Raw genomic sequence first — 56416 nt, forward strand, 5'->3', positions numbered from 1 at the left:
TGTCCTTTGGCTCACCAAATTTGGCAAACACGATTTCACTATCCAATTTGTCTTTGAGCTTCAGAACCGACGCATAGCCTTCCTGGACGAGCTGAGGGGCCTTTGCAAAGGTCGCATCACCGTATTTCGTTGAGGGACCACGCAGCGCAGCCGCCACAAATGCAAAGGTCAAAACACCCACTGCGACCACCGCCACCAGACCCATGATCTGCTGCGTCTCTGCAGGCTGTGCCATGAACTTCTCTGGGATCGCCCAGATGTCCAGCCCGCGAAAGCCTCTGGTGTTGATGTATTCGAGAGCCAGCCCGACCACCAACACCGCGCAAGCCGAGGTAGCGATAAAGCCCATAGTACCGGCTATCGCGACCTTCTTGCCTTTGGGTAGATCCTGAAACTCAGCCATCGGTCAGCTCGCGTTTGAAGAAGCACACGATGCCAAACTCGGCAGGTACGACGCCGACCATTTCCCAACCGTCTTGCCCGAGCTTCGCAAACTTCTCGCCTGCATTTTCCTCTACCCGCATCAAGACATTACGATACTCAAATTTTTTCATTCTATTTCTCCTTCAGATAAGTTGATCAGCGGTCATCAGGGGTGGGAAGATCACTCCGTTGACCTTCCGTTCGTCACCGATTTTCTTCATGTGAACGATCATGTGAATGGTGGCCCGGATGTCATCGACCACTTCTGACTTTTGAACGGTCGGAGATCCGCGACGCACCATCTTGCTCATACGTCCAATGGCATCTACTGGTGAGTTGGCGTGCATGGTACAAACAGAACCATCGTGGCCGGTGTTCACCAGTTCCAGGAACATATTTGCGTCGTCGCCCCGAATTTCACCGCAGACGAGGCGGTCAGGCCGTAACCTCAGCGCCGATTCCAGCAGCTTTGTTGGTGATCGAGGGCCATCTTCTTCGGAACGGTCAGCAAGTAGATCGACAGAATTGGGTTGCTCGATGTCCAGCTCGGCCACTTCTTCAATCGTCACGATCCGTTCGCCAGGATCGACGCGCTTCAGCATTGCATTGAGAACAGTGGTTTTGCCAGACGAGGTGCCCCCGGCAATGATCACGTTCCATTTGCTTAGCATCGCAAGGTCGGCCAGCTCGTCAAAGTTCATTGTTCCGGCAGCGAGAGCAGCCCGAGCCTTTTCAAGCGCGCTGTGATCATTGTTTTCTGCCAACGCCGCCTCTTTGCTGGCGAAGCTGAACGCGCCCAGATCGACGGTTTTCACGCGGAGCAGGCGGATCGCCACGGACCCCACGCCGGTTGTTGCTGGCGGAATCACAACCTGCACCCGCGCTTTACCCTGCTGTGTCGGCACGTTGGCCGTCGCAATCGGCTTCTTTTCTCCGAATGTCACATCGCTGAATCCGGCCACGCAGCGCCCGATGTTTTCCACATCATCTCTGTTCAGAGTAATGTCTGTCCTGGTCATGTGTGTTGTGCCCATTTCTTCGACCCAGACCGATCCGTCAGGATTCACAGAAATTTCGCTCAGGCTTTCATCGTGCAACAGATGCTCGATCTTGCCTGTATAGTATTCCAGAAGGCTATTGCCGTTCCGCCCGCTCATGTTCTTGTCCTTGGTAGAGCACTTTTTTGAACACTGGAGGTTGCCTTCGCTGCATCTCGGCTTTGCCTCGAACACGAAGGCATCCACATAAGATTCATTGCTTCCAAAAAGTGCTGAATTTGCTTCAAAAAAGGCCGCTACCGCACTCGATCATGCTGGCAGCGGCCGGAAAGACTGCTGAGGCGGTCGGCTCATTGGCTCGCGCTCAGAAGCTATCGAACACAACGTCGCGCTGCAGGATGGCGTTGATGCGACTGCCCTGATCGACAAAGACTGTCGGAGTAATGCGCAGGTATTCATCAAGCGCCGCTGCCGTAGCGTTCTGCAGGTTAGACCCCACTTGCGTTGCCAGATCAGTGCGAACCGAGTTGTTGCTATCGTTGTCAGAGACCAGTGCCACCGGCGCAATGCCGATGATGGACAACAGCGCTGCAGTTCCGAACCGTTTCCCAAAGTGTGTGTTCACCCTGCCGGTCGCACCAGTCCGGCCTTGACCGTCCGTACCAGCCGATCCGACCTGAGTTGACAGGCCGTCAGGCGTGATGACACGGCTCCAAACGATCATGATGCGCGTTTGCGCCAATGTCGTGTCCGCTCGATACTCGCCAAAGAGCTTCGATCCGCGCGGCAGAAGCAAACGCGTGCCGTCCATCGAGTAGACGCCACGTGTAATCGTCGCCACGACACTGCCGGGCAACTCCGAGCTGACCGCGCCACCGAACACAGCCGACAAAACCGTGCCTTGCGTCAGGGTGCGCGACGGATCGTCAATGATCGAGGCCCCGACGATGGGGGGATATTCTTCGACCAGATTGTTTTGCCATGTCGTGTTTTGGTTTTCCTGATAGCCGCGTTGATCTTCAGGCAGGCGGGTGTCGTCTGGCTGGACTTGAACCGGCTGCGGCGCTGCAGGGAAGGGTTGGAAAATGACCGGCTGCGATCCACCATTGATCGGCTGGTAGTTTTGACCGGGTGCGTCCTGTGCCATCGCGCTTGAGGCCAACGTGACCAGGGCGAGGGTGAGTGCTGTTCTGTTCATCGTCAGCTCCATCAGTTTCTGCCGTATGGGTTTTCATCGAACACAATGCCGTCCGACTGGTTCTGCCGCTGGCGCATTTTCTTCAGTTCTTCGAGTCTGCGCCGCTCGTCATCGGTCAGACCTTGCGCCTGAAGGTGGCTTACGCTGGCAAGTGCCCGGGCCTCCGCATCTGCGATGGCCTGGGCAAGTTCCGTCTGGAACTTCTTCTCTCGCTCATCATATCTGACCTGAAGGCGTTCATTGGTCAGGTTCAGCGTTGCGATTTCACCGTCTTTTTCTGACAGCGAAACTTTGGCATCCGTCAGCTCGTCTTGCAGGTCGGAAATCCGGCCATTCTGTTGCTCGATGGTTTTCAAGGCTTTATCAAACCCAATGAATTCAACCGGCTGTGGAGTTGAGGCGGGCGTTGCCACCGCAATTTCCTCGGGCAAAGCCTCTGGTTCTGGCTCATCGACCTCTGGTCCCCGTGCGGTCAAAAGCCCATATCGCTCGCCACCACCTTGTTGCAAAGCGTCAACGCGAACGCCCGTGTTCCCGCCTTTGCTTTCGTCGCCCAATACGAACCAAGCGAAACTCACGAACACCGCTCCGGCAACAGCGACAGCGATGAGCTTCTTGGGCTCGAACCTCTTTCTCATACGTTGAGGTGGTTGCTCCGCTGCAATCCGTGCTGCAATTGTCTGATCGCGGTTCATTACTTGCTGCCCCCCGGTTTAACTGTCTGTGAAGTAACGGGCCTGCCCGTTGCACTCGCCTGCTGAAACTCGTCGCCATCGTTTCGAACACAGATTGAAGTGTCCTCAATGCGCAGTGTCCAAAGATCTGAAAGGCCCTGCACCTGGATAATGCCGCGCTCTTTGACTGTGGTGTTCACCATCAGCTCACGTCCATCAGGCAGGACACGGAAGATACCGGGCAGCTCCGCATCCTGTGGGATATGCATGTAAGTGTGAACGCCATCATCCCAAACGGCGGTGGGCGCAAAGTCCGCTTTGCCCGAGCGCGAGTAGTTCTGGTTCACAAACCGGCCAGTTGGCTTCGGCTCGCTCCGAGCGACTGTGCCGCGACGCGTTGTGGTCCCGCCGCTGTTGTTCTTGTTATAGAACGTGACCCGGAACGGTACTCGCTTACGTTCGGCGGCGCTCTCGGCCGGAACCAAATAGAAGTTGTATGTCCCGCGATTGGTCAGGACGGTCAGGTTTGAATCCGAGTTCAGGATTTCCGGCTTGAACGCAATAACGCGACCTTCCTGCAGGCGAGTGATCTGAAAACTTTCAGTGTCGCCCGCACCAATGCTGCGGACGGTTTCGCCCTGCGGAAAGTGAACATAGGTAATCAGGCGTTCACCCACAGGGATGCGGTACACCTGGTTGTCGACGTAATGGAAATGCGTGATGCGGTGATCCGCGTTCTTTCCGTCTGGCGTTGGTGTGATTTCAGCGAGCAGAGGTGTTGAGAGCGTCAGGGTTGCAGCCATGACGCGGGTGAGTGTTATTAAGGGCCGAAACATCAGATGTTCCCCATGGTGTCTACGCGGTAGTTGGTGACAACGAAGCCAAATGGATTTTCCAGAAGCTCACCCATCGACGTCACGATTTTCTCCTCAAACCCGTAGGTCACTGTGACCACGTAGCGGGCTGTCGCCGTTGCTTGGTTTGGCACGATCAGGGACTTGCGGATCTCGACCTGCACCGTCTCATCGTTGACCGGCGAGACGCCCAGAATTTCGGTCTGCACCTTTGTCTTGGGCGTATAGATTTCGTCCGGATGGTTGTCGTTCGACCCATCCCACAGTTCGCGGTAGGACGTTTCGGCCAACTCATCAGAACGACGCAGCACCGATTTCAGGCGCTCGTTATTGTCCTGGACATCATAGGTTTCCCGGTCGCGCACATAATTTGCGACTTCACGGAAGGCCATTGCCTCCGTCGGTTCCAATTCTTCCACCTTTTCAGTGAGCAGGACTGGCAGTTTCGTGTCCGGATCAATGGAGAATGGCACCGCGCGGATTTCCTTCAGGGGAAGGAGCATCGCCCAGCCAATCATAGAGGCCACGCCCATTGCCATGCCGACCATGCCGAATACCTGCCATTTGAAGGCATCGCGGCGTGCGCCCAGAAAGAGTTCTTTTTCGTGATCTGTCACGTGTGACATTTGCTCTGTACCTCGATTTATGAAGATTTATTGGCGCGAGCTTGTCGAATGCTCTGCCGGTAACGGTCAGCGGCGTAGCTCTGACGAGCTGCCCCATCCTGATTTCGGGCTCTGTGCGCTATGTCCCGACGCGCTTGCATTGCGCGAGACGCGCTGTCACGAACGCCAGTCCCGTCACGTGCTGCGGAAGCCATCGCGGCGGCGGTTTTGCCACCGGCTACTGCACCCCTTGCGCCATCGCTGGCAGTGCCCAATGCACTTCTTGCGGCTGCAACCGCGCCGGTTGCCACAGCAAGACCGGAGGATGCCGAAACTATCGCGCCAGACATGCCGCCAGCCAGTGACGGGATTTGCGTGAGCATGACGATAGCCACGATGCAGATTGCGAGAAAACGTCCGCTGGCTTCCATGTCATTAACATCAGACAAGGAACCAAGTTCCGAAGCGAAAAGCGCCTGAATAAGAGAAACGATGCCTGTCAGAACGACAATGACCATGATGAGGCCCACAGTCGTTTTCGCCCAGGCTGCGAAGATATTGGCTGTGGCCGAGCTGAGCAGCGTTGCAATGAAAACAGGCGCTAGACCCAGCAGGACCGCCAGACCGCCTTTTGCGATGAGTGCCATGCCAGTGCCAAAAGCAACGATGACGGCCCCAACAACCCAGAGAATAGCTCCGGTGATGCTCAGGCCCCAGGTCGCGTTTTCAATGGCCTGCTGGCCCATCAAGAAACACTGAAGCGCAATCTCATCCAACGCTTGCCATACATTTGTGGTTCCAGTGAGTGCCCCGGCAATACTGTCCGGCAAGATTTGGACGCCTTGATAGATTGGTTGGAAAAAGGACCAGCTCGACGCCATTCCGATGATGATCGTCGCCCGAATGATCCAGCCTACATAACCACCAAACCCAATTTCTCTGATCTGAAGTACGCCGTTGATCAGCATCGCTACAAAGATCAGCGCAGCAATAGCCCAGAGGGCGGATGCGAGATCCGCCGCAAGGCTGGTGTATGCTTGCTGAGAAAAGTTGCTGATTGCTGATTCAATCGAGCTGACGAAATCCTGAATCACGACCCACAAGCCTCCTCAATTGCAGGGCGCAGCGCTTCCAAGCGTTCTTGCTGCGTTTCTTTGAGCGATTTGAGTTCGCTGGATGGCTTCGACCAGAAATCGCCCTGGTCTGCGCCCACCAACTTGATTGCAGCTTCGCGGCTGAGGTTACCGAGCGGGCATTCAGTGCTGAATGCTTCATCGGCTTTGCGCAGGCGGCATTGCTCTATGGCAAATTCATGAGCAGCTATCACTTGCTCATTCAAAATGGCATCGGTCCAGTTGCCAACGACATACTGTTGATCCGCGCCCTGACCAGCGTTGGCGAGCTGTTCAACCCCGTATTCCTTCAGGGGTTTTTTGAACGCTCGCACGCCCGAATAACCAAGACAGGTCCGATATTCCCCAAATGTCCAATCAACATTGGGGGGAAACGGAAGTCTGGCCTCAGCACTGGCCGACGACGCTAAAAGCGTCGCCGTCAGTGTGATCAGGGCGAAAGTGGAGCGGCTTTTCATTGGGTTTCTCCTCTTGCGTAATTGCTAAGCGTCTTTAGGTCCGCTGCGTTTGCAGCCAGATCCGTGCCCGACGCCAGGGCATTGGCCGAGGTTGCGCGCAAGATTTCAATTTCAACTTGCAGGAGTTTCAGAAGAACCGCTGTGTTGTAGTCGATTGCATCCTTCAGATCTTCTTGCTGACCGATTTCACCGCGCAGCTTTTCGGCGTCTTCGGAGAGTTTGCCCGCCATGTCATAGCCCTGTTCGCCCAGAGCGGACGCCATCAAGCCAGCGCCACCTCGCTCTGACAGAATGCGCCGGGCTGGCACGTCTGACGTGCTGAACTCGGACAAGATGCCATCGTTCAGGCCGAGGTTGATGGATCGTCGTTCCATTGCCTGCGCTGCGACATCGGGCAGGCCGGTGATACCGCCCTCCGCTGCATCCAGGGCGTATCCAAGCGTGTCAGCTGCCGTTGCCAGCTTCAAAAAGCTGCGGCTGTTGAACTCGTCCAAATCTGTCAGACCAGAAATGGCCTTGAACGAGTTCTCCAACATTGCGCGCTGCTGCTCGAGCTTCTCATATTGTTGCATTAGCTGTTCGTACTGGCGGACCATTTCCGCGACTTCGCGGGCCGAATTGGCGGCGTCTTGTGCGATTGCCGCTGAATCAACAACCGGGACACCCTGGGCCGATGCCGTGACGGGCAGGGCGGCCAGAACCAAAACAGCAATGGTTGTGCGGATGTGCTTCAAGTTGTCCATCACGCCAGCTCCAATTCTGCAGGACCCATTCGTTCGAAGTCACAGGCGCATTTGCTGCGATAGCCCGAATAGGTGTTGGTGCAGGCGGCAACGGCGGCCAGAACAACAAGGGCGATTACAAGGCGGGATTTCATGTGATTTCCTTCCAGAAGTTGGGGTTTTGTCGCCAGTCAGGATCAGGGAACGACTTGCCGTCTGATCCGCTCAAAACACGAAGAAGCGGGCCGAGAGCGCCGACATCGACATCGAGCCAAACACTCTCATCACCTTTCTTCATGAGCATTACGCGGTCGCCAAAATGCGCCCTCAGTGCGCCCAGCTCTGAATCGTTCAAGCCGATTGCCCGGTAGTCTGCTTCATTGCCGGATCGGGAGGGGAACAAGAGCTGCGTGCTGGTGTTTTCCAGGATCGACTTACTTGCCGCTGACGACAGGATGTGATCGGGGATCTGCGTCATCATCATCATCATGACGTTCAGCTTCCGGTATGTGGTGTAAGCGTTCTTGAGAATTTCTGCGCCGTAGGGGTTGCCTGCGATCACCCAGGCTTCATCAATCACAAAGACAGTGGGCACTTTCGCAGCACAACGGCGCTCGATCTGGCGCATGACGTAGCTGATCCATGCCAACCGGACCAACTCGTCATCCAGAACCTCAGAAATGTCGAACACAAGATGCCGATCGTCAGAGGCAAAAGGATCTGTGCCACCCTCGCCAAACATCCACGACAAACGCCCGTCGCCAGCCCATTCACTTGCACGCTTGTACAGGTTCTTGTCATCGTCAAAGGCTCTGAACCGTTCCACCAGTGAATCGAAGTTCTGAAGCGCAGGCGGCAAAGTGGCATTGGCTTGGCAAGCCCGCGTTATTTCATCCTTTTGATCGGTGGTCAGTGGTTCGTCATAGCTCAACAGGGCAATGACCCAGTTGGCGAGCCAGCTTTGCCCAGCCTCATCCGTCTCGGTCTGAAACGGGTTCATGCCGGTTGGTTCACCAACTCGGACGCGGGTGTACTGCGCACCAAGCGCCCGCATCGGAGCCTCCATTGCCCGGTCTTTGTCAAAAGCGATAATCCGCGCGCCCTGTGCCACCGCCATTGTTGCCAGCAGCATTGCGATCACGGTTTTACCCGAGCCGTTCGGTCCAAGAACGATCGTATGCCCGGAGGGCAGGTTTTCGGCGTCCTTACTGGTCTTGGGAAGGTGCAGCGAAACATCGTAGCTGTCCCCGTGCGTTGTCGGGAAAGTCGCCAATGGCCCCGGCCAGGGCAGCTTTTCCGCATCCAAACCCTTTGGCCGCATGTGGAACGCAACCATGTCCGCAAAGTTCTGGTCCGTGATCAGTTCTTCACGAGGACGGAATGCGAAGTTGCCGGGGTGCTGCGCGAAGTACACCGACCGCGCCGACATCGCTTCGCGTTTGACCGTGCCGCCCGAAATCTGGATTTCACCGATGATGTGTTTTTCGGCGGTTTTCAGATCTTCCTCGTTCCCAAACACGCAGATCGACAGGTGGTGCTTGCCGAGTGACATGGTGCCGGAGGCAATGCCGTCCGCCAGAATGGACAAATCCTCTTCAAGCGACTTTGCCTTGTCGCCTGCCGAGCGCATTTGTCCCGACTTGCGGCGTTCCATTTCCTGCGCCTGGGCGCGGCTGATCGGCAGGAAGGATTGCGAAATCACGACATCAACCGGCAGGTCTAGCCCGTCGAAAATGCCGGGGAACGAAGCCATCGGGTAATTCTTCAGGGAATAGACACGGATGGAGCGTTCCTGATCGTCGCCCGTGACCAGTTTGCCGCGCTTGCCCTGAAACAGCACATCCTCTTGCGGCATGTTGAAGGCGATGGGTTCTGCAATGTTCGTGTGAATGATCGGCTGATACCGACCGTTCAACAGCATTCCATAATAGCCGAGCCAACGCCCCTCGCTGAGCTTCAGCCGGCGCATACGGGCCTCGCCCAGCGTGCCCGCCAGTGTTGTGAACACACCGTCGAGCTGTTCCATCATTTCGCGGCGTTCCTCGTCTATCGTTCCAGACGACATGCCGAACATCTGTTTTGCCCGCTCATCCTGCCGCTTTTGCAGAATGGCGCTGATGATGATCTTGCGTTCTTTCAGCTCTGCATCGACGGACGCTGAGCGCATGGCCTGCGCCACTGCACCGGCAAAGCCGGTTGGATCTGTGATGACATGACCAGTCTCAGCTGGGACGGTCAGTCGATGAACATAAAAGGCCACCTCATTGGGTGTCGTGCGCAATACACGCTCAAACCGTTCGGCCAGGAACTCGAACTCGTTTTCGTCCAGCGTGTTTGCGTTGATTCCGGTGATTTCTGCAGCGGCGATGAGGCCACCGTTGCGTGTAGAAATGACCTCATCGTCCACGACATAGCCATACGGCAACATCTGAAAGAGGCTCATTTCATCCTTGCGCCAGCTCGGCTCGATCAACGAGCGGGCAAGGGTCCACAAATCCTGTGCAGCAGGCTTAGGCACTATAGTAATCTCCCCCATGATGCTGGCGGTTTTTGGTGCGCGGAGTTTTGGAAAGGGTTACGGACAGGACGCGGAAGAAAGCCGGTTCCCATTCGTAAAAGAGGCGAAGCCCGGTGTAGAAAACAAAACCCGCAATGATTGCTGGCGCTATCCCGAACATGAAGAACGAAAGCATGGTCATCCCGAGGATCACCAGCAGATAGATCACGGGTAAGCCGCCCCATTCTGCGGGGCGGCTCAGGCCGCGAAAGACCGTATTGCGGCGCGGCATCAATCAGCCTCCGATGAATGTATCAGCGAGGCCGATAACAGCGCCGACGACGATAGCGATTACCGGGCCTTTCAGCGAACCCCAGCCGAACACGTAGGCGAGACAGCCCCAGATGAAGCCGACAGCGGCAAGGCTGACGCCAACGACCTTCGAGTCGGCCAGCGTTTCGTTGATGAAATCGCCAATGGCATCTTGCAGCCAGCCAGCGGAGGCGGGCGCTGCTGTGATGATGAACGCAGTGATCGCGAAAAACGCCATCTGCTGGTAGAAGTGGGTTCTTTTCATGAGGAAGTGCTCACTTTGCTTAGGATGATCCGCACGTAATTGCGGGTTTCGGTGAAGGGGGGGACGCCGCCGTATTCGACGACGCGGTGAGGCCCGGCGTTGTAGGCGGCAAGCGCCAGCTTCCAGGTTCCGAACTCGCGGTACTGCGCCGCCAAATAGCGGGCACCACCGTCGAGATTTTCTGCAGGGTTCTTTGGGTTCACGCCCAGGTCTTTCGCCGTTCCGGGCATGAGCTGTGCGAAGCCATAGGCACCCTTGGGTGACAGAGCGTCAGCCCGATACCGGCTTTCCTGCCAGACCAGCGCCATGAACAACTCGGCCGGAATGTCATGGCGTTCCGCCGCTGCGTGGATTTCTTTGACGATCCGCTCCTGCGACCAGCCGCCCGAGGATCTGCGAGGCCGCGGTGCCTTGCCCGCAATCTCGATCTTTTCCTGTGGCTTGGCCTTCGGCGCTTCCGGTTTTTCGTCAAGCGTGTACTCACGCATCCGGATTGGCCGAACGACGCCATTGACGATTTCTGCCCGCGCACCGTTCAGAAACACGCTGCCATCCGGCTCGTATTCGATGACCTGGGCGCTTGCGCCGGTCGCCACAAATGCCGTGGAGACGAGCAGAAGGGGCCGCATTGCTGCGATCATTCGGATTTCTCCTTTGCTTGAGTTGGCGAGGAATTGGAGGGGTTCTGTTCGTCGCCGGTCGCGGCCACGTACTCATCAGTCCAGGACGGCGGAATGCTGACAGCATCCACCAACCAGCCTGCGAGACTTGCGTATTCTTCGCCACCAAGGGCCGAAGTCTTGCGAGCGATAGAGCGCGACAGAAACGAAGCTGCTACGCCGTGCTGCAGCAACAGCGAAATCAGAACGCACAGATCATGCAGATGGTATTCGAGGTCGCTGCCAGAGCGAAAACCGCCGCTATAGAACACTTCACGGGGTTTGATTGGCGACGCCGGATCATACCCGATGGTGACAAAGGCAGTGTGCCCTTGCGGAGTTTCAACGCGGCGTGTTTCAGCCAGCCGACGATCAGGAAGAACTTTGCGCGCAGGCTTGTTCATGACAAAGCTCCCTGCGCATCAAGTTCCGCTTGTCGGATTTGCATTGCGAAATCCACTTCAAGGCGCAGCTCAACGACCACTTCAAGCGGCATAACGATGTCCAGCCAGACACCCTCACGGATCAGGTGAACGTGATAGGTGGCGTTTGGGTAAACGAACCAAAGGGCTTCATGCCGGTTCAGAACGTCGCGCGCGGTGTCGGCGTCGATTGTGCCTGACAGGTCGCAACCGAATTTCAGGGTTGCGTATGAGTTGGCATAGTTTGCTCGGCTGCTGCTTTGGATGAGCGCAGCGGCCTTTTCCGGTGAAGCAAAGCGGAACAGCTCTTTCGGACCCAACGCCTTGTTAACGTCTGCGTGCAACTTCAAGGCTTTGTAGAGCCGATTTGCACGGACATACTCAAGATCATTGAGGACATGGAACATTTCGAGCGCGATTCCGAAAGCCGTGGCGCGGGCATCGCTTTCCAGCCAGTATTCGCGCATTCCGCGCTTGATGGTTGACCGTTCTCCGGCAAGGTGGCGGATTACGGTGAGAATGTCCTTACGGGCTTGCTCGAAGCTCTGGGCGGCAGGCACCCAGCGCCGATCAATCTTGCTTTCGATAGTGTCGAAGGCCACTGTGATCACCTTTCCGCCTTTCAAAAAATAGGTCAGTAGTTTTTACATAATTACTATTATGAGGTTCGATTTCGGGTCATCTGAGCAGCAGAAAATTGGATGCCGGAACACAGCACTGAGCCCTTCGCGGGCTCCACAGACAGCCAGCGTTCAGCTCGGATCAATCAGCCGGAAGGTCTGACCAAAGTGTCGGGGATGTCCTGTTCGGCGCTGTCGCTGGTCAGTGCTGTGCCGTCGCAAGCGCAGACAAGTTGTCTGGGTCCGCACCCATTGACTCTGGCGCGGCGCTGTCCAATCTAGGATCGGCATCTAGGGTTACTGTTTTTACCATAGTACAGTTCTCTCTTGATGTTGGAGGAATGCCCGGATGGATTTGGGGCGTTTCTTGTCCTGTCGGTTGTTGGCGCAATCGACAGGACCGCTTATTGCTTAGTGAGATTGCCTTATTGTCATAAACTGTTGTGTGATCCTTTCTTTTAACCGCACCAAGACCTGCGTTTACCGCCAGAGTATGGGCGCGCGAGACCCTCGGAAATCAGGATGGCCCCGACGTCCTGCCCAGCCACACGCCCAACCGCCAGGAAGCGGTCATGCACGTCCAGATCTGGTTGGATGACCAGCTCTATCTGGTCCACCGTCTGGATGAGCTCTGTCAGCCTTGCTTTCGCTTTCAATCCCAGAGTCTTTTCCGCACGGCATTGCGGCCGGTAGGTCTCAGGCGTATCGAAGCCAACGAGCCGGTAGCGGTCGTCGCCGTGGTCGATCGTGTCACCATCAATGGCAATCACCTCGGACGCGCTCAGAGTCTTTGTTTGTTTTGATGGTTCAATCCAGACCGCAGCAAAGAACAAGGACGCGAGTGTAGCGCTGAGAAACAAGAGCCGTTTCATGTGCCCTGCCCCAGTATTTTGATGAGCCAGGTTCTCGAACGTGACCGATCAGGTTTTGGATTTCGCGTCCAGGGCCTGAGCTGCTTCGAGACCCTCTGGGGTAATCGACTCGATCGTGTAATCTGATTTGACGCAGAGAATGCGACCGTCGCCAAATTCCTGGTGATGCTTAAAAAGCCCCGGCCAAAGATCGAACTCTCTGGGCTCAGCGCCCGCTCGAGAAATCTTCGACTTGCACAAGGCTCCGACATAGTTCGGCGAGCTGTAAATGCAGTGGTACTTAGGTCGTCCAAGGGAAGCGAGTCCGATAAATTCGTAGCGGCATGTAAAGGGAACCTGATCTTCTTTCAGGCCCCGGACCATCTCGATGGTTACCACAGTGTATTGTCTCTTGTTGTCCGCCATGACGACCCCCTATGGACCGTCTTCTACATCCAAAAGTTGTGGACTAAAACACAATCTACGTCAATATAAGAAAGTACGCCAATATACGATATTAGATTGTCAGAAATATATTGGCCGGATATTGCTTAGGCGATTCGCAAGCAGGAGAGACCATCTTGAAACACTCAAAATCCGGAAATCGAACTCGCGCAAAGGCCCTTGCAATTGCACTCGCTGCACTGCCGGCCACGCAGGCCAGTGCCTATCCAATTGACTGTGCCATATACCTTTGCCTCGCCGGAGGTTGGCCAAATTCGCCTGATTGCGTCGCTGCCAAGGCGGAGTTCATTCGGCGCGTCACACCCTACCCGGTCGAACCGCCGCTCCAACTCTGGCGCTGTCCGATGAACGCGTCAGAAAGCTCCTCAGGCGTGAGTCCTATGGAAAGGTTGGAAGCTATCAAGCGCAACAGTGCTAGCCCTTTTCCAGAGCTTCCATCTGACGATACGACAGTGCCCTTGCTGGTAGATGCTGCGATCTCAACGGAAGCAATCCAGGCATTTCATGGCCAGTCCGGCGATAGCTTTCAAGCCACTCCGATCAGCGTCGATCTTTCCTCACCCGATTTCGACGTTGTCAGATCCATCAGGGTTTGGGATGTGCGCCACTATAGCTATCGCCGTCGTTCACGGGAGGGAGATTGCGAGCGTTCGCTTGATCTTGTGGTTGGCACCTACGACGATAATACGAACTTTCGCTGGTCCGAGCGCGCTCCTGCCCCAATCCCTTCCTGGCTGCCCCTGGGCAATCGCTGTGAACCTCCCAGCTACTTCCGTGGCGTTGGTGTCGAGTGGACCGACACATTCGGGTTCAGCGACTACGAACTCATCCGATATTGAGGTGCTGACCTGCGGTTCAGCGCGTTGCTCCTGGCTATGCCACCAAAATCGCCAGCCGTATTTTTAAACCAGGCCGTTTGGCCCGGAGGAATAACCTAATCCCAAAACAAAAAACCCCCGCAAGGCGGGGCCTCAGCGGGGATCTTCTTAAGTCAAGTTTGATCACCTGATTTATAGGAAATTCCCAAAATTCTGACAAGGATAAACGCATCTGTGCGAACGGTTTTTCTGTGTCTTTTCGCTGAGGTTCGAGCCGCCTTGCTTCCCCAATGAGAAGCAGACCATGAGACCCCTTAATCATACCGAATACCCTGCCCCGCTAAGCTGGGATGCCAATACTGACCTTTGCCAAGGGAAGCCAATACAATGAGCTTTCGGCAGATCGCATCCGCCCATCATCACAAAAATATACGCTTCCACAACGGCCTTCCTGAGGGCTGGAACCGCGACAGGTTTCGGCAGCTTTGCGTGTGCTACGCCCAGATAAGAGGCGCATCGGCCCAGTGTATTCGCACCTTTGAGATCATCATCGACATGATCTGCCATGTGCGTTTCGCGATCTGTCCCAGGAACCTTTTTGCTACGCGCGCCAGGAAACTCTCATTGCCGGGCGCGGGGTGACAGATCGGACAATTCACAACCATGAACGCGAACTGGAAGCCATTGGATTGATTGAACGCAGGCTTGGGGCCAATGGCGCGCGGTGTAAGCGCAAGGGGCTTGGCCTGTTCCTGACCCCTGCCCTGAACCTCATATCTGAAATGCTGGACGCCGAAGCGCAAAACAGCGCTGAAAAAGAAAAGCATGATGGCTTGCGCGGTGATCGCTCACGACTTTATCGATATGTGAAGCACAGTCTGGCAGTGCTTGTTGCGCTCCCCTGCCCTGCCGAAGATGTTGACGAGATGATGGCTGAATTTCGATCCTGGCCGCGTGCTGACAAGCTGAAATACCTGTCGTTGGATGAGCTCAGGGCACATGTTCAGGCAGCTCATGACCTTTGGAAAAGGATGGAAGGGCATGTCGCTAAACGACGTGAAATTTCGGGTGAACCCGAAGCCAGTTTCGGGTGCCATATACAAGATCAAATTGAAGAAAAAATTCTGTCCTGTAACGCCGGTGGCGAAGTGACAATGCCCTCGGCCAATGCCTCGGACCCAGATTGTTCTGGCTCCGGGCCTAACGGCCCTGCGCATTGCTTAGAAAGCAATCATCCGACGGAAACTGAACCGCACAAGGCCCAAAAGCTGCCTCGGGTGAATAACCGCATCCTGTATGACTTGGCCTCACCTGAGCTGCGCATGCACATCGATATCGCCGGTGGTGGAGATCAGAAGTCCTCTCCGACACTCTATGCGATCGAGACCGGCGTTTGGTCCCGGCTTTCGGAAATCGGCACCAATATCTCCGCCTGGCATGCGGCAGTCGACCGAATAACCATCTTGGGGGCGATCCTGGCTGGAGTGATCACGGATGCGAGGCTGAGTGATCCAAAGCTACCGCCGGTGGTTAATCCGGGCGGATATCTTCGCGGTATGGTCCAGGCGGATGAACGCGGTGAATTGAACCTGATATCCAGTTTCATGGGACTGTTGGCGCGAAGAGCCCGGGAAGAGGAAGGCGGGCTTCAGCAAGACCACAAGAACCAAATTTAGCCTTGGCGGGTTATCGGTTGCCAGCTTTTCAAATTCGTGTGTCTCATCGGCAGGTTTTTGCTCTGTTTCCACCTCCAGAACAGAACTGTATTCAAATCTGTGATTGGCTACGGGAATTCCCGAGTAGTTTGTTCAGCTTTAGGTTGCTATGCGGCCCCGACGGTAACGCGGAACAGAAAGACGATCTATGAAAATCGCGGATATTGGCAATTCTGAGCTGGATTTCAGGCAAACCGGTGAGGCACGCCTCCAGGAAATTTGCCAAAGATTTGGGTTTGAAAACGCCTCCTACGCCCATATCGACAAGCATCATAATGTTGTTCACGGGTGCACCACGTTTCCCGAGGAATGGGTCAGGTACTACGTCGACAACGATCTGGTTCTAGCCGATCCCCTCATTCGGTTCGGTGCCAACATGATTGCGCCGGTAGACTGGACTGTATTTGATGAGCAGCGTGAACAAGCGCCGCTATTCGACGCAGCCAGAAAATTTGGAGTGGGTCAGAACGGTCTTTCCATTCCGGTTATCAACCCGTTTGGCGAGCGCGGTGTATTTACGGTTACGTCCAACCTGCCCCGATCCGAGTGGGATGCTTTGATCGCGAGAATGCTCCCTGCCCTACGCCATGAAGCACAGGTTCTACACTTGCTTGCCCTCGATGTCATCGAAACCGTATTCAACTTCCCTTCGGATTCCCTGTCTGGGGATGAACTGGATGTATTGAAAATGCTCGCGTCGGGGTTGATACCGTCTGTCATTGCCAAGCAAATGGGCCGCTCTTCCCGAATGGTAGAGGTCCTGACTGCTTCCATCACCACCAAGCTCAAAAGCCGGACGATTGAACAGGCGGTCGCCCGGGCAGTCAGTACCGGTTTTCTTAAGTGGAGCGATTTCTTTGCCGACCCGGTGGCAGAATTGGTCAATAAGGAAAGTCAGCGGCTCTGCGGTGGGATCGTGCGTTGGGGTGGTAGGTCCCACGAACTAATTGGTTTTGAAGACGGCAGACTGGTTCGGAACGTTGATAGCTTTCAGTCTGTCGAGATCACGGACCTCGCGAGAGAGTTTAACTTGAGTGCAAACGAGGTGGTCGAGGAACTTGGGTGTAACCGTGATCAAAGATTGTGGATCAGGTATCTCTGAATTCGGCAAAAACGCATTGCTTCATCTTTGAAAAGACCGAAGGCGCATGTTTCACATAATTTCACTTCTGCGTTTTAGAATGACTTCATAACCATAGTTATCCGTACCCCAGATGGCGAACATGCGCTTGGCCTTACCAGATGATACGTACCGGCAGTATCCCCAGACCATCGAGGCCTCTTTGTTTATTTAATTGTGAAGCCGGTGTGCGATCATCGAAGGGTAAGAAAAGCTGTTACCCTTGCGCAGGAAGACGACTTCGTTGTCAAGACGCGGCTCGACTTCTACGGTTAGGACAATCGTTTGTTGTTCACCTTCAACGGAATATCTTTCAAACGGCTCTAGCGGGGTGCCCGCACCCAAAACGTAAGCGAGACTGGGTCAGATAGCATTGCCCCGATAGGGTGCTGGACAAAAGCTCATCCTCGAACCGAAGAACTTGGGCTCAACCGATATCAATGCGCGGGGATCAGATTCCTTTGAACGGCGTTGGCGTGCCAATACGATATAGAGGGATATGCAGGGAAGTTTGTTTCTGGATAGTAATGGCAATAAAACACGTTCGTTCGCGCCCAATATTGACTGTTGTTTGCAGCAGCTTATACTACTCAGTAGTATACATGAGGCTTGATATGAGCGTTAAAGCATCAATATCGCTGACTGAGTCACAAGACGCCTACGCGCGGAATCTTGTCGCCCAAGGTCATTACGCCAGCCTGTCCGCCGTGCTTCAGCATGGGCTTGAACTGATGCGTGAGCAATCGCAAAACACTGACGCACTGCGAGAGCTGCTGGATCAGCGTCGAAACGGAACCTTCACTACTCTCGAAGAGGGCAAGGAGCGTACCAAAGACATGATCGCACGCAAGCGGGCTGCGCGTGGTCTATAAAGTCGTTCGCGCCGAAGAAGTCACCTCAGATCTCGATCTCATATTTGACTATCTTGTTGAAACCGCTGAGCACTTTGGCGAAGATCTGGAAACCGCTTTTCTGCGCGCTGAGAAGCGCGTCATAGAGATTCAGGAGAGCCTCGAAAGCCTGGCGAACGTTCCACATCAAGGCACCCTAAGACCACATCTCGGCAATAACATTCGGAACGTAACCAAGATCAAAGCGATCATTTATTTTGAAGTCGACGATGACAAACTGATCGTACGCGTACTCGCTGTCTTCTATAGTGGTCAAAACCACGATGCGCACATTCTGCTGCGCCTATTGTCCTGACCCCACGCATACATTGGCCGAGCGATCGGCCGGCAGTTCTCATAAGTCGGCTACCTTTTAATAGCCGAACAGTGCTGAATCTCGAGTGCATTCCTGCGGTTCAAAACTAAGACCTAGCCAAGGATTTCAGTCTGGATGCCATCAGGGTCATGGAGGAGAGTGGTCCACTCAGAGCTGGATCTGCGCGATTGGTGAGCTTTGGTCATGAGATGGTTGGTGGTTTCCCGATCCTGAAAGACGCAAAAACGTACGGTCTGGGTGTTGGTTTTGTCTCTGGGCTAAAAACTGGTCAGTCAGCGCCGTTAGCGACCCGTCGGCTTCTCGCTCCGCGCCATTGAACTTGCTAGTGGTCGAAAAATTCTACCTAGACGTGGTGATCTGCACCAATGGCGATGGAGCAGATCTGGATGAGTTCTTCGGCCACATGAGTGTGTGGGACAACAAGGGTTGGGCGACCCGACGAAAAGCACATCGGTTCATTGAATAATCGGAATTTGCCCTTTCGTTTTGGTGACCAGGTCCGTCGTGCTCTCAGAGAAAAGGCAACTCGCAAAGCGTTCCGCCAACCGGTCCAGCGCCACGTTTTACCGTGACCCTGTCGCCGGGTTCGGCATCGACCGAGACCAAAGCAAAGCCGATATTCTTTTTCATCCGGAAAGACCAGGCGCACGTCGTCAAATCACCAATTTTTACCCCCCCTTTCTCTATGTCGTTCCAAGTGAATTCTGGATTTGCAGGACTGCCAGCGTCCAGTACAACCCCCAACTGATGCCGTTTCGGCCCCTCATCCGCAATACGGCGCAACGCATCGATCCCAATCGTGTCGTCAGGCACATGCAAGTCCACATATTTGCCCATGCGGACTTCGTAGGGATTGGTCTGTCCATCGGTGTCGCCTCCATAGGAAACGAGACCGCTCTCGACTCGCTCACTCCAGTTGGGGTTCCCTGGACCAATACCGTGTGGCTGGCCTGCCTCTTTGACGATGTTCCAGAGTGCAGTGCCTTTGGCACTATCCATCAGGTAAATCTCGAACCCACCTTGTTTGGACCAGCCCGACCGGGCGACGGCGACCGGAATACCGTCAATTTCGGTTTCCCGGAACCAGAAGTATTTCAGGTCTCGCACCCAATCACCAAAGATCGAGGCAACCACAGTTTCCGCCTTGGGACCCTGCACGGCCAGAGGTGAGACATCAGGCTCACTGACTTCCACATCCAATCCGCGCTCTCGTGCGACGGCTTCGGCCCAGAACCAGATATTGCTGTCCGCGATAGACAGCCAGTAGCGGTCTTGGTCCAGCTTCAGCAGGATTGGATCGTTGATAAGCACGCCATGGTGGTTGCAAAGTGGAACATACTTGCCTTGGCCCATCTTGCATTTTGAAAGGTCTCGCGGCGCAAGGATTTGCGCCAGACGCCCGGCATCTGGGCCCTTTAGCTGCACTTGCCGCTCTACCGCAACATCCCACATCGAGACATCGTTGATGATGCGCCAGTACTCCTCCTCTGGGCTGCCATAGGAGGTCGGCATCAACATGTGATTGTAAGTTGTCATGGCACACACACCATCGGCCAAGGTGGCCTCATAGAAGGGTGATGTGCGCAGACGCGTGGACGGAGAAATAGAGAACATGGCTTGATCGCGATTTAAGGGAGACAAGAGAAGGCCGCCGGTCCGGGTGGAACCGGCGACCAAAGGTCAGTTGACTGGTGCCACTGACGGGGAGAAAGCAGCCTTAGGTAAGCCAGATATTGCGTAGAGTCTGACCAAACCCACCAAGAGTTCCAACCGGATGGGGTGTGTACCCCATGACGTTTTGTGCTGTTGCCTCAAGTTGGTTCTGGAACACGGCGTTCACAAAGCCGCCATCGTCGTTCATCATATGCAACATGTCGCAATACATCTGCGCGCGTTTTGCCTCATCCAATTCGGCGCGGGCCGCCAGGATCATGGAATCGAATTCGTCAGAACCCCACATGGTTTCGTTCCAACTGCCACCTTTCATGTGAGCGATGGTCAGGAAGGCATCGACAGTAGGTCGAGCGTTCCAACCCGACATGGTCATTGGTTTCTGCATCCAGGTGTGGGTCCAGTACCCGTCCGATGGGGTTTTTATCACATTTACATCTACCGCTCCCTTTGCAGATTGCTGGAAAGTCAAGGCAATGTCGTTTGCCGAATTCCCAGCAGTCTCGGACGTATGGAGGTCGAAGCCCGAAACCCCTGCCTTGTCGAAGTAGAACTTTGCCTTGTCGGGATCGTATTCGGCAGGCTTTACGTCCGGGCACCAGTACTTGTAGGTCGGGCCAATCGGTGTGTCTGCTGAAATAGTACCTATTCCCTTGAACACCTGGTTCAAAACAAGTTCACGGTCCAACGAGTGTTTGACACCTTTACGGAAATTCGCGTCATTTGTCGGAGCGCGGTCCACCATCATCACCATGTTGGTAAACGAACCAGTCGGTGTATTGTGAAGCGTCACAGCGTCGTTGGAGTTGAGCTGATCAACAGCGAAGGCCGGAACGTCGTATACGGAGTCTACATCCCCCGCTAACAACGCGCTCAACATTGCGTTTGCGTCCGGAACAGGGATGAAATCCAAGCCATCTAGGTAAGGCTTACCGTCCTCATAGTAGTTTTCGAAACGTTCGAAAACCACTCGCTCGCCGGGAATGAATTCCATCACCTTGAACGGGCCGGAGCCAATTGCATTCGTGAAATCGCTGTGCCCGGCTGGATGGATGGACAGATGGTAGTCTGACATGATCACCGGCAGGTCTGCATTGCCGGAGGACAAGGTGATCTTTACGGTCATAGCATCGGGTGCATCGATTGCAGTGACTGTCGAAAGCAGAGCCTTGGCAGGCGATTCCGAACCCTCGGCGATGTGGCGCGACAGGCTTTCGACTACATCGGCTGAGGTGACGTTCTGACCGTTGTGGAAAACTAGGCCATCGCGCAACTTGAATGTCCATTCGGTCGCTGCATCGTTGACACTCCATTCCTCTGCAGCGTCGCCTTCGACCTCAAGCGAGGGTAACAAACGAGTCAATCGCTGGTAGACGCAATTGCCGTAGACTGCATCCGAAGTGTCCGTCATCCTGACGGGCTCTAGGGTATCATCGGTGTTGCCCTGCGCGATCCGCAGCCAGCCACCGCGTGTTGGCGACTGAGCGTATGCGGGACCAGCCTGTGCAAGAATGCTGCTTGCTGTGGGCACCAATAAACCAAAAGCGCCTGCGCGTTTGAAAAAACCGCGACGACTGAGCGATCCCGCCTTATATTGGCGTACCAAGCTATCGATATCGGACATTTTTTCCTCCCAGATGACCGATGCGGGTTGCACCCGCTGTTCATCGAAGTTTGAGCGGACGGCACCCTGTACACAAACAACCGATTCCATGACTTTGCCATAACTGAGGTTATGGAAATGTCAGCAGACTTCGAAAAGCCCAGCCGCGCCCATACCACCGCCGACGCACATGGTGACGACCACATACCGAACCCCGCGCCGCTTCGCCTCAATCAACGCGTGGCCAACCAACCGGGAGCCAGTCATTCCATAGGGGTGACCGACGGAAATCGCGCCGCCATTCACGTTTAGCCTTTCGGGGTCAATACCCAGCTGGTCCCGGCAGGGAATGGCCTGGGCTGCGAAAGCCTCGTTCAATTCCCAAAGACCAACGTCATCCACTTTCAATCCGGCACGCTCCAGTAGCTTCGGAACAGCATAAACTGGTCCCATGCCCATCTCCTCTGGAGCGCAACCTGCCACAGCAAGGCCCCGGTATACGCCTAGTGGAGCGAAGCCGCGCCGTTCGGCCATACGGGCCGACATCAGCACACAGGCCGATGCCCCGTCGGACAATTGGCTCGCGTTTCCTGCGGTCACGACACCGGCTTCAACAACCGGCTTCAGCCCCGCAAGCGTTTCGATTGTCGTTCCCGGCCGGTTGCCTTCGTCCTGCCGAACCGTAACGGTTTCTTCGGTAATTTCGCCAGATTCACGGTTTTTGACCAGCTTGGTCGCTGTTACAGGTACGATTTCATCGTCGAATGCTCCTGCAGCCTGGGCGGCGGCCGTGCGCGTTTGCGACAGTGCCGCGAATTCATCCTGTGCCTCACGAGTTACCCCGTGCAGACGCGCTACATTTTCGGCGGTTACAAGCATCGGCATATACGCGTGCTCTGATGCTTGGACTACCGCTGGGTCTTTTTCGTCCATAACCCAGTCGAAATACCTGGCCTGCACCGCGGAAATGTTTTCTTGTCCTCCCGCCACGACAATGCCCATTCCGTCGACCGAAATCTGTTTTGCCGCTGTGGCAATGGCCATCAGGCCCGAGGCACATTGACGATCGAGAGTCTGGGCTGCAGCCGTTGCCGGGAGACCACCTGCAAGCGCTGCCAGGCGGGCGATGTTCAGGCCGGCAGTCCCAGCGGTCAGGACCGATCCCAGCACCACATCTTCTACCTCTGCTGGATCGATACCGGCCCGACTGACGGCGGCTCGTATGGCGTGTCCAGCGAGTGTCGGCGACTTCGAGTTATTGAAGGCACCCTTGAAAGCCAACCCTATGGGTGTTCGAGCGGTTGATACGACAACGACATCTTTCATATCACGAACCTTCCTATTAGATGAACCGGGCCCTAAGGGCCTTCTTGTCCAGTTTGCCAACCGACGTTCTTGGCAAGCTGTCGGTAAATTCAATCCGGTCTGGGATCGCCCATTTCGAAATCGCCCCTTGGTCAACCGCCACATCGAACGCCATACGAAGACGGTCGTAGGTTTTTTCGGTTTCATCACAGCAGGTAACAATCAGCATAGGGCGTTCCCCCCATTTCGTGTCTGGAACGCCAATGGCGGCCGCTTCACTCACACCTTCAACGGTGCTCGCGAGGTTTTCCAATTCAAGCGAAGACACCCATTCGCCTCCGGTCTTGATCACATCTTTAACCCGGTCGGTGATCCGCAACGTGCCCGTTTCGTCGATGAACCCGACATCTCCAGTATGCAGCCAGCCGCCTTGCCAAAGTGCCCCCGTCCCGGCCTCGTTTTTCAGATAACCTTGAGTTAGCCAGGGCGCGCGCGCCACAATTTCTCCCGTCGTCCTTCCATCGCGAGGGGCATCGTTCATATCCCCATCAACCACACGGATTTGCACAAATGGCGCGGGTTTTCCTGTTGCAATCCGAGCACTCAGCGGTGTTTGCGGGTCCCGCGTGGCCATCATGTCCGCCACTGTCAGGAACGGACAGGTCTCTGACATGCCATAGGCAGCGTGCACGTCAACTCCGTGCTCTAATGCCTGCCTTGCCAGACCTTCGGACAGAGCAGAACCGCCTATGATGACCTTCCAGTTGCTGAGATCTGTTTGCGCGACTTCAGGTGCATTCAGAAGCATCGCAAGTATCGTCGGTACACAATGCGAGAACGTAACACCGTGCTTTTCGATTAGCCCCAAAAGGCGGGCGGGATCGTAACGACCTGGATAGACTTGTTTAAGGCCCATCAATGTGGCGACATAGGGTATGCCCCAACCATGCACATGAAACAGCGGGGTTATCGGCATGTAGACATCGCTCCGGTTCAGCCCGCCGCCTGGTACCGGGCCTAACCCGGCCGCGACCGCCATTGTGTGCAAAACCAGTTGGCGCTGGGAGTAGCTGACCCCCTTGGGATCACCTGTGGTACCGGTCGTGTAGAAAAGCGTCGCTCGGATATTCTCGTCAAAATCCGGGAATTCTTGCTCCGGTTCGCACTGCTGCAGCAGGGCCTCGTACTCGCCTTCCGAGGACTCCACCTCGGGGAACACCCCATCGTCGCTGAGGATTACCAACCGCCAAGGCCGCTCGATCCGCTCAGAGATCTCGAGTAGAAGTGGCAAAAAGTCGACGTGGCACAGGATTACGTCGTCCTCTGCATGGTTGATCGTGTAGAGGATCTGATCCGGCGACAATCGGATGTTCACGGTATGCAGCGTGGCCCCGATCATCGGAATAGCAAAGAAACACTCGAGATACCGATGGCTGTCCCAATCCAGAACGGCCACAACGCTACCCTCACCCACGCCAAGTGAGCGCAACGCCCCTGCAGCCTGGCCGACGCGCCTGGCAAAAGTGCGATAGTCATACCGCTTCGTATCGGCGTGTACAATCTCCTGATCTGGCGTGTTTGCCAGCGGCGTGGCGAGGATTTGCTTGATCAACAATGGGTAGGAATAGGCAGTCATGGGCATCTCCGATCGCCCCAGTCTTTGCGTTCTCCAGCCCTGCGGAACAAACAACAAAATCTCGGTCTTTGCCCAAACAAAAGAATACACATGCCTTTGCTATAACCAAAACGACCCCAAACTGGTCGCTATGGTTGTTTGTCTCGCTTCAAGCTTGCGCCGAATATGCCGGAAGCCTTGAAGGGAGGACCAAGGTGTACCGAATTATTCTGACCCGCCTGGCTCAGGGTTTACTAACCTTGCTCCTTGCTTCCATCATTATCTTCGGCGCGACGGAAATCCTTCCGGGCGACGTTGCTGAAGCCATTCTAGGACAAAGCCGCACCGAAGAATCGCTTGCCGCGCTTCGCGAAGAGATGGGACTCAACCGCCCTGCAGTAGTGCGTTATCTCGATTGGCTGGGCGGTATGATTCAAGGGGATCTGGGGACATCATTGGCCACCAAGCGACCTGTGGCTGACATGATAGAAAGCCGTATGTGGAACACTCTGCGGCTTGCGCTTTTGGCAGCGGCAATCTCGGTTCCGATGTCTTTGGCTCTTGGCCTTTGGTCTGCGATGCGCGCCGGTGGCCGGATCGACAAAACTCTTGCCATGACCACACTTGCGTTGATTGCAGTGCCTGAATTCTTCATTGGTCTCATTCTGATGAAAGTTTTTGCAGTCGAACTAAAGTGGCTCTCCGCGTCGGCCAACACGCGGCCCTACTTTGATTTCTGGCAGAATTTCCGGGCCTTGGCTCTCCCCGTAGCCACCCTCAGTTTTGCCGTTCTGGCGCACATGATGCGGATGACACGTTCTTCCGTCATCAACATCTTCACCTCCCCATACTTGGAGATGGCAGCACTCAAGGGCTTGCCCAAGCGTAGGCTGGTTTTGCGCCACGCGCTGCCTAACGCGCTGTCGCCGATCTTCACGGTTATTGCACTTAATCTGAGTTACATGGTGTCCGGTGTCATTATCGTTGAAACCGTGTTTGGCGTACCCGGCTTAACGCGGCTTCTGGTCGACGGTGTCACTCTGAGGGACATTCCACTCATCCAGGCCTGTGCAATGATTTTTGGCACTGTCTATATCCTTCTGAATCTACTGGCCGACGTCCTGTCCATCATGGCGAACCCGCGCTTAAGGTACCCAAAATGAGCGAAGCAACCGATATCCCCACTCCCCGGGCCTCCGTCTTTGCGGGCCTGCGCCTGACCTGGACTGCAGGTATTGCCGGCGCGGTGCTGCTGTTCTGGCTCATCCTTGCGGTTTTTGGGCCATGGATCGCACCCCATGGTGAAGCCGAAATCATCTCAGGCCAGACCTTTGCACCAATAGGCGAAGGCGGTTTGCTGGGTACTGACAAGCTGGGACGAGATGTATTGTCCCGCCTGATCTATGGAGTACGTACAACGCTGTTGCTGGCACTTGTCACCACCATGATCTCTTTTTTATTCGGCGTCGCACTCGGTTTTGCCGCCGCGATTCTGAGAGGCTGGTTCGATATCGTAGTAAGCCGCGTTGTCGAGGCATTCATGGCTTTCCCCTCCACCCTATTGGCTTTGGTTGTCATAGGCGCCTTCGGTACTTCTATCACAGTGCTTGTTCTGACTGTTGGGTTGGTCCTCTCGACCAGCGTATTCCGTGTCTCTCGAGCACTTGGTTATGACATCGGCGTTATGGATTTTGTCGAGGCTGCCCGTGCGCGGGGCGAAGGCACCTGGTGGATTCTGACACGTGAGATCTTACCCAATTCCATGGCCCCCTTGATTGCCGAGTTTGGCCTTCGATTCACCTTTTCGATCCTGTTCCTTTCGGGCCTGTCGTTTCTTGGCCTAGGAGTGCAAGAACCTGCGGCCGACTGGGGGCTCATGGTGCAGGAAAACGTGGGGGGGCTGTTCCTCGGTTCGTCCGCAGCGCTTATACCAGCTGCATGCATTGCCTCCTTGACCGTTTCCATGAACCTGCTTGTTGACTGGTTCCAACAGCGCCAGCAAGGCGAAACTGTTCTGGAGAAGATCGACCAATGACCGACATTCTGACCATCAAGGACCTGCGCGTCGAGGGACGCCCCCCAGGCGGTAACTATGTGCCAATTGTCAAGGGCGTGTCCATGAGCGTCGCCAAGGGCGAAGTGTTGGCACTCATTGGCGAAAGCGGCTCGGGCAAATCTACGATCTCTCTGGCATCAATGGGTTTTGCCCGCCCCGGCTGTCGCATCTCAGGGGGTGAAGTCTGGCTGAACGGACGGGACATTATGAAATTGCCCCCACGCGACCGCCACAGCTTGCGCGGGGACGAAGTGTCTTACGTGGCACAATCGGCAGCAGCTAGCTTCAACCCTGCGCTTAGGATCGGCAAGCAAGTTATCGAGGCACCTCTTTGGCATGGCACCGGAGATGCCGAAACTCTGACCGCGAATGCAATAGAGCTTTACCGCAAACTTGACTTGCCCGCCGCGGAAACCGTCGGCGACAAGTTTCCACATCAGGTTTCGGGTGGTCAGTTGCAGCGCTTGATGGCTGCAATGGCCATGTCCTGTGGACCCGACCTTCTGATACTCGACGAACCCACCACTGCGCTTGACGTAACGACCCAGATCGAGGTGCTGAAAGCCTTTAAGGACATTATCCGCGATCAGGGTACCGCCGCGATTTATGTCACACATGATCTCGCCGTAGTCTCGCAGGTGGCTGACCGAATTCTAGTGCTAAAAAACGGCGAGATGGTCGAGGAAGGCACAACGGATCAGATCTTGCACCACCCACAGCACGAGTACACTCGCACACTGATGGAGGCTGTCCGTCCTGCTCCACACTTGGTGGATCACGTGGAGACAGATCTGGCTCAGAGGCCGGTGATTTCGGCACGGAACGTGACTGCGGGTTATGGAGCTCTGACCATTCTCTCTGATGTATCCGTCGATGTACCTGCCGCTTCGGTCGTGGGCGTAATTGGCGAAAGTGGTTGTGGAAAAAGCACACTTGCCCGAGTTGTTGCGGGCCTCACACCGTTAAAGGGCGGAGAAGTCCAACTCGATGGCAATACCGCCGCTCCAGCAGTGAAGGATCGGTCGATTGAAACGCTCAAGGATTGCCAGATCGTCTTTCAAATGGCTGACACGGCGCTTAATCCTCGGCAACGGATCAGCGATATCCTGGGCCGTCCTCTGGAATTCTATCTGAACCTCAAGGGGCGCGCACGCGCCCAGAAGGTCGGCGACCTTTTGGAACTGGTCGATCTTCCTCGCGATTTCGCCTCCCGCTATCCCGGAGAGCTGTCTGGTGGGCAAAAGCAACGCATTAATCTCGCTCGCGCGCTTGCCGCCGAGCCCAAGGTGATCCTTTGTGACGAGGTGACTTCGGCGCTGGACACCGTGGTGGCCGCAGGTGTGATCGAACTCCTGAAATCGCTGAAGGACAAACTGGGCGTCGCCTACATGTTCATCAGTCACGATCTTTCCACTGTAGCTTCTTTCGCCGATGAGGTGGTTGTACTGTATGCCGGACGTGTCGTCGAAAAGGGACCATCAAAAGCGGTTTTTCGCCCGCCTTTTCACCCCTACACAAAGCTGTTGCTATCTTCGGTGCCCGAGATGCGCCAAGGCTGGCTGGAAGGCGTGGCAGATACAAGCGAGGCAAAGGCGGCTAGCGCTGGCAGCGTCGAAATCGGTGCGCGGGGCTGCCCCTTCGCCAACCGCTGCACCCATATCATTGCGGGAACATGTGATACTCGGACTCCACCTTTGCATGACCTACCCGGTGGATTGAGCATCGCTTGCCATTTGACCCAGACGAACCTGCCCCTAGACTGACGTCGCCTCAGTCCACCAGCGCCTGGTAACTCAGAACTCTAAGCTCACGGCGCAGGGTATAGGCGCTCGAAGGAATTAGCTGCGTCATAAGTATCACAGTCATCTCCTCGATCGGGTCCACCCAAAAGGCGGTCGAGGCCATACCGCCCCAGGCAAATTCACCGGGTGAGCCGATGATTTTGGCCCGCGCCGGGTCTAACATCACCGACACACCGAGTCCGAAGCCAACCCCCTCAAAGGTAGTTTCGCTGAAATGAGCCTGTCCCCGGCTCGCCAAATCGCCGCCCATGTGATTGCATACCATTAGATCAAAAGCCTTGCGCCCTAGTAACCTGCCTCCGTCACATCTGCCGCGCCGAAGAAGCATCGTTGCAAAACGCTGGTAGTCGTCCATTGTGGAGAGCAACCCACCGCCCCCGCTTTCCAAGGTAACCGGCGCAATGAAACCTTTCTGATCATCAGAAGCAACAAAGCCGCCTGGCGCGCGGTCATAGAGCGTGGCCAAGCGGCCAGACTTATCGGCCGATACGGCGAAGCCTGTGTCCACCATTCCGAGCGGATCAAAGATCTGTGTCTTAAGAAATTCGCCGAGAGGCTGACCACTGATAACCTCGATCAAATGGCCGAGAACATCCGTCGAAAGGCCATAAAACCAACGGTCACCCGGCTGAAAGGCCAAGGGAAAACTCGCTAGCACTTCAACAGCTTCCGCCATCGTCGTAAGACCTCTGTCAAAGTCGAGACCGCTATCCGAAAGGGCACGCTCCAGCTCGTTTCCCTGCGGATCACCATAGACGATCCCCGCCTGGTGTGTGAGAAGATCATGGATTGTAATACCCCGGTCAGCTGGCTCGGTCTCGTTCAGAGCGTGACCAGGACCCTTCCAGACCTGCGGGTTTGCGAAATCTGGGAGAAAGTCGCAAACAGGCTGATCCAGTTGAAACGCCCCTTCTTCGTAGAGCATAAGCAGGGCGAGTGAGGTCACAGGTTTGGTCATCGAATAGATGCGCCAAATAGTATCAGGTAATACAGGCCGCTTCGACTTTGCATCGGCAAATCCCGCACGCTCCGAAAAACATATCTTTCCCCGGCGAGATATTTGCACAGCCAGACCAGAAAGGCGTCCGTCATGCACATGGGCGTTCATCCAATTGGTGATGCGCGACAGCTTAATCGGGTCTAATCCCAAGGTATCTTCTGGTTGCAAGTCGTCAGCTCCATATAGTCTCAACGTCAATCTGCACCGAGATTCTCTTGGCGTTCAAGCGATAGATAATCTATCTATAACCTAACTGAAATTATGCTTGAGTTGGCCATGAGTACACGGCGACTTCCCCACCTGACCTGGCTGCGCGCATTCGAAGCGTCGGCCAGGCATCTGAGCTTTACCCATGCGGCGCAGGAACTGAACCTGACACAAGCAGCGATCAGCAAACAAGTGAAATTGCTGGAGCATTACTTGCGCGAGCCGCTCTTTGAGCGCAAACCCAGAAGTCTGGTCCTGACCAAAGTGGGCGCCGCCTATCTACCGAAGGTCAGAGACGGCTTTGAACGCCTGGCCGCGGGAACCGAGGAAGTGTTTGGCCTGCGGCGCTCCGAAGTCCTGACCGTGCGGGCGCCGGTCGGGTATTCAGTTAACTGGATCGCGCCGCGACTTCAGGGATTCTTTGACCGCCACCCGGACACTGAAGTGCGTCTGGTCTCAAGTGTATGGGGAGATCAGTTCGACAATGAGCGGTTTGATCTCGATATCCAATACGGCACAGGGAAGTGGCCAGGATACAAAGCCGACCGGTTAACTTGGGAGGTGATCAAACCGGTTTGCTCTCCAATTTTGCTTGAGGGTTCCAAAGCGATCCGCAAACCAGATGATCTTGTCCACCATCGCCTGCTACACGTGCTCGGTTACGAGGAGGGTTGGGCTGACTGGTTGCGTTATGCAAAGGCAAGCGGTGTCAACTCGGGCCAGGGGTTACAGTTCGACACCTCGCTGCTTGCTTTCGAGTTTGCCTCTCGTGGTGGCGGTGTAGCTTTAGCACGGTCCTCAATGTGCGGCGTCGAGATCGAGCGCGGACGACTTGTTGAACCCTTCGAGCTCGAAGCGCCCCTGCAGGAGGCTTTCTACTTGATCGCACCGGAAGCGGATCGCGACCATCCTGATGCCCAAAATTTTCGCGAGTGGCTGATCGAGACGTCAGAAAACGACCTCGAGAACAAGCGCATTCGAGAGACCTATCCGGCTTGAAGCCGCACGCCTGCGTCAAGACGAATGGTCTCGCCGTTCAGCATAGGGTTTTGGATGATGTTAACGGCAAGGCGCCCAAATTCCGCGGGCTCGCCAAACCTGTTTGGAAACATCCGGCCATCTAGCATCCCGTCGATTACCTCCTGCGGAATATGATCAGCGATCGGAGTGCGAAATAATCCGGGCGCAATTGTCATGACCCGCACTCCGCGGGGCATGAATTCACGGGCGGCCTGCAATGTCAGACTGGCAATCGCGCCCTTTGAAGCCACATAAGCCCCCTGCCCAATTTGACCCTCGATTGAAGTAATCGAGCCTGTGTTGATGATAATCCCGCGCTCGCCATCTTGATTGAGCGGCTCCTGCTGCATCATCCGGGCTGCGCATTTCGTCATGACGCTGACGGTTCCCATCAGGTTGACGTTGATCACCTTCGCGAAAGCTTCCATATCAACTGGACCGTCCCGTCCGACAAGTCGCATACCGCCGGGGATGCCCGCACAGTTGACAACTATGCGAATTGGTCCGCTCCGGTCTTCGGCCAGATCCAAAGCGGCCTCGACCGCAGAACTGTTTATAACATCACAACCTATGCCAAGCGCGCCGATTTCCGCTGCCGCGTTTTTTACCCGAACTTCATCGAGGTCCAGCAAGGTAACTCGTGCTCCGGCTTTGCTGAGCGCCTGTGCAGTAGCAAGCCCCAGTCCTGATCCTGCCCCGGTCACGATCGCAGATAGTCCTTCAATATCCATGCGTTATAATCTCCGTTTGTTCAAAACTTCTTAACCCAGAACCAGAAGGTAAACATCGAAGTTCTATTTACCCTTTGGCCAACCAAAAAACATTTTGCCTCCGCGTGCAGTGCAATATGTCGGGACGGTCGGGTCACAAACCTGCGCTGTTGTTTCGAACAATTGCTCCGCGATAAGCAACTTCGGGCGGGTTGAGTTACACCCGCGACATGCCTTGTTGACAACTTCGGCAGGATATCACGACAGACGTAAATGCCGCGCTGAGAAGAAGTTCAGTTTAGGTGATCGAAACTGGATGATCGAAGAGTGGGTCGGATCACTCTAAAAGACTCGGCCCAGGTCAAGGACTGCAAAGCGGCCAATCCGTGCCTTCCCCGCTGACACTTAGCTCGGCAACTGCAAACCCGTCAAATGACAGAAAGGCAGACGTCTCGAAGCGTTGTGGCCAGCTCTCCCATATAGGTGTCATCGTAACCCGAGTCATTCTCCAGCACACTTAAGAATGCACAGCTGGTGCCGGTGACCATATCCACCATGAGGAACTGCCCTCCATAGCCAGCATGACCGATTAATCGACCGTCGGTCATGGTCTGGTTTGAGTACTTGAGCCAATTCTTGGGTGATGTCATCGCTGGCGCGCGGCGGATCAGAGTTTCTTGCAGGAAACCGATGTTGGCCATAGGTCGACCGTGCAGGTCGCGGCCTTCCCGCGCCAGTAGCAACCCGAACCGCGCGAGGTCGCGCACGCTAAGGCAACCGCCACCAGAAAACGCTGGGTGCCCGTCCTTGCTGAGGCTGATGTGAAAGGCGCCCTCGTATCCTGCCGCATCAACAATTTCTTCGATTTGTTCAGCTAGTGGAATGGGCGAAACCTCGGCCGCTATCAGGGTCAGGACATCCGTGTTCGCGGATTTATAGTCGGCTTGTCGCACCCCCGAGTTTATCCTGAAACCAGTGATCGAGGCCGCAAATTCCGCAAGCGTGATTTCCTTTTCACCCTCGCCGGGCAAGCGCCAACCCAGGGCGACCTCTTCAGTATAGCAGTCGGCAGCGGGGTCAGCATAATCCTCGGTGAAGTCGTTATCGACGTTCATGTCGAGCAAAGATTGAATGCTGGCCTCGGCATACCCGCTGCCGATACCCGGCAGATAGTCGCGGACTCGCGCGTCCAATGACAACAGCCCCTGTGCAAGCAGACGACCTATGATTAAGTGGATGTGTAGCTTTGTCACCGACTGGATGGAATGCGGCGCTGAGGTCGAAAAGTCATTTGCGGCTTTTTCCAGAATGATCTTGTCGTTCTTTAAACAGCAGAACGCAGAGAACGCCGGATGGGCAAGCATTTGTGCCAGTTCAGGCACTCGGGCGCACAGATTCTGCTCGGCGGCTTCCAGCTGCAAAACCTCACTGGAACGCACCATGAGACATCGGCGGAACAGCCGATATGCGTTGTGGAACCCATGCCGGCGAAATTCCGGCTGGTTCCACCGTTGCTTGTTGTCGTCTCCAACAGCCAGATCGGGATTGGGTATGATCCTATTCCTGCTCATGACCGAGGCACCTGGATCAGGGCATCAACGGCGACGATGTGATCTGGGTAGACAAACATCGGGTTGATCTCGACCTCTGCGACCCGGCTGCGCGCCTCTAGGAACGCCGCACAAAACCGGTGCAGCGCATCCGAAATTCGCGGAATATCCGCTTTTTGACTGCCCCGGTACCCTTCCAACAGTCGAGCTACACGGAGCGAACACAATGCGCGCTCGATCTCGTCTTTTGAGGCAGGCAACAATACAGTGCGCGCATCTCGGACCAACTCGGTCAAAACACCGCCGCTACCAATCACCAAGCTGGGACCAAATTGCGGATCAGCACGCAGCGTGACGATCAGCTCTGCAAGCGGCTTGGGCGACATGGCTTCGATCAGGAAGCGATCCGTCACCGCCGCGCGGTCATAAGCCGCAACCGTTGCCATCATTGCCTTGATCGCCGAGGACAGCCCCTCCGCATCCTTGATCCCCAAAGCGACCGCGCCCGCTTCGGTCTTGTGAGGCAAGCTTGGTGACATCATTTTCAGCGCGACCGGATAGCCGATATCCTGCGCAACGCCAGCTGCCTCGGCCGCGTTGCAGACATGTCCGTTTGGCACAGCAACAGCCCTTTGCCTGAGCCAGGATTTACCTTTGTCTTCGGTCAATACTACTGGGTTCGGGATAGTTGCACCGGGTCGCAAGGCAGCAGGCCGGTCAATCCTTGTCCGCGCCCTTGCTTCGGACCACCAAATAGCATCACGCATGGCATTCAACGTCTCGTGAATACCCTGCATAGGCGCAACCCCCAGTTCAATGAGATGTCTGCGGGTCCCACGATCAAGATTTTCAGGTAGGGTCGCGCAGATCGCTGCCGGGACGGAGTGTTCCTGAGCGGCCTGCGCAAAAGCTGCAGCATCGTTCTGGTAGTAGATCTTGGACGCGTCCAACCCTTCTGCCGGGTAGTCCTGCACCAGAACAGCCAGATCCGCGTTGAGGGCCGATAGCGCCGTGGCAAAAACCGGGTAAGTCTTATCGCCCTGTCCCCAGATCGGGGTCGTATAGTCCAGCGGGTTGGAAACCGTCGCGATCTCAGGCAGCAAACTGGTCAGGCTTTCCTGCCCTGCAGAGCCCACTTTGGGAAAGCACACACCAATCCTTTCCGAGTGATCTGCGAGCATCGTCGCCCCGCCCCCAGAACAGGTAAAGCCAGCGACACGCCTGCCTTGCGGCGCGCCTGCTACGCAGAGGTACTTCAGCGTTTCTAGAAACTGCGACGGGCTGGTGACGTCGATCACCCCGGTGCGATCAAACAGTGCCTGATAAAGCTCGCTCGAACCGGACAGAGAGCCGGTGTGACTGACCGTCAGAGTCGCCCCAATGGCGGAATTGCCGGTCTTCAGTGCGACAACCGGAACCCCCCGATCCAGGGCTTTCAGCGCGGCGCGTTCAAAAGCAGCAATGTCACGCAACCCTTCGATGTGCAATCCAATGGCGCGCACAGCCGGGTCTTCAGAAAAGGCATCCAGGAATTCCTCAATCCCCAAGACCGCCTGATTGCCTGCAGAAACCATGTAGGCCATTGGCAATGAACGCGCGCTCATGGTGATGTCGGATGAGAACATACCGGACTGGGTAATGATCGCCGCACCGTATCCCGGCGACCAGCCGCCATGTTCAAATGACCAAAGAGCGGCATTGTCGATATAGTTGATCATGCCATAGCAGTTTGGGCCGATCAGAGCCATATCTCCGGCGACTTCGATCAGATCTCGTTCCGATTGTATGTCGCCAGTTTCCTTGAAGCCCGCGGAAAAACAAACGACACCACCTGCACCCATCTGTTCCAATTCTCTCAGGGCATCAGTCACCCCGACCGCAGGGATAGCGAGATAGACGGCATCAGGTGGCTCCGGCAGGTCCGAGATGCTGGGAACACAGCCCACGCCATCCAGATCGGCGCGTTTGGGATTAACGGCCCACATTTGCCCTTGAAATCCACGCCGGCGGGCTTCGCGCACGGCAATGGTCGCATCACGTCCACCAATAAACGCGATGTGGCGCGGCTTTAAGAGACGCTCAAGGTTTTCGCGCCGCGCCGGCGTCATGCGCCAAGTGGCCTCAGGATGGACCTGGTGATGATGTGGCGTTGGATTTCGCTGGTGCCGTCCCAAATCCGCTCCAATCGGCTATCGCGCCAGAACCGTTGGATCGGCATTTCCTCCATCAATCCCATGCCACCAAAAATCTGAACGGCATCATCGGCGATTTTGTTGAGCATCTCTGAGCAGTAAACCTTGACCATTGCCGCATCTGCATCACCCATGACACCCGCTTCGGCACGTGCAACGGCGTCTTGCACCATCAAATCGGCCGCACGCAACGTCATCGCACCGTCCGCCAAACGGAAGCCGGTGGCCTGAAACGTACCGATCGGTTTACCGAATTGCTTGCGCGTTGCGGCCCACTCGGTCGCTAGGTCAAGGATGCGTTCGGCCTTACCGCAGCAGGTCGCGCCGACCCAGATACGCCCCATGCCGAGCCACTTTCCCGACAGCTCAAGCCCGCGACCCTCTTCGCCCAGGATCTGGTCCGGACCAAGACGCACATTGTCGAAACTCAACTCAAAAGTCTTGTAACCGCGATAGCTGACGCAATGCGTCCCTTCGCGGCAGTCGAACCCCGGAAGGCCCACATCGACCAGAAAAGCCGTCACCCGTTTGCGTGGGCCGCGTGGTGTTTCATCTGTACCAGTTGCAGCAAAGACAATCGCGAAATCCGGCATGCAGGGACCGGAGATAAAGTGTTTGGAACCATTCAGGATCCAGTCATCCCCGTCGCGTATCGCATTTGTCTTCATCCCCATGACATCCGAACCTGCGTCAGGCTCTGTCAAGGCAAAGAGCTCACGCTTTTCACCGCGCACGGCAGGAAGCAAATATCGCTCGCGCTGGTCTCCTTCGCAGGCCATCAGCAATTCCGTCGGGCGGGCCGCCCAGCTTTGTAGCGCATGGCTTGTACGGCCGTATTCCCGCTCGATCAGGGACATGGGCCCATATCCCAGCCCTCCGCCACCGACCTCTTCGGGCAGGTTGCAGGCGAAGAGGCCCAATTCATGCGACCTCGCCTCAATCTGGCGGCCGATCTCCTCGGGCACATAGCCTAGGCGATCCACCTTTTCTTCATGCGGATACATCTCTGTTTCGACAAATCGGCGAACCGTTTTGACCAGCAGGTCTGTTTCGTGACTGGTTTCCAGATTCATGGCAGCCTCATTCATTCTGCCTGAGCCCGTGCGTTTCGCCGCGACAGTACCGCAGAGACGGCAAAGGCAATCAGGGTGATGGCAATCAGGATCACGGCAGCGGCAGCCACTGTCGGATCGGTGTTTTCACGGATGCCGTTCCACATGCGGCGCGGCAGCGTGTAGACGCTGTATTTCGAGATGAACAAGGTCACCACGATTTCATCCCAGCTGAGGATAAAGGCAAAAAGCGCCCCGGCAAAAACCCCCGGCCTGATCGAAGGCAGGATCACCCGGCGCATGGTGGTCCAGTTAGAGGCCCCGAGGTTCTTGGAGGCTTGTTCAAGCTTAGGATCAAACGTTGCCAAGGACGCGCTGACCGTGATCAGCACCATGGGGGCCGCCAGTATTGTATGCGCAAGGATCAAACCGGCGTAGCTGTCCAGGAGACCCAGAGGTATCCACAACCGATAAAACGCCATGGCGGAAATAATCTGCGGTATGATCAATGGCAGCAACAGAAAAGCGCGCACCAGTTCGCTGAAACGCGACGAAACGCGCCACAGCCCGATCGCGCAAAGCGTGCCCAATAGCGTCGCAAGCGCAGAACAGGACACGGCAATAACACCACTTTGGAAAAAGCTCGAAAGCCATTCTTCGCTGGTGAACAGCTTTTGGAAATGGCGCAGCGAATACTCACCCTGCGGCATGGACAAAAAGCGTTTTGGCGTCAGTGAAACAGGGATGGCGATCAAGGCCGGTGTGACCAGAAACAACAGCAGCACCCAGGCCCCCACGCGGTTGAAAAATGAGAACAGGCCCGGCTTCATCGCGCTGCCCCCCCGAACACCGTGCTCAGCTTCATGAACCGCGACATGATCCAAAGCATCGCCAGAACGCCGAACAACATGATGGCCGCCAGCATCGCCGCTGTGCCCCACTTCAAGGTCACCAGTAGCTGAACCGAGATGTATTCCGCCACCATCAGCACCTTGCCGCCGCCCAATACGGCCGGTGTGACATAAAACCCGAGGCTGAGGATGAAAACCAACAGGGTCGAAGCCACAAGCCCCGGCATGGTCATCGGCAGGTAGACCCGCCAGAAGGTCTGGCTTCCGCTGGCCCCCAGGTTGCGCGAGGCGTCCATCACCCTCTGATCAATGGATTGCATCGAGACCAGCAATGGCAACACCGCATAGGGGATCATGTAATGCACCATTCCAATCAGAACGCCCAACTCATTGCGCATGAAGGCGATGGGTTCAGCAACCAGGCCGATGTCTTCCAATGTGACATTGACCAGCCCCTTGCGTCCCAGCAACATGAGCCAGGCGAAGGTGCGTACGAGGATGGAGATCCAGAACGACACCAATAGCAGGGTCAGCATGTAAGTCTTCTGACGCTGGTGGCAATGCACCATCGCATAGGCGATGGAATAGCCGAAAATGACGCTGAAGACCGTCGTGATGATGCAGATTCGTACCGTGGTCCAGACAATGCGGATCAACGCATCACCTTCCGCCAGTTTGGCATAGTTGCCAAACCCAGGCTCGGGGTCTGTTACGCTCAGCCAAAGAATATTCAGGATCGGCCCGAGATAGAGCGCGACCACCATCAGCAGCAAAGGCGCGATAATCAGCCATCCTGGGTGGATATGACGGTTTAAGGCTTGCATCCAGAGCTTTCGGAAAGGGTTTGGCAACCCGACCCTTAGGATCGGGTGACCATAAGCTAAAGCGATCAGCTGATCGCTTCGAGGAAGGCATTCACCGCGTCGCCGCCGTTTTTACCCCACCATTCAGGATCGTTGTAAACGATCTTGTCGATGTTCATGGCCGAGGTGATCGCATAAGGCTGTTGGTCCTCGGGAATCTGGCCAAAGGCCTCGGGATTCGACGGAGTCATGCCAAGGCAATCCAACAGCGCCAGCTGCGCTGGTATATCCTGCGCCGTGGCGATGAAATCCATGACTGCGGCACCAGCGGGGTTGCCCTTAGGCACGATATACGCCCCCGGCATCGCCATCGCCTGATTGTTCACCAGCTTGTATTGACCGTCAGTGTCGTTTTCGATGTTGCGACCCCGGTTCTGCCAGATGATCGCCATCGAGACCTCGTTGTTGACCACCATCGAGTGAACTTCCGATCCAGAGCCCCAGTAAAGGCTGTCATCTTTGATCGACTGGATTTTGTTCAGAGCGCGTTCCATGTCAAGCGGGTAGAGATCGCTGCCAGCGACGCCATCGGCCATCAATGCGGCCTCGAGCGACCCATTTGCCCATTTGTAAAGCGCACGGGTCCCGGGGAATTTCTCGGTATCAAAGAAATCGGCCCAGTTTTGCGGTGGATTATCGCCATAGGCTTCAGTGTCATACACAAAGGCATACCCGTAGAGGATGATCGACACCCCATATTCCAGCGCATAGCCGGGCAGCGTTTTCTCCTTGGACACCACGGAATAGTCAATCGGCTCCAGATGCCCGGTTGGTCCAAGTGACACGGCGTTGAACAAATCCGCATCCGCCACATCGGCCGTCACATTGCCACTGTCGACCATTTCCTTGATCTTGCCTTCCAGCGGACCAGAGGTATCAAACTTCAAACCTTTGCCGGTTTTGGCGGTAAAGGCCTCACCGATGGCCGAGCCATGGCATTCTTCGGATTGGCCGCCCCAGTTCCACATCACGACATGGTCTGCCGCCGCTTCGGCGTCGCCCGCCAGTACCGCATTCATTGCAACACCCGAGGCACCGCAAAGCGCCAGAAACGTGCGCCGGTCCATGCGGCCAGCCTTGAACGCCTGGGCGCTTTCGGCAAGCATTTCCTTTTTGAATTGTTTATCGTGCATTTTCTTCCTCCCATTTGATCCGAGATTTGACTCGGCTTTCGGTCATGACGCTTCTGGGCGTTCTGTGTTGGGGTGCCTAGCCCGCTTGTAGCTCCACTGCTGCTGTATCCTTCCAAAGCAAATCCACCCTCACCCCCTCTGCCAGATCGGAGGCGTTGCGCCAGACGTCGATATCAACCTCAATCTCGGCCCCCTCGTCGGTGTCCACGATGATCCTCTGCATCGAGCCGAAATAGGTGATGCTGCGAATGGCGCCCCTCATCCGGGCCTCGGTGTTTTCGTTGCCAAGCATCAGATCAATTTTTTCCGGGCGAAGGGCAAAGACCTTCCCCTGTTGATGAATGAAGTTCGATTTCCCCAGAAAGCTGGCGGTGAACTGATTGATCGGGCGCTCGTACAGCTCTTTTGGCGTGCCAACCTGCTCGATCGCGCCGTCGCGCATGATCACGATGCGGTCAGACATCGACAGTGCCTCTTCCTGATCATGGGTGACATAGATGAAGGTGGTGCCAACGCGGCGATGAATGTCCTTGAGCTGCTCCTGCACTTCGACACGCAGCTTTTTGTCCAGCGCTCCCAGCGGTTCGTCCAGCAACAGCACAGGCGGCGCAAAACACAAGGCACGTGCAAGGGCCACACGTTGTTGCTGACCACCAGACAACTGCCCCGGTTTGCGATCTGCAAACTCCTGAAGCTGAACCAGCTCCAGCATCTCGTCGACACGGTTCCGAATTTCGTCGGCGGGGCGTTTACGTACGCTTAGCGCATAACCTACGTTGTCGCGAACAGTCATATGGGGAAACAGAGCATATCCTTGAAACACCATGCCGAAATTGCGCTTTTCGGCGGGCACATCCGAGATGGACGCACCGTCCAGCGCAATCTCTCCTTTCGATATGTCGAGAAACCCGGCGATCATCATTAACAAGGTGGTTTTGCCCGATCCCGACGGGCCCAACAGCGTCAGGAACTCTCCATTTCGGATATCCAGGCAGATGTCGTTGACAGCACGGAACTGACCAAAAAACTTGGAGACATTGCGAATTTGCAAGCTACCGGTTTGGGTTGGATCAGCCATCCGCCCCCCTCAGGTTCAGCTTGTTGCGCGCCTCTTGCGGTGTCAGGATCCGCCCACCCATCCGTTCGACGATCTCTCGGGCGCGGGTGACAAGCTGGCCGTTTGTCGCCAGAACCCCGCGATCAAGGTAGATGTTGTCCTCAAGACCGACACGCACATTCCCGCCAAGCGCGACAGCTGCGGCTGCCATCGGCATCTGCCCCCGCCCAATCCCAAAACTGGCCCAGCTGGCGCCTACGGGCAGTTGCGCCTTCATGGCCGCCATGGTTTCCACCGTTTGATCGGCCCCCCATGGAATTCCAAGGCACAACTGGAACATCGGCGGCGCATCAATCAGCCCCTCCTCCACCATCGCCTTGGCAAATCGGATATGGCCGAGATCAAAGACCTCAAGCTCGGGCTTCACACCCCATTCCTGAACCAGTGCCGCCATCCGACGCAGTGTCGGTGGCGTGGAAATATAGATCATGTCCGTGTCGGAAAAATTCAGCGTGCCACAATCGAGAGAGCAGATTTCAGGCAGGCATTCCTTGATATGGGCGAGCCGTTCTTCTGGTCCAATCATGTCGGTGCCCGGACCGGGCATGGCGGGATTGGACGGGTCTGAAATCCAATCGCCCCCCATACCTGCCGTAACATTGATGACCACATCCGTATCGCTTTCGCGTATTCGATCCACGATTTCCTTGAAGAGCGCCGGATCGCGCGAGCCCTGCCCCGTTTCAGGATCACGCGCATGCACATGCGCGGCAGAGGCCCCTGCCCTGGCGGCTTCGATTGCCGCATCAGCAATTTCTTTCGGGGTCACCGGCACGTGAGGGCTCTTGCCGGTCGTATCTCCCGCACCGGTAACTGCGCAGGTCAGCACAACTTCGTAGGTCATATCCGAGCCCCCCCTTTTTACCTAGATTGCCGCGCGATTGACGGATAAAGATGTCGATTATCCGCCACAGATTAGGTTAGAATGGCGAAAAATCTGACCTAAAGCTTCTTGGTAAAACCAATGCATGTCGACATCACAACGCATATGGCTCGGGCCAAACGGCATGCCGTATTTGTCGTTGTCCCGCGTTTCAACCTGACCACGCTGATCACCATGATCGAAACCATGCGGATCGCAAATTACCTGGCGCCAGAACCGATGTTTTCCTGGGACATCGTCTCGTTCGACGGTCCTGAGATTGTTGCCAGCAATGGCATGACGACCGCAGTTGACACCGACTACGGGAGCCTCACTCCGGCAGGTTTTGTGTTTGTGTTGGGCAGTTGGGGTACTGAACACTACGAAAACACCGCTTTACTCACCTGGTTGCGAAGACGCGCACGCGCAGGCGAAACTGTTTGCGGCGTTGAATTGGGCAGCTACATCGTCGCACGTGCAGGCCTGTTGGACGGCAAACCTGCGACTATTCACTGGTCGTGGTTGAGCGGGTTCCGGGAATCCTTTGATCGGGTCGATGTCCATGAGTGTCTGTTCACTATTGACGGCAAGGTAATGACGTGCGCGGGCGGGTTGGCTGGGGTCGATCTGATGCTAAGGCTGATTGAATCCATCAGCGACAGCGGCTTTTCGGGGGAGATTGCCGACCAGATGCTGCATCACCCCATTCGCGACGCCGCCTCACCCCAGCGCAGCACCATGGGCCGGAGCACGGAAACCATGCTTCCGTTGATCCGAGAAGCGATGACCCTGATCGAAGAAAACATAGAAGAGCCGCTCAAAGTGCCCCAAATCGCTGATGTTCTGGGTGTTTCTCAGCGTCAACTGGAACGCCAATTCAAGAAACACGTGGGCTGTACCGTGGTGCAATTCGGCTTATTGCGCCGATTGCAGAATGCTCGCCTACTGTTGATTTCGACCGACCTCAGTGTACGCGAGATTGCCACCGCATCAGGATTCAATACACTGTCACATTTTGCCTATTCATTCGGTAAATTCTTCGGCCGGCGCCCATCCGAATACCGTGAGGCATGGCCGAAAAGCGAGCCGGCACCCAGCTGGCCCGGCTCTCTCTCGGATTTCTTGTCCATTCTGAACAACGTGCCCGCTCAAGGTTATCCCCCGCGGGACTGACGCAGAGCATTCAGCACTGCAACTATTTCGCGATCCCGTTGGGCTGCCATGTCCTCGAAATCTCGGTCGCCGGCGACAGCGTTGCAGCCATCGACCATGCGATCGCGCAATTCCTTCGTCAGCTCAGGTGCCTCCAACCGGGTCCAGGGCAGTTTAAGCGCCGGGCCGAACTGATCCAGGTTGGTGGCCATGCCTCCGGCACCACAGGCCACGTGAAAAGCCATACACTGACCCTGCGAGACCATACGAGGCGCCGGGCCGTTCATGAGTGCGATGTCGATGTCTTCCGGCGTTGCCTCTCCATTGGCGACCATATGCAGGGCCTCTCGCCAAAGCGCCTCTTGCAGTCGGGTCGCGACAAAGCCGGGGATCTCTTTTTTCATCATCAACGGGGCCTTGCCCGCTATTTCGTAGAATTCCCCGGCCCAAGCCACCGCCTCTGGTGATGTCTGTTCGCCGCCCACGATTTCGACCAGTGGTAGCAAATATGGTGGATTGAAGGGATGGCCGATCACACAGCGTTCCGGTGTCGCGCAAGTCGCTTGGATGTCGGTCATCATCAAGCCGGACGTGGAAGAGCCAATCACGACGTCTGTTGGCAAAATGAGCCCGAGTCGTTGATAAAGTGCCTGCTTGATCTCAAGACGCTCGGGCGCGCTTTCCTGCACAAATTCGGCGCCGTCCAGCGCAGCCTCCAGATCAGTGACAATACGCAAACGGTCAAGCGACGCGCCAGCAGCAAGGCCCAAATCCGTCAAGCTTTTCCAGGCAGTATGCAGGATCTCGTAGAAAGCATCAGTTTCGCTCGCGTCATGCAAATAGGCGGTCACATCATAACCACGCGCAAGAAAATGCGCTGCCCAGCCGCCGCCGATGGGGCCGGCTCCAATGCTGGTGATGCGGGTGATCGATGAGGGGTCAGGATACATCACTCACCCTTGAATTTGGGTTCACGCTTTTCGACAAAAGCCGCGACACCTTCGGCCGCGTCATCAGATTTCAGCATCTTGCGGTAGATCGGCATCGGATCGGTGCGCATCTTGTGAAAGGCCTGTTCCAGCGGCACGCACTCGATCTCGCGCTGCACTTCCTTGACGGATTGCATTGCAAGAGGCGCTGACCAGGCAATCGAGGCCGCCCATTCCCGGGCCGCTGTCATCAATTGATCCTTTGGAACCACCTTGTTGACCAACCCGTAATGCGCTGCCTCGGTGGCGGTCATGCGACGGCCCAATAGAAACATCTCCATCGCGATATTGTGCGGTATTCTCCGAGGCAGGCGTTGTAGTGCCCCCGCATCTGGAACGATGCCCAAAGGCATTTCAGGCAGGCCAAACTCCACATGATCCGCCGCAATCAGCAGATCACAGGCCATGGCCATCTCGAATCCACCGCCGATTGCAAGACCGTTGATGGCCGCGATAACCGGCTTGTTGAGCGCCCAATTCTCGGTCAGACCCGTGAACCCGCCAAACCCGTAGTCATCACTCTCCCACCAGTTGTCGAGTTGCATTTCGCCCTCGTTCAGGGCCTTCAAATCCCACCCGGCCGAGAAAATCCGATCTCCGCCCCCGGTCAGAATCGCGCAACGCAAGTCCTTGTCCTCGTGCAGCTCCTTAAACGCCGCGGCCAAGGCCTGACTGGTGGGAACGTCGATGGCGTTTACTTTGCCCCGCTCTAGTGTGATTTCCAGAACGTGGCCGTCGCGGTGTGTTTTGACCCCTTCTGCCATTGCTTCAGTCCTCCTTGAATTCCGGCATGACCTCGTCGCAGAACATGCGCAAGGATCGCTGCTGCGCCGCGTGATCAAGCCCCATCGAGGCATAGTAGATGAACTCGTTCACACCGAGCCCCTGATATTTCTTGAGCTTTCCAATCACACGCTCAGGTGAACCGAACATTAGGTTTTCTTCCAGCATCAAGGGATCATACTGTTCCCGGCCCTCCAACTGATCCAGCGGAATGGAAGCAGGAAAACCATCTTTGACATCGCCCAAATTGCGATAGAGGTTTTCGAACTGGCTCAGCAATCGTCGCACCGCCTTCATCGCGTTTTCGCCATCGGCCGCATTGTCGTAAACGCAGGAATGGCGCATCAGCGCAAAACGTGGAACCCAGCCATTATCCGCTTTTTCAATCGCCTCATCGAGTTGCTTTTTGTACAGCTCGGCCTCAGCGAACGGGCGGGTGAAAGGCCAGCAATTCACGTGGCAGCGTTCACGCATGGCGTAGTCATAGGTGATCGGCGAGCGCGCCGCGACCCAAACCGGAACCTCGGCTTGCAATGGTTTGGGCACCGAGGTTGATGTCGGGAATTGCCAATATTCGCCTTCATGCGCATAATCGCCCTTCCACAACTCGCGCACCGTGGGCAGCATCTCTTGCATATAGCGCCACGCATCAGATTGCTTGAGGCCCGGCTTCATGCGATCGAACTCGCGCTGATAGGCACCTGACCCGATACCAAACTCCAACCGACCGCCGCTTAAAAGATCCAGCATCGCGGCTTCACCGGCCAGGTTAATCGGGTGCCAGTACGCAGCGGTCGCCACCGCCGTACCAAGCCGGATCCGGCTGGTCTCGGATGACCACCAAGTCAGCAGTTGGAACGGGTTGGGCGCAATCGTCATTTCCAGCGCGTGATGCTCAGCAGCCCAAACGATATCGAAACCGCCATCCTCGGCGATTTGCACCATCTCCAATGTGTGGCGCGCGACGTCTTTCATATCAAGACTGTTGTCGATCCGCTCCATGTTTACGGCAAGTTGGAATTTCATGCTCACCTCCCTCAGCGCATTACAAACGGGTTCGCCATCGGCTCATCCGATGTGTTCATCCAGACCGTCTTGGGCCGGGTGTAATCGTAGATCGCCTGGAACCCGCTTTCGCGGCCATAGCCTGATCCTTTAACGCCACCAAACTCCGCTATCGGCGACACAACACGGTAGGTGTTCACCCAGACGATGCCGGCACGCACCGCATTTGCCATGCGCAAGGATCGCGCGCCGTCGGTGGTAAAGATGCCCGCCGCCAGCCCATGTTCGGTATCGTTGGCCAGTTCCAGCACCTCAGATTCGGTCTTAAAACGCTGGACGCAAAGTACAGGGCCGAAAAGCTCTGTATCGACGATACGCAGATCCTGCCGTGGGCAGTCGATGATGGTTGGCTCGAAATATAGCCCTGCTTTGCCTTCCGGCTGCTTGCCCCCCACCAGAACTGTGCCGCCCTCTTCCTGAGCGAAGGCAACCTCGCGTTGGATGTGGTCCAACTGTCCAGGGGTGCAAAGCGGCCCCATCTGAGTTTCCTCGGCCAGTGGATCGCCAATGAGGATCTGCTGCGCCTGCGCCACCATCCTGTCGAGAAACTCATCCGCGATGTCCTCGTGCAAGTAGAGCCGCGATCCGGCGACGCAGCTTTGCCCTGTCGCGCCAAAGATACCGGCAATCGAGGCATTGACTGCACTTTCGATATTGGCGTCATCAAAAACAATGAAGGGCGACTTGCCGCCCAGTTCCAATGAGACCTCGGCAAAGTTGCGTTTTGCGTTCTCCAGCACATGGCGCGCGGCATTTGGGCCACCGGTAAAAGAGACGCGCGCCACCAGTGGATGCCCGGTCAAAGCCCGTCCACAGGGCTCACCATGACCCGTTACGATGTTGACCACACCAGGCGGGATACCGGCCATTTCGACAAGTCGCCCAAACTCCAGCATGGCCGCGCTGGCATGTTCGGATGCTTTTAGAACAACCGTATTCCCGGCAGCCAATGCCGGGCCGATCTTGACCGCTACAAGGAACAATTGCGAATTCCAGGGCACCACGGCAGCAACCACGCCCAGAGGTTCGCGCTTGGTAAAGACAAACATGTCAGGTTTGTCGATGGGCAGTGTCTCGCCGCTTACCTTATCCGCACACCCAGCAAAAAAGTGGAAAAACTCGGCAATGTACTTTGCTTGCCAACGCGTTTCCTTGAGCATCTTGCCGGTGTCGATGGATTCAGTTCGTCCCAGCTCTTCGGAATGATCCGCCAGAAGATCGCCCAGCTTGCGCAGGCATTTGCCGCGCTCGGTCGGTGTCATCCGCGCCCAGGGGCCGCTGCTAAAAGCAGTGTGCGCCGCGGTGACTGCGCGGTTGATATCATCCTCAGTTGCCTCTGGAACACGGCTCCAGACCTCACCATTGGCTGGGTTGACGCTGTCAAAAGTACCGCCATCCGCAGCGTCGACCCAGTCGCCATCAATCAGCATCTGATAGTTTTTGACATCAGCCATGGCGTGCCTCCCCCCTGATTGTTGCCTCCCTATTCATGTCTGCTTTCGCGCCTCAGGGTTATGAAAATACGACGCAGTCTGTCGAAAAATCCGGGTCTCGCATCCGATCATGGGTGCAGGCTGTTCCAAAGGGAGGCTTGGAAATGGGTAGCAAAAAGCAGGTTATCGGAGGTCCACTGGAAATTGGCGGACGGGTTCTGTCGCTGTCCCGCGCCATTCGGGCAGGTGATTTCGTTTTTCTGACAGGGCAAATTCCTATGCGAGACGGCGTGCCTATGACCGATGGCACCGTCGAAGAGCAGACCCGCGCAGTTTTGGACGACATCACCAAGACACTAGCCAAGGCAGGCTGCACCCGCGACGATGTCATCAAGGCCATGGTCTGGCTGCGGGAGCGCGACGATTTCCCTGGATTTAACGCCGTCTACGCCGACTATTTTCCAGTTGAGCCTCCAACCCGGTCGGCTGTGGTCAGCGATCTTCTGGTGGATGCCCGCGTTGAGGTCGAAGTCGTAGCCTATCGCCCCCTCAAGGACCAATCCTGATGGGCATAGCACCAGACGGAACCCATTTAAAAATGACAGGACCAGAAGGTGCGCCTGTTGTGGTAATGATCCATGGGCTGGGCCTGAACCAGGATTGCTGGCAATGGACGATCCCTGCACTGTCTGATCGCTTTCGCGTTCTCACCTATGATCTATATGGTCATGGGCAAAGTGACCCGCCACCCGAACGCCCCAGCCTTTCAATGTTTTCACGCCAGCTAGAGAGCTTGCTGGACCACTGCGCCATCCAAAGCGCGGTTATCGCAGGGTTCTCGTTGGGTGGCATGATCGCGCGTCGGTTTGCCCAGGATGTGCCACAACGGGTTTCAGCTCTGGTGATCCTTCATTCCCCTCACAAACGGACCGACGCCGCACAAGAGGCAATCTTGAAACGGGTGGAACAGGCACGGTGGGACGGACCAAAGGCAACGGTCGAAGCTGCGCTGGACCGGTGGTTCACCGATGCGTTCCGCCAGTCCAACCCTCGTATGATGGAGACGGTACGCGACTGGGTCATGGCCAATGACAAAGCAATTTACCACACTATCTATCGCGTGCTGGCCGATGGTATCGACGAAATTGTTGCGCCAAGCCCGCCGATTTTTTGCCCGGCGCTGGTGATTACCGGTGATGAGGATTTCGGCAACGGGCCTGACATGGCCTATGCCATCGCAAGCGAGATTGCGGGGGGCAGTGCACTTATCCTCCCGGGACTGCGGCATATGGCACTTGCCGAAGACCCGGACGCAGTGAACAAGCCACTCCGCAGCTTTCTCAACAATCTGGATCTGAAGCCATGAGCACCAAAATCCTCAAAGGCCTGCGTGTGTTGGATTTGAGCCGGATGTTTTCAGGTCCCTATTGTACAATGCATCTGGCGGATCACGGGGCCGAGGTGATCAAGATCGAAGGCAAACATGGCGACACCAGCCGCGGCAACGGACCGTTCCGTCAAGACGATCCGGATCATGCCTGGGCCGGCTACTTTGTAAGTCTGAACCGCGGCAAGAAAAGCGTGCAGCTTGATCTGAAATCGTCCGAGGGCTGCGCGACTTTTCGAGAACTTGCGGCAACGGCGGATGTCATCGTCGAGAATTTCCGCCCGGGCGTAATGGATCGCCTTGGCCTGTCTTATGAAAGCCTTGCTGCCGACAACCCCCGGCTCGTCTATGCCGCGATCCGTGGCTTTGGCGACCCGCGCACAGGCCAAAGCCCCTATGCCAACTGGCCTTCGTACGATGTGGTTGCGCAGGCCATGGGCGGTCTGATGTCCGTCACCGGACCGAATGCTGACACACCCACCAAGACCGGACCTGGGGTGGGTGACATATTCACCGGCATGATGATGGCTTTCGGTATCATGACCGCCCTGCGCGAGGCCGAAGCGACGGGCAAAGGGCAGTTTGTGGATGTGGCCATGTATGATGCCATGATCTCGCTCTGCGAAAGAATGGTTTACTTGCATAACGTGACAGGAGAGGTGCCCGGACCGGAAGGCAACGGGCATCCATTCCTTTCCCCGTTTGGCCTTTACCCTGCAGCCGATGGCCACATCGCGCTTGGTATTGTCGATGACGCGTTTTGGCAGCTTTTGACACGGCTGATGGGGCAACCGTCACTTGGACAAGATGACCGCTTCTCCACAAGGGCGGCCCGGGCCAACCATGCTTCCGAAGTCAACAAAATCGTACGCGATTGGACCCGACAACGGACTAAGGAGCAATTGACGGCAACACTGGGTGGCCAGGTCCCGTTCGGCCCGATGAACAATATCTCGGACATCGCGGCCGACCCTCATGTAGCCAGCCGCGGCATGCTGGCGAAGGTCCCGCATCCGGATGCGGGGCATGAACCTTGGATCGTGGCAGCAAACCCGTTGCGGTTCGGTCGACACCGCCAAGGTGCACTGACGACCCCTCCTGCGCTAGGTGAGCACAATAGCATTCTGGAAGGATTGACCCCACCGGAGTCGACGGAACCCTTAGCCGGGAAGGCGCTGCGCGACGCCTTCGGGCGCTTTGCCACCGGTGTGACAGTGGTAACTACCCGGCAGCCGGACGGGACCCCGCGCGGGTTCACGGCGAACTCATTTACCTCCGTTTCTCTCGACCCACCTCTACTCCTGGTTTGTGTCGGTAAGCAGGCCTTGTCCTTTGAAACCTTCCTGCAGGCGGATCATTTCACGGTCAACGTCCTGTCGGACGACCAAAAAGAAATCTCGGGCCTTTTCGCGTCTCAATCAGCCAAAAAATTCGACATTGCAGCCTGGCAACCTGACGCGCGGAACATGCCCACGATAGACGGTGCGCTCGCCCGGTTCAGCTGTGCCCGACACCGTTTGGTCGATGCTGGTGACCATCTGATCCTGATCGGCCGCGTGGAGGATTTCGAAACGCGCGAGGGACATCCGCTGGGCTACTTTCGCGGTGCCTATTTCGATTTGGGGCTCAACAGTGCCCTGACAGAGGCCGCCACTGCAGGTGGTGTGACCGTCGGAGCGGTACTGGCCAACGAAGATCGGGTCCTACTCTCCGTTGACAAAAGCGGGCACATTTCAGTGCCGGTTGCTCCTGCAAATAACAATTCTGCAGATGGGCTGATCACTGATCTGTCAAACCGAGATTTGATTGTAGAGCTGGCGCATCCTTATGCGGTTTATCGAATATCCAAAAGTGGGACGCAGCGGATCATCTACCACGGAAGCGTTCATGGGCAGCCCCCTGACGGCATGCAATACTTTGGTCTCGGCGACTTGCCGCTGGAACGCGTACGCGACGGGGCTGAAAATTCGATGTTGCGCCGGTACGCAAAGGAAAACAGCCACGGTACATTTGGTTTCTACCACGGAACTGAAGTCGAAGGCGTCGTACACACACCGACCGGGCACCACAGCTATCACGTTTGACAGGAGAAGCAATATGATCCCCGAATTGCGCAAGGTAGTCACCTTTGATGAGGATATTCACACAGAAGGAGGCCGACCTTCGGAACCCGTGTGGCGCATGATCGGCGTGGCAGCGGTGGTCAGAAACCCTTGGGCAGGACGTGGCTTTGTCGATGATCTTTCACCAGAGATTCAGCGCATGGCGCCAGTTCTGGGAGAGATGCTCACCAACAGACTGATCGCTCTGGCGGGGTCAGGCGATGCGATAGAAGCCTACGGAAAAGCCTGTATCGCCGGGACAAGTTGTGAGATTGAACATGCCTCCGCGCTTATTCACACCCTGCAGTACGGAAATTATTATCGTGAGGCAGTGGGTGCAAAAAGCTATCTCGGTTTCACAAACACGCGAGGGCCCGCGAACACCCAAATTCAGATCCCGCTGATGGACAAACATGATACCGGGCGGCGGTCGCACTACCTGACCGTCCAGTTTTCAATCTACGACGCGCCGGATGTGGATGAACTTGTTGTGGCTCTGGGGGCATCAACCCGTGGTCGCCCGCACCACCGGATCGGCGACCGATACTCAGACCTCGCTGCCTTGGGAAGGGATGTGGAGAACCCGGCTGGGGTCTAGTTTGTTACGATGATGATGCGTATCAGGTAATTGGCTTGAGGCAAGTTGTTGTCTTCGATGCAGACCAACTCAGCACGAGAGCTGACAATCAACAAATAAGGATTGGGCGCAAAATCGCCAACGACCGCCGCCTCCTTGATGGGGTATTCTGGGTCGGCTAAACCGGAGTCACTTCGCGTTCAGCCGGAAGCGTTTAGAAATGCTCAGACACTCATCATCAGGCAGCGAGCGCCAAACATGGAGTTCGCTCAGGGACACCAACCTCATAAAAAGCGGCTTTACAACTACTACCCACCTCCCTTTTTCTAGTGCGTCTAGCTCATTTGGACAGAAATAACAGCAAGGAAGTTTGTTCCATGCAACTGTGTCAGCCACAGACAAAGCTCTCATTCGCAGCGGCTACATGAAAGCCTTAATCAAAACCTGTTGCGGACATCCTGTGTTTAGTCTGATAGGTCGTCTGTTGATGTGTGATCGCCGGAGCCGGAAAGACTGAAATGCTTGTTACAGTTGCTGTCGCCGGTTATCGATCTCTCCGAAATCTGGTTCTGCCACTTGCTCCCCTGACGGTAATTACCGGTGGCAATGGGGTCGGAAAGTCGTCGCTGTATCGCGCGCTTCGAATGTTGAGCGAGGTGTCACAAGGTAGTGTCATCTCTACACTCGCGTCTGAAGGAGGGTTGGGCTCCACAATGTGGGCGGGGCCTGAAGTGCTGTCTCGAGGGATGAAAACGGGTGAAGTACCCATCACCGGAACGACTCGGAGCAAACCAGTCGGCCTAAAGCTTGGCTTTGCGTCCGAAGACTACGGGTACGCAGTCGAGCTTGGATTGCCAGCAGAAACCTCAGCCTTTTCTAATGATCCTGAGATCAAGTCCGAAGCATTGTGGATCGGCGAGACATTGAGCCGACACAACGCGCTTGCAGAGCGCCGTGGCCCGTGTGTACGGGTACGGTCGGAGTACGGTTCTTGGAACCAGGCGGCCACTACCCTTCCACCGTTTGACAGTATGATGACCCACGCAGCCGATCCGAATAACGCATTAGAGCTGCTGCATTTACGAGACCGTATGCGGAATTGGCGGTTCTATGATCAACTTCGGACTGATCGTGAGGCCCCGGCCAGAAGGCAACAGGTCGGCACCCGAACTCCAATTCTTGCAAGTGACGGCTCGGACCTGGCGGCAGCTATTGAGACAATTCGGGAAATCGGCGATGTGGCAACACTTGAAAAGACCGTCATGGACGCATTTCCGGGAAGTTCAATTGAGGTTCATGCGAAAGATGGGTTATTCAGCCTCACAATGAAACAGCACGGGTTGCTGCGCCCGCTCAGCACTGCGGAATTGTCGGATGGGACCCTGCGATACCTGCTCCTCGTGGCGGCCTTACTGACGCCACGACCTCCTAGCCTGATGGTCCTAAATGAGCCCGAAACAAGCCTGCATCCTGACTTAATCCCACCTCTAGCTCGGTTGATCAAAGAAGCCTCCGCGCGAAGTCAGATCATCGTCGTTTCTCACAACCGAGCGTTAGCCAAAGCTTTGAGCAAGGGTAATGCGCTCACGCATCACCTCGGCAAAGCCACTGGGGAAACCTTTGTCGAAGCGGCGGAACCCATACCTTGGTCGTGGCCCAAACGATAGCCTTTAGGGAAGTGCTAACAACGCGCGCGATTGAGTTGTGCGTTACACGGAATCGCCTTGACCCACACTTACCTCGCGCGCGATATAACCGCATGGTTTCCAAATCTACGGTACAACTTGCCACTATCTTGTATGGCTTGAGTTCATCGATTGTAGTGGCCGAAAAGGTTCATTTTTCTGGACTCTATGTCCCGGAAGGTCTTTCGTGCGCGGAAGGCGCGCGGATTTCGGAGGAATATGGGGACCTTCGTGCCGGATACGTCATCTATGACGACGAGGGGCGCAAATCGGACGACGGGTCTTGTGCTTACGCTCAAGTTCAGGCTCTTCGCGGAACCGCGGTGCAAATCGTTGATCTGGCCTGCTCATTTGACGGTGCAACCTATTCTTACCGCCAGCTCTTAACCCCGCTTGAGAAAAATAGGCTGCTGGTTGTAAACTCACCAGACGAAGAAACCTCCACTTACCAGATCTACACTTTATGCGGATGGGTTCCTGAGAGCTGAATGCGGTAGCGCTCTCCCGGCGACTTCGTGAACTAGTCTTAAAGGAAACTCATCAGGCGGTTGGCCACACTAGATTTAGCAAAAGAATAACGACTGCAAAGGCGACCGCAAGTGTCAGCCGCTGTCTTCCCTTGCTCTTTCCGTCAAGGACACCGGTAAGCTGCATTAACCAATAGGTGGCGTAAAGTAAGGCACCAGAAGCAAGCGCGTGCGCGACATCATAGTTCATAGGTTTTCCGTCATTTGATGATTCCATAAATCTCAATGATGAGTGCAGATTCCCGTTATTTCCATGGCTAAGATGATCTCCGGGCCGTATTCTGCATAACCTAAATCGGTGCAAGGTTAGTTACATCTGGGTCGCCCGTTGAAAAGCCCCTCTATGGCCCACTTATTTCCCTGCGGCGTCGCAATCAAAGAATAAGGGCAACGATACTAATAGGGCTCGAACGTAGTAGATGACGTATTCGCTAGGGTAGAACATAAAATGTCGTTTTCTACATTCGTCGTTGCGTTGGTTACAATCGGTTGCGTGCCTGTGAATTCGACAATCCACTAGTATGCTCGCCGACCATCGTTGAGCCGCTCGATATTGCTGGGCGGACCCTGATCCAAAACCACCGACAGGGTGTCCTGTCACGCGCCGCCTTGCCGGACGGAATCTGCACATCCCGCCAGAAGCAGAAAGCTGAAGATCAAGGCTGCGGCAGAGAGTGCTATCTAAGTTTTTCGACAATAGATTTTCCTCTAGCAGACCCGCACAATTGTTCTATTTCGATGCAGGAAGCTGCGCTAGCTGAGTCATTGGTATTCACGCACCGCGAGATCGGCGGCCTCCTTGGGAAGGATGAGGTTCCATCGCCTGTTCGCGATCTCCTCTCTGACCGTCACGGCGCTAACCATCCTGTTCCCAACTCGCAGCTCAAGGTCCTTTCCGATCTTCGCTCTTGTCAGGCCCGCCACGGCGAAAGCAGCGTCTTTGTTTAGCTCGAGCCGAAGGATCACTTGCTCATTGCCGGTCTCTTCGGTGCTCATTTCGCGGACAGCAGCAGGCATTAGAGCAATCGGGCCGATGGAAATCCAGTCAGGAAATCGCTCTACCACGCATACCGGGTAGTCCCCTGGATGTCTTCCACCGCCGAGGTCCAGGCAGTTGTCCTCCTGTACGGCCAGCTGTACACGCGCGCCCGCCCAGAACGCGGCAGTCACCAGCACTACCATCGCCGCGACTAAGGCGAAGAGCCGCATTAACGGTTCCAAAAATAGAGAAACAGCGACGTCAGAAGCATCGCCACTGCACCTAAGGTGAATATCCATCCAAGGCCGAGAAGGAAAAACGCTTCGCGCAGCACTCCGTCCTCGTCAATCTGCACACCTTGCACCCAATAGAGGACCCATAAAACCGCACCAATGGTCAAAGAGAACAGCGCCGAGATCAGGGTCACTTTCGCGGCGCGCCTAGTTGCACTGATCATATCGATAGTCTCCGTATTCGATCCAACGCTCTGAACCATCTTCAAAAACGAGAAACTCGGAACGGTCCTGGCCCAAGAGAGCGACGATAAAGCCACGCGGCGGCTCTGCATTGCCGAAGTAGCTGTAGGACGTCATTGCGTCCATCGTTTCACCGTTGACCGTAACACGCGCGTCCCAGTCGCTGCCGGTGTCGACAATGGCATATTCGATCTGTCGCTGAGTGCCGCCCCCGCCGCAGTAGACTACGCCTTCAGGTGCTTCCGGAAGGGAACCTGAACCCGACGAGGCGAGGTTACTACAACTGCGTTTCAACGAACGGATGGCCGCCGAAGACCCCTTCAATTCGAGGATCGCATACGAAATGTCCTGATCGGTCATAGAGAGATTGAGCGTCGCGTTAGCGGCAATCTGATCCAGAACAAACACGTAGTCATTGGCGTCATTGAACTCAATTTCGACGGGGTAATTGTCCACAACCCGGAAGGAACTGTTGGCCCGCCCGGCCTGAAACGCACCGACTTCAGCTGTGCCGTTGCTCATGAATCGAAACGAAAGCCCCTGCTTGTTCACGATGTCTTGGCTGTCTTCATAGCCTGCTGGAGCAAACCGTATGCGGTCGCATTGCAGTTCTAAAGTGATATTGTTCGCCTGAATGAATGCATTAGGGCTTGGGCCTGAACTAAACTGCCAATCTGCCATTGCCGACAATGGAGCAGCGAGCAAAAAGGACGTAAATAATGTGGAAAGCCAGTTCATTTATGACCTCATTATTGTAGAGAGCGAAACCGGCGGCTGCCGGTGTTCAAATTCGTGAGAGCCGGTTGACTCATCAACCTAGTGCCCAAAGCCACACCCGCTTCACATCTTTTTTCCTCTTGGAATAGGCGGCTCTTTAGACCGCCCGCTTCAAAGAGCTTATCCCTCACCCATGAAGAACACGGACGTGACAGCGCCGGACGGAGTCGTCTCGCAGACCCAGAAATTTTGCGCGCCGGGTACGTTCATGAGCAGGCTAAAGCCATCGTCAAGGCGAGTAACGTCGTTCACTGACGAACCGGTGACACCGACGGTAGAGTTGACATCTGCGACGCAATTGGCGCGCGCGACGGCCTCACCGTCACCAGAGCCGGGTTGCGTCGTCTCGACACAGCCTGCGACAGCCGTTGCAACGAAGACTGCAAGGCCAATTTTTGAATAGTTAGACACTTATTCCCCCCAATTTGATTCTGTTGGTTGTTGACAGTCGGAATAGCGAGACCCGTGCAGGCAAACCGTAGATTCTTCCTTAGTATTCTCCCAAACAACTTTACTACGTCCCCGCAAAACCTCTGACCAAGTCTGCGTCATAGCGTCAAACTGGAGCGGGACCGTATGCATTATCGCCTTCTTGTGACGGTCGACTCAGCCACCAGATCATGAGCACTGAGAGTATGAGTTGCAGAATACCGACAACCATCAACCCGGTGACACCGAGGAAAGCCGCTGGGCCCCTCAGAGTTTCAGGATCATTCGCGCCTTGCTCGAGCGCAGAGAACACTGCGATGCCACTGAACAGCATGAGCACAGTCGCGATGCTTAGTGCTGCAGGCAAAAGCAAATACCAGCCCGGTCGTCCTGTGTCGTGCAGTCGACGCCATCCAGCAGCCAGCATGGGTATTAGAACGGCAAGCTGAAAAATTGGGGTCAGGACTTGGATGCCTTGTCCGGTTTCGGGATCCGTCCCAAAGATTGATGCGTCGACGATTGCAAAGACGAGGCTTACGAGAACAACAAACAGCACAAACCACCAGTACTCAGACCTCACTGCACGCCCGGAAAAAACAAAGTACTTTCCAAAGCACGTTTTGGTTGCTTGAACAAATCCCATATTTCCGAACTCCTTAGAGCGGCGGCCCGATCTCTCTGAAATCATGGACCCTACTCCACGGCTTAGTCAATCGCCTTGGCACTGCTCCCTCAAAACCGGTGAGTGTCCAAATTCGCCACCTTAGAATCTTCTCTGAAGCAGCGCTCGGTTTCCCTGCTGCGGTAGTACAAAATGCACCTGGTAATCCCGACCCATACCGTGGCCTCCGTGTCACCTCATCATGCTTTTTGAGTGAAGCACGCTTCTGGGGTAAACCAGACGCGAAGACGCACGCACTCTTTCTCGGGCGTCGATACTAAACTGTCAGGTGGGGTCGGCCGGTCAAAATGTGGGCGCGCGCCGCCATTCGGGATCGAGAGCCCGCAACTCTTGCAGGGTCCCCGCGCCATGCGCTGCGCCATAGAGGACAACGACGTTACCCGGAGCGGCATCGATCACGGCTGCCAAGTGCCTGTTACGTGCGTCAATTGTGATCTGCGTGACCCGCGCGGGGTCCGCAGTCGGCAGAACGAAGTCTCTCATGGGCGTCGACAGGTTCTCTTCGCTGATTTCGAGTGGTCCAATCAGCATTTCATAGGCGTCTGCGATTTGTGCTGGTGTCAGATCCACGTTCACATCCTGACCACCGGGGAAGCCAAGGAAAGCCTCGTTGTCCTGTGCAACAAGACCGTCCGACACGTTCTCGGCATAGAAGGCCGGCGAGGGAAGCATGCCCAGCATTGCGCGTATCCTTAGTTTGTCGGCGACGCTGGCCGTGTCGAAGTCGA

At 55.8% G+C, this 56416-nt stretch carries 61 protein-coding genes (1 of these 61 cut by a window edge); 17 read left to right on the forward strand and 44 right to left on the reverse strand.

Annotated elements, in window-relative coordinates:
• The 19 genes from ACR0J4_RS20170 to ACR0J4_RS20260 form a co-directional block, all read right to left on the reverse strand.
• A partial coding sequence (locus ACR0J4_RS20170) for a hypothetical protein (RefSeq protein WP_480668803.1) occupies positions 1-403 on the reverse strand: 403 nt, incomplete at its 3' end.
• Positions 396-554, reverse strand: a complete 159-nt coding sequence (locus ACR0J4_RS20175; protein ID WP_152460674.1) for a DUF4177 domain-containing protein — start codon at positions 552-554, stop codon at positions 396-398. The genes ACR0J4_RS20170 and ACR0J4_RS20175, both read right to left, overlap by 8 nt.
• 12 nt (positions 555-566) lie before the next feature.
• A complete protein-coding gene (locus ACR0J4_RS20180; RefSeq protein WP_152460675.1) occupies positions 567-1580 on the reverse strand; it encodes an ATPase, T2SS/T4P/T4SS family in 1014 nt (337 codons plus the stop codon).
• 205 nt (positions 1581-1785) lie between these two features.
• Complete coding sequence (locus tag ACR0J4_RS20185; RefSeq protein WP_170575215.1) at positions 1786-2619, reverse strand: TraB/TrbI/VirB10 family type IV secretion system protein; 834 nt, start codon at positions 2617-2619, stop codon at positions 1786-1788.
• Positions 2620-2630: 11 nt separating this feature from the next.
• Entirely contained in the window at positions 2631-3257 is a 627-nt protein-coding gene (locus ACR0J4_RS20190; protein ID WP_170666354.1) for a hypothetical protein, read from the reverse strand.
• 56 nt (positions 3258-3313) lie between these two features.
• Positions 3314-4129, reverse strand: coding sequence for a TrbG/VirB9 family P-type conjugative transfer protein (locus tag ACR0J4_RS20195; protein WP_170666357.1), 816 nt, complete (start codon positions 4127-4129; stop codon positions 3314-3316).
• Entirely contained in the window at positions 4129-4764 is a 636-nt protein-coding gene (locus tag ACR0J4_RS20200; protein WP_170667822.1) for a VirB8 family type IV secretion system protein, read from the reverse strand. Before ACR0J4_RS20200 ends, ACR0J4_RS20195 begins: the two co-directional genes overlap by 1 nt.
• 26 nt (positions 4765-4790) lie before the next feature.
• Positions 4791-5846, reverse strand: coding sequence for a TrbL/VirB6 family protein (locus tag ACR0J4_RS20205; RefSeq protein WP_170666362.1), 1056 nt, complete (start codon positions 5844-5846; stop codon positions 4791-4793).
• Positions 5843-6343, reverse strand: a complete 501-nt coding sequence (locus tag ACR0J4_RS20210; protein ID WP_170666366.1) for a hypothetical protein — start codon at positions 6341-6343, stop codon at positions 5843-5845. The genes ACR0J4_RS20205 and ACR0J4_RS20210 overlap by 4 nt, the downstream gene beginning before the upstream one ends.
• A complete protein-coding gene (locus ACR0J4_RS20215) occupies positions 6340-7086 on the reverse strand; it encodes a type IV secretion system protein (protein WP_170666370.1) in 747 nt (248 codons plus the stop codon). Before ACR0J4_RS20215 ends, ACR0J4_RS20210 begins: the two co-directional genes overlap by 4 nt.
• Entirely contained in the window at positions 7086-7220 is a 135-nt protein-coding gene (locus ACR0J4_RS20220; RefSeq protein ID WP_256368715.1) for a hypothetical protein, read from the reverse strand. Before ACR0J4_RS20220 ends, ACR0J4_RS20215 begins: the two co-directional genes overlap by 1 nt.
• Positions 7217-9601: a VirB4 family type IV secretion/conjugal transfer ATPase gene (locus tag ACR0J4_RS20225; protein WP_170686498.1), complete on the reverse strand. Its 2385-nt coding sequence runs from the start codon at positions 9599-9601 to the stop codon at positions 7217-7219. Before ACR0J4_RS20225 ends, ACR0J4_RS20220 begins: the two co-directional genes overlap by 4 nt.
• Entirely contained in the window at positions 9576-9854 is a 279-nt protein-coding gene (locus ACR0J4_RS20230) for a VirB3 family type IV secretion system protein (RefSeq protein ID WP_152460684.1), read from the reverse strand. The genes ACR0J4_RS20225 and ACR0J4_RS20230 overlap by 26 nt, the downstream gene beginning before the upstream one ends.
• A gap of 3 nt (positions 9855-9857) precedes the next feature.
• Positions 9858-10139 (reverse strand): HAD family hydrolase, encoded by a 282-nt coding sequence (locus ACR0J4_RS20235; RefSeq protein ID WP_152460685.1) that lies wholly within the window; start codon positions 10137-10139, stop codon positions 9858-9860.
• Positions 10136-10780: a lytic transglycosylase domain-containing protein gene (locus ACR0J4_RS20240; RefSeq protein ID WP_152460686.1), complete on the reverse strand. Its 645-nt coding sequence runs from the start codon at positions 10778-10780 to the stop codon at positions 10136-10138. The genes ACR0J4_RS20235 and ACR0J4_RS20240 overlap by 4 nt, the downstream gene beginning before the upstream one ends.
• On the reverse strand, positions 10777-11202 hold the full coding sequence (locus ACR0J4_RS20245) for a TSCPD domain-containing protein (protein WP_152460687.1): 426 nt from the start codon (positions 11200-11202) through the stop codon (positions 10777-10779). Before ACR0J4_RS20245 ends, ACR0J4_RS20240 begins: the two co-directional genes overlap by 4 nt.
• Complete coding sequence (locus ACR0J4_RS20250) at positions 11199-11822, reverse strand: hypothetical protein (protein WP_152460688.1); 624 nt, start codon at positions 11820-11822, stop codon at positions 11199-11201. Before ACR0J4_RS20250 ends, ACR0J4_RS20245 begins: the two co-directional genes overlap by 4 nt.
• A 476-nt stretch (positions 11823-12298) precedes the next feature.
• Positions 12299-12712 carry a thermonuclease family protein gene (locus tag ACR0J4_RS20255; protein WP_170649823.1) on the reverse strand — a complete coding sequence of 138 codons (414 nt, stop codon included), beginning with the start codon at positions 12710-12712 and terminating at the stop codon, positions 12299-12301.
• 48 nt (positions 12713-12760) lie between these two features.
• Positions 12761-13117, reverse strand: a complete 357-nt coding sequence (locus ACR0J4_RS20260) for a hypothetical protein (RefSeq protein WP_142638830.1) — start codon at positions 13115-13117, stop codon at positions 12761-12763.
• Between the two features lie 155 nt (positions 13118-13272).
• Here ACR0J4_RS20260 and ACR0J4_RS20265 point away from each other — a divergent pair, with 155 nt between their 5' ends.
• The 6 genes from ACR0J4_RS20265 to ACR0J4_RS20290 all read left to right on the forward strand — a co-directional run bounded on the left by ACR0J4_RS20265 (position 13273) and on the right by ACR0J4_RS20290 (position 18502).
• Positions 13273-13995, forward strand: a complete 723-nt coding sequence (locus ACR0J4_RS20265; RefSeq protein WP_170709398.1) for a hypothetical protein — start codon at positions 13273-13275, stop codon at positions 13993-13995.
• A 617-nt stretch (positions 13996-14612) separates the two neighbouring features.
• Entirely contained in the window at positions 14613-15650 is a 1038-nt protein-coding gene (locus ACR0J4_RS20270) for a hypothetical protein (RefSeq protein WP_170747427.1), read from the forward strand.
• 187 nt (positions 15651-15837) lie between these two features.
• Positions 15838-16791 carry a LuxR family transcriptional regulator gene (locus tag ACR0J4_RS20275; RefSeq protein ID WP_170570583.1) on the forward strand — a complete coding sequence of 318 codons (954 nt, stop codon included), beginning with the start codon at positions 15838-15840 and terminating at the stop codon, positions 16789-16791.
• 632 nt (positions 16792-17423) lie between these two features.
• Positions 17424-17681 (forward strand): ribbon-helix-helix domain-containing protein, encoded by a 258-nt coding sequence (locus tag ACR0J4_RS20280; RefSeq protein ID WP_170418358.1) that lies wholly within the window; start codon positions 17424-17426, stop codon positions 17679-17681.
• A complete protein-coding gene (locus tag ACR0J4_RS20285; protein ID WP_170418355.1) occupies positions 17671-18015 on the forward strand; it encodes a type II toxin-antitoxin system RelE/ParE family toxin in 345 nt (114 codons plus the stop codon). Before ACR0J4_RS20280 ends, ACR0J4_RS20285 begins: the two co-directional genes overlap by 11 nt.
• 346 nt (positions 18016-18361) lie before the next feature.
• Positions 18362-18502 (forward strand): hypothetical protein, encoded by a 141-nt coding sequence (locus tag ACR0J4_RS20290; RefSeq protein ID WP_170667823.1) that lies wholly within the window; start codon positions 18362-18364, stop codon positions 18500-18502.
• Between the two features lie 44 nt (positions 18503-18546).
• On the opposite strand, the gene ACR0J4_RS20295 is transcribed toward ACR0J4_RS20290, so the two are convergent.
• From ACR0J4_RS20295 to ACR0J4_RS20310, 4 genes are all read right to left on the reverse strand, one after another.
• On the reverse strand, positions 18547-19650 hold the full coding sequence (locus tag ACR0J4_RS20295) for a glycine cleavage T C-terminal barrel domain-containing protein (RefSeq protein WP_170418349.1): 1104 nt from the start codon (positions 19648-19650) through the stop codon (positions 18547-18549).
• Positions 19651-19753: 103 nt separating this feature from the next.
• Positions 19754-21331 (reverse strand): ABC transporter substrate-binding protein, encoded by a 1578-nt coding sequence (locus ACR0J4_RS20300; RefSeq protein WP_170667824.1) that lies wholly within the window; start codon positions 21329-21331, stop codon positions 19754-19756.
• A gap of 120 nt (positions 21332-21451) precedes the next feature.
• Complete coding sequence (locus ACR0J4_RS20305; protein ID WP_170667825.1) at positions 21452-22636, reverse strand: acetyl-CoA C-acyltransferase; 1185 nt, start codon at positions 22634-22636, stop codon at positions 21452-21454.
• A gap of 16 nt (positions 22637-22652) precedes the next feature.
• Positions 22653-24251 (reverse strand): fatty acid--CoA ligase, encoded by a 1599-nt coding sequence (locus ACR0J4_RS20310; protein ID WP_245223335.1) that lies wholly within the window; start codon positions 24249-24251, stop codon positions 22653-22655.
• Positions 24252-24319: 68 nt separating this feature from the next.
• Between ACR0J4_RS20310 and ACR0J4_RS20315 the strand changes: the two genes are divergently transcribed.
• The 3 genes from ACR0J4_RS20315 to ACR0J4_RS20325 are packed head-to-tail and all read left to right on the forward strand — an operon-like array spanning position 24320 to position 28049.
• On the forward strand, positions 24320-25393 hold the full coding sequence (locus tag ACR0J4_RS20315; RefSeq protein WP_480513629.1) for an ABC transporter permease: 1074 nt from the start codon (positions 24320-24322) through the stop codon (positions 25391-25393).
• Positions 25390-26265 (forward strand): ABC transporter permease, encoded by an 876-nt coding sequence (locus tag ACR0J4_RS20320; protein WP_480668804.1) that lies wholly within the window; start codon positions 25390-25392, stop codon positions 26263-26265. Before ACR0J4_RS20315 ends, ACR0J4_RS20320 begins: the two co-directional genes overlap by 4 nt.
• Positions 26262-28049 (forward strand): ABC transporter ATP-binding protein, encoded by a 1788-nt coding sequence (locus ACR0J4_RS20325; RefSeq protein WP_170667826.1) that lies wholly within the window; start codon positions 26262-26264, stop codon positions 28047-28049. The genes ACR0J4_RS20320 and ACR0J4_RS20325 overlap by 4 nt, the downstream gene beginning before the upstream one ends.
• A 7-nt stretch (positions 28050-28056) precedes the next feature.
• Here ACR0J4_RS20325 and ACR0J4_RS20330 read toward each other — a convergent pair whose 3' ends face one another.
• Positions 28057-29256, reverse strand: coding sequence for a serine hydrolase domain-containing protein (locus tag ACR0J4_RS20330; protein WP_245223334.1), 1200 nt, complete (start codon positions 29254-29256; stop codon positions 28057-28059).
• Between the two features lie 108 nt (positions 29257-29364).
• On the opposite strand from ACR0J4_RS20330, the gene gcvA reads away from it, so the two are divergent.
• A complete protein-coding gene (gcvA, locus tag ACR0J4_RS20335; protein ID WP_170667827.1) occupies positions 29365-30294 on the forward strand; it encodes a transcriptional regulator GcvA in 930 nt (309 codons plus the stop codon).
• On the opposite strand, the gene ACR0J4_RS20340 is transcribed toward gcvA, so the two are convergent.
• The 9 genes from ACR0J4_RS20340 to ACR0J4_RS20380 all read right to left on the reverse strand — a co-directional run bounded on the left by ACR0J4_RS20340 (position 30282) and on the right by ACR0J4_RS20380 (position 40627).
• Positions 30282-31046, reverse strand: a complete 765-nt coding sequence (locus ACR0J4_RS20340; RefSeq protein WP_170667828.1) for an SDR family NAD(P)-dependent oxidoreductase — start codon at positions 31044-31046, stop codon at positions 30282-30284. The two genes, gcvA and ACR0J4_RS20340, sit on opposite strands and share 13 nt — an antisense overlap.
• A 407-nt stretch (positions 31047-31453) precedes the next feature.
• Complete coding sequence (locus ACR0J4_RS20345; RefSeq protein WP_480668805.1) at positions 31454-32467, reverse strand: serine hydrolase domain-containing protein; 1014 nt, start codon at positions 32465-32467, stop codon at positions 31454-31456.
• A gap of 125 nt (positions 32468-32592) precedes the next feature.
• A complete protein-coding gene (locus ACR0J4_RS20350) occupies positions 32593-34683 on the reverse strand; it encodes an acetate--CoA ligase family protein (protein WP_170667830.1) in 2091 nt (696 codons plus the stop codon).
• Positions 34680-35840 (reverse strand): acyl-CoA dehydrogenase family protein, encoded by a 1161-nt coding sequence (locus tag ACR0J4_RS20355; RefSeq protein WP_170667831.1) that lies wholly within the window; start codon positions 35838-35840, stop codon positions 34680-34682. Before ACR0J4_RS20355 ends, ACR0J4_RS20350 begins: the two co-directional genes overlap by 4 nt.
• 11 nt (positions 35841-35851) lie before the next feature.
• Positions 35852-36649, reverse strand: a complete 798-nt coding sequence (locus ACR0J4_RS20360; protein ID WP_170568163.1) for an ABC transporter permease — start codon at positions 36647-36649, stop codon at positions 35852-35854.
• The gene (locus ACR0J4_RS20365) at positions 36646-37494 is read right to left on the reverse strand and encodes an ABC transporter permease (RefSeq protein WP_170667832.1); all 849 of its coding nucleotides are present in this window, start codon (positions 37492-37494) and stop codon (positions 36646-36648) included. Before ACR0J4_RS20365 ends, ACR0J4_RS20360 begins: the two co-directional genes overlap by 4 nt.
• 65 nt (positions 37495-37559) lie before the next feature.
• Complete coding sequence (locus ACR0J4_RS20370) at positions 37560-38666, reverse strand: extracellular solute-binding protein (RefSeq protein WP_170667833.1); 1107 nt, start codon at positions 38664-38666, stop codon at positions 37560-37562.
• Positions 38667-38742: 76 nt separating this feature from the next.
• Positions 38743-39744 carry an ABC transporter ATP-binding protein gene (locus tag ACR0J4_RS20375; protein WP_170667834.1) on the reverse strand — a complete coding sequence of 334 codons (1002 nt, stop codon included), beginning with the start codon at positions 39742-39744 and terminating at the stop codon, positions 38743-38745.
• Positions 39737-40627, reverse strand: a complete 891-nt coding sequence (locus tag ACR0J4_RS20380) for a beta-keto acid cleavage family enzyme (RefSeq protein ID WP_170667835.1) — start codon at positions 40625-40627, stop codon at positions 39737-39739. The genes ACR0J4_RS20375 and ACR0J4_RS20380 overlap by 8 nt, the downstream gene beginning before the upstream one ends.
• 120 nt (positions 40628-40747) lie before the next feature.
• Here ACR0J4_RS20380 and ACR0J4_RS20385 point away from each other — a divergent pair, with 120 nt between their 5' ends.
• On the forward strand, positions 40748-41818 hold the full coding sequence (locus tag ACR0J4_RS20385; RefSeq protein ID WP_170667836.1) for a GlxA family transcriptional regulator: 1071 nt from the start codon (positions 40748-40750) through the stop codon (positions 41816-41818).
• On the opposite strand, the gene ACR0J4_RS20390 is transcribed toward ACR0J4_RS20385, so the two are convergent.
• From ACR0J4_RS20390 to ACR0J4_RS20405, 4 genes are read right to left on the reverse strand one after another with little or no spacing between them, the layout of a single operon-like run.
• Positions 41800-42747 carry a 3-hydroxyacyl-CoA dehydrogenase NAD-binding domain-containing protein gene (locus ACR0J4_RS20390; protein WP_170568167.1) on the reverse strand — a complete coding sequence of 316 codons (948 nt, stop codon included), beginning with the start codon at positions 42745-42747 and terminating at the stop codon, positions 41800-41802. The two genes, ACR0J4_RS20385 and ACR0J4_RS20390, sit on opposite strands and share 19 nt — an antisense overlap.
• Complete coding sequence (locus tag ACR0J4_RS20395) at positions 42747-43550, reverse strand: carnitinyl-CoA dehydratase (RefSeq protein ID WP_170568168.1); 804 nt, start codon at positions 43548-43550, stop codon at positions 42747-42749. The genes ACR0J4_RS20390 and ACR0J4_RS20395 overlap by 1 nt, the downstream gene beginning before the upstream one ends.
• Before the next feature lie 4 nt (positions 43551-43554).
• Positions 43555-44595 (reverse strand): LLM class flavin-dependent oxidoreductase, encoded by a 1041-nt coding sequence (locus tag ACR0J4_RS20400; protein ID WP_170486588.1) that lies wholly within the window; start codon positions 44593-44595, stop codon positions 43555-43557.
• Positions 44596-44606: 11 nt separating this feature from the next.
• The gene (locus tag ACR0J4_RS20405; protein WP_170568169.1) at positions 44607-46088 is read right to left on the reverse strand and encodes an aldehyde dehydrogenase; all 1482 of its coding nucleotides are present in this window, start codon (positions 46086-46088) and stop codon (positions 44607-44609) included.
• Positions 46089-46231: 143 nt separating this feature from the next.
• Here ACR0J4_RS20405 and ACR0J4_RS20410 point away from each other — a divergent pair, with 143 nt between their 5' ends.
• From ACR0J4_RS20410 to ACR0J4_RS20435, 6 genes are all read left to right on the forward strand, one after another.
• Positions 46232-46633, forward strand: a complete 402-nt coding sequence (locus tag ACR0J4_RS20410) for a RidA family protein (protein ID WP_170418304.1) — start codon at positions 46232-46234, stop codon at positions 46631-46633.
• A gap of 32 nt (positions 46634-46665) precedes the next feature.
• Positions 46666-47433 (forward strand): alpha/beta fold hydrolase, encoded by a 768-nt coding sequence (locus ACR0J4_RS20415; protein WP_480668806.1) that lies wholly within the window; start codon positions 46666-46668, stop codon positions 47431-47433.
• Entirely contained in the window at positions 47430-49538 is a 2109-nt protein-coding gene (locus ACR0J4_RS20420; RefSeq protein ID WP_170667838.1) for a CoA transferase, read from the forward strand. Before ACR0J4_RS20415 ends, ACR0J4_RS20420 begins: the two co-directional genes overlap by 4 nt.
• Positions 49539-49551: 13 nt before the next feature.
• Complete coding sequence (locus ACR0J4_RS20425) at positions 49552-50154, forward strand: amino acid synthesis family protein (protein WP_170667839.1); 603 nt, start codon at positions 49552-49554, stop codon at positions 50152-50154.
• A 497-nt stretch (positions 50155-50651) separates the two neighbouring features.
• The gene (locus ACR0J4_RS20430) at positions 50652-51800 is read left to right on the forward strand and encodes an AAA family ATPase (RefSeq protein ID WP_029622285.1); all 1149 of its coding nucleotides are present in this window, start codon (positions 50652-50654) and stop codon (positions 51798-51800) included.
• Positions 51801-51892: 92 nt separating this feature from the next.
• The gene (locus ACR0J4_RS20435) at positions 51893-52306 is read left to right on the forward strand and encodes a hypothetical protein (RefSeq protein ID WP_170568171.1); all 414 of its coding nucleotides are present in this window, start codon (positions 51893-51895) and stop codon (positions 52304-52306) included.
• 52 nt (positions 52307-52358) lie between these two features.
• Here ACR0J4_RS20435 and ACR0J4_RS20440 read toward each other — a convergent pair whose 3' ends face one another.
• From ACR0J4_RS20440 to ACR0J4_RS20470, 7 genes are all read right to left on the reverse strand, one after another.
• Positions 52359-52535 carry a hypothetical protein gene (locus ACR0J4_RS20440; RefSeq protein WP_157769979.1) on the reverse strand — a complete coding sequence of 59 codons (177 nt, stop codon included), beginning with the start codon at positions 52533-52535 and terminating at the stop codon, positions 52359-52361.
• Positions 52536-53107: 572 nt separating this feature from the next.
• Positions 53108-53554: a hypothetical protein gene (locus ACR0J4_RS20445; RefSeq protein WP_010443799.1), complete on the reverse strand. Its 447-nt coding sequence runs from the start codon at positions 53552-53554 to the stop codon at positions 53108-53110.
• On the reverse strand, positions 53554-53781 hold the full coding sequence (locus ACR0J4_RS20450; protein WP_170568172.1) for a DUF3955 domain-containing protein: 228 nt from the start codon (positions 53779-53781) through the stop codon (positions 53554-53556). The genes ACR0J4_RS20445 and ACR0J4_RS20450 overlap by 1 nt, the downstream gene beginning before the upstream one ends.
• Positions 53765-54538, reverse strand: a complete 774-nt coding sequence (locus ACR0J4_RS20455) for a hypothetical protein (protein ID WP_170603540.1) — start codon at positions 54536-54538, stop codon at positions 53765-53767. Before ACR0J4_RS20455 ends, ACR0J4_RS20450 begins: the two co-directional genes overlap by 17 nt.
• Positions 54539-54697: 159 nt before the next feature.
• Positions 54698-54988 (reverse strand): hypothetical protein, encoded by a 291-nt coding sequence (locus ACR0J4_RS20460; RefSeq protein WP_170418286.1) that lies wholly within the window; start codon positions 54986-54988, stop codon positions 54698-54700.
• 145 nt (positions 54989-55133) lie between these two features.
• Positions 55134-55649: a DUF805 domain-containing protein gene (locus tag ACR0J4_RS20465; protein WP_029622284.1), complete on the reverse strand. Its 516-nt coding sequence runs from the start codon at positions 55647-55649 to the stop codon at positions 55134-55136.
• 321 nt (positions 55650-55970) lie between these two features.
• Positions 55971-56416, reverse strand: the 3' portion of a protein-coding gene (locus tag ACR0J4_RS20470) for a hypothetical protein (RefSeq protein WP_010443788.1). The gene runs 289 nt beyond the window's last position; the window shows 446 of its 735 coding nt (coding positions 290-735); its start codon lies off the right edge, out of view; its stop codon occupies positions 55971-55973.

The sequence above is a fragment of the Ruegeria sp. B10 genome (assembly GCF_056539825.1).

Coding starts and splice junctions, on each gene's coding strand:
- ACR0J4_RS20175 (WP_152460674.1), bottom strand. CDS start 554: ATGAAAAAATTTGAGTATCGTAATGTCTTGATGCGGGTAGAGGAAAAT.
- ACR0J4_RS20180 (WP_152460675.1), bottom strand. CDS start 1,580: ATGAGCGGGCGGAACGGCAATAGCCTTCTGGAATACTATACAGGCAAG.
- ACR0J4_RS20185 (WP_170575215.1), bottom strand. CDS start 2,619: ATGAACAGAACAGCACTCACCCTCGCCCTGGTCACGTTGGCCTCAAGC.
- ACR0J4_RS20190 (WP_170666354.1), bottom strand. CDS start 3,257: ATGAGAAAGAGGTTCGAGCCCAAGAAGCTCATCGCTGTCGCTGTTGCC.
- ACR0J4_RS20195 (WP_170666357.1), bottom strand. CDS start 4,129: ATGTTTCGGCCCTTAATAACACTCACCCGCGTCATGGCTGCAACCCTG.
- ACR0J4_RS20210 (WP_170666366.1), bottom strand. CDS start 6,343: ATGAAAAGCCGCTCCACTTTCGCCCTGATCACACTGACGGCGACGCTT.
- ACR0J4_RS20215 (WP_170666370.1), bottom strand. CDS start 7,086: ATGGACAACTTGAAGCACATCCGCACAACCATTGCTGTTTTGGTTCTG.
- ACR0J4_RS20220 (WP_256368715.1), bottom strand. CDS start 7,220: ATGAAATCCCGCCTTGTAATCGCCCTTGTTGTTCTGGCCGCCGTTGCC.
- ACR0J4_RS20225 (WP_170686498.1), bottom strand. CDS start 9,601: ATGGGGGAGATTACTATAGTGCCTAAGCCTGCTGCACAGGATTTGTGG.
- ACR0J4_RS20230 (WP_152460684.1), bottom strand. CDS start 9,854: ATGCCGCGCCGCAATACGGTCTTTCGCGGCCTGAGCCGCCCCGCAGAA.
- ACR0J4_RS20235 (WP_152460685.1), bottom strand. CDS start 10,139: ATGAAAAGAACCCACTTCTACCAGCAGATGGCGTTTTTCGCGATCACT.
- ACR0J4_RS20240 (WP_152460686.1), bottom strand. CDS start 10,780: ATGATCGCAGCAATGCGGCCCCTTCTGCTCGTCTCCACGGCATTTGTG.
- ACR0J4_RS20245 (WP_152460687.1), bottom strand. CDS start 11,202: ATGAACAAGCCTGCGCGCAAAGTTCTTCCTGATCGTCGGCTGGCTGAA.
- ACR0J4_RS20255 (WP_170649823.1), bottom strand. CDS start 12,712: ATGAAACGGCTCTTGTTTCTCAGCGCTACACTCGCGTCCTTGTTCTTT.
- ACR0J4_RS20260 (WP_142638830.1), bottom strand. CDS start 13,117: ATGGCGGACAACAAGAGACAATACACTGTGGTAACCATCGAGATGGTC.
- ACR0J4_RS20275 (WP_170570583.1), top strand. CDS start 15,838: ATGAAAATCGCGGATATTGGCAATTCTGAGCTGGATTTCAGGCAAACC.
- ACR0J4_RS20280 (WP_170418358.1), top strand. CDS start 17,424: ATGAGCGTTAAAGCATCAATATCGCTGACTGAGTCACAAGACGCCTAC.
- ACR0J4_RS20295 (WP_170418349.1), bottom strand. CDS start 19,650: ATGTTCTCTATTTCTCCGTCCACGCGTCTGCGCACATCACCCTTCTAT.
- ACR0J4_RS20300 (WP_170667824.1), bottom strand. CDS start 21,331: ATGTCCGATATCGATAGCTTGGTACGCCAATATAAGGCGGGATCGCTC.
- ACR0J4_RS20305 (WP_170667825.1), bottom strand. CDS start 22,636: ATGAAAGATGTCGTTGTCGTATCAACCGCTCGAACACCCATAGGGTTG.
- ACR0J4_RS20310 (WP_245223335.1), bottom strand. CDS start 24,251: ATGACTGCCTATTCCTACCCATTGTTGATCAAGCAAATCCTCGCCACG.
- ACR0J4_RS20320 (WP_480668804.1), top strand. CDS start 25,390: ATGAGCGAAGCAACCGATATCCCCACTCCCCGGGCCTCCGTCTTTGCG.
- ACR0J4_RS20325 (WP_170667826.1), top strand. CDS start 26,262: ATGACCGACATTCTGACCATCAAGGACCTGCGCGTCGAGGGACGCCCC.
- gcvA (WP_170667827.1), top strand. CDS start 29,365: ATGAGTACACGGCGACTTCCCCACCTGACCTGGCTGCGCGCATTCGAA.
- ACR0J4_RS20340 (WP_170667828.1), bottom strand. CDS start 31,046: ATGGATATTGAAGGACTATCTGCGATCGTGACCGGGGCAGGATCAGGA.
- ACR0J4_RS20345 (WP_480668805.1), bottom strand. CDS start 32,467: ATGGTGCGTTCCAGTGAGGTTTTGCAGCTGGAAGCCGCCGAGCAGAAT.
- ACR0J4_RS20350 (WP_170667830.1), bottom strand. CDS start 34,683: ATGACGCCGGCGCGGCGCGAAAACCTTGAGCGTCTCTTAAAGCCGCGC.
- ACR0J4_RS20355 (WP_170667831.1), bottom strand. CDS start 35,840: ATGAATCTGGAAACCAGTCACGAAACAGACCTGCTGGTCAAAACGGTT.
- ACR0J4_RS20360 (WP_170568163.1), bottom strand. CDS start 36,649: ATGAAGCCGGGCCTGTTCTCATTTTTCAACCGCGTGGGGGCCTGGGTG.
- ACR0J4_RS20365 (WP_170667832.1), bottom strand. CDS start 37,494: ATGCAAGCCTTAAACCGTCATATCCACCCAGGATGGCTGATTATCGCG.
- ACR0J4_RS20370 (WP_170667833.1), bottom strand. CDS start 38,666: ATGCACGATAAACAATTCAAAAAGGAAATGCTTGCCGAAAGCGCCCAG.
- ACR0J4_RS20375 (WP_170667834.1), bottom strand. CDS start 39,744: ATGGCTGATCCAACCCAAACCGGTAGCTTGCAAATTCGCAATGTCTCC.
- ACR0J4_RS20380 (WP_170667835.1), bottom strand. CDS start 40,627: ATGACCTACGAAGTTGTGCTGACCTGCGCAGTTACCGGTGCGGGAGAT.
- ACR0J4_RS20385 (WP_170667836.1), top strand. CDS start 40,748: ATGCATGTCGACATCACAACGCATATGGCTCGGGCCAAACGGCATGCC.
- ACR0J4_RS20390 (WP_170568167.1), bottom strand. CDS start 42,747: ATGTATCCTGACCCCTCATCGATCACCCGCATCACCAGCATTGGAGCC.
- ACR0J4_RS20395 (WP_170568168.1), bottom strand. CDS start 43,550: ATGGCAGAAGGGGTCAAAACACACCGCGACGGCCACGTTCTGGAAATC.
- ACR0J4_RS20400 (WP_170486588.1), bottom strand. CDS start 44,595: ATGAAATTCCAACTTGCCGTAAACATGGAGCGGATCGACAACAGTCTT.
- ACR0J4_RS20405 (WP_170568169.1), bottom strand. CDS start 46,088: ATGGCTGATGTCAAAAACTATCAGATGCTGATTGATGGCGACTGGGTC.
- ACR0J4_RS20410 (WP_170418304.1), top strand. CDS start 46,232: ATGGGTAGCAAAAAGCAGGTTATCGGAGGTCCACTGGAAATTGGCGGA.
- ACR0J4_RS20415 (WP_480668806.1), top strand. CDS start 46,666: ATGACAGGACCAGAAGGTGCGCCTGTTGTGGTAATGATCCATGGGCTG.
- ACR0J4_RS20420 (WP_170667838.1), top strand. CDS start 47,430: ATGAGCACCAAAATCCTCAAAGGCCTGCGTGTGTTGGATTTGAGCCGG.
- ACR0J4_RS20425 (WP_170667839.1), top strand. CDS start 49,552: ATGATCCCCGAATTGCGCAAGGTAGTCACCTTTGATGAGGATATTCAC.
- ACR0J4_RS20430 (WP_029622285.1), top strand. CDS start 50,652: ATGCTTGTTACAGTTGCTGTCGCCGGTTATCGATCTCTCCGAAATCTG.
- ACR0J4_RS20435 (WP_170568171.1), top strand. CDS start 51,893: ATGGTTTCCAAATCTACGGTACAACTTGCCACTATCTTGTATGGCTTG.
- ACR0J4_RS20440 (WP_157769979.1), bottom strand. CDS start 52,535: ATGAACTATGATGTCGCGCACGCGCTTGCTTCTGGTGCCTTACTTTAC.
- ACR0J4_RS20445 (WP_010443799.1), bottom strand. CDS start 53,554: ATGCGGCTCTTCGCCTTAGTCGCGGCGATGGTAGTGCTGGTGACTGCC.
- ACR0J4_RS20450 (WP_170568172.1), bottom strand. CDS start 53,781: ATGATCAGTGCAACTAGGCGCGCCGCGAAAGTGACCCTGATCTCGGCG.
- ACR0J4_RS20455 (WP_170603540.1), bottom strand. CDS start 54,538: ATGAACTGGCTTTCCACATTATTTACGTCCTTTTTGCTCGCTGCTCCA.
- ACR0J4_RS20465 (WP_029622284.1), bottom strand. CDS start 55,649: ATGGGATTTGTTCAAGCAACCAAAACGTGCTTTGGAAAGTACTTTGTT.